General features: G+C 67.0%; 54 protein-coding genes, 1 tRNA gene, 1 pseudogene and 1 riboswitch (1 of these 57 cut by a window edge). Of the genes and pseudogenes, 22 read left to right on the top strand and 34 right to left on the bottom strand.

Annotated features, from left to right (window positions below; translation table 11 throughout):
- Positions 1-482, bottom strand: partial view of a hybrid sensor histidine kinase/response regulator gene (locus RR928_RS00490; RefSeq protein WP_332681170.1) — the 5' end (the start) only. 3,007 nt of this gene lie to the left of the window's left edge; the window shows 482 of its 3,489 coding nt (coding positions 1-482); the start codon lies at positions 480-482; its stop codon lies off the left edge, out of view.
- A 137-nt stretch (positions 483-619) separates the two neighbouring features.
- Here RR928_RS00490 and RR928_RS00485 point away from each other — a divergent pair, with 137 nt between their 5' ends.
- Genes RR928_RS00485 through ureC form a run of 4 tightly spaced genes read left to right on the top strand, consistent with a single transcriptional unit; the run spans position 620 to position 3,611 of the window.
- Positions 620-922: an urease subunit gamma gene (locus tag RR928_RS00485; protein ID WP_159911062.1), complete on the top strand. Its 303-nt coding sequence runs from the start codon at positions 620-622 to the stop codon at positions 920-922.
- 21 nt (positions 923-943) lie between these two features.
- Positions 944-1,552 carry a HupE/UreJ family protein gene (locus RR928_RS00480; protein ID WP_332536796.1) on the top strand — a complete coding sequence of 203 codons (609 nt, stop codon included), beginning with the start codon at positions 944-946 and terminating at the stop codon, positions 1,550-1,552.
- A gap of 11 nt (positions 1,553-1,563) precedes the next feature.
- Positions 1,564-1,890: an urease subunit beta gene (locus RR928_RS00475; RefSeq protein WP_332536798.1), complete on the top strand. Its 327-nt coding sequence runs from the start codon at positions 1,564-1,566 to the stop codon at positions 1,888-1,890.
- 2 nt (positions 1,891-1,892) lie between these two features.
- Positions 1,893-3,611, top strand: coding sequence for an urease subunit alpha (ureC, locus tag RR928_RS00470; RefSeq protein WP_332681166.1), 1,719 nt, complete (start codon positions 1,893-1,895; stop codon positions 3,609-3,611).
- Here ureC and RR928_RS00465 read toward each other — a convergent pair.
- Positions 3,596-4,072: a gamma-glutamylcyclotransferase family protein gene (locus tag RR928_RS00465; protein ID WP_332547666.1), complete on the bottom strand. Its 477-nt coding sequence runs from the start codon at positions 4,070-4,072 to the stop codon at positions 3,596-3,598. The genes ureC and RR928_RS00465 overlap by 16 nt on opposite strands.
- 191 nt (positions 4,073-4,263) lie before the next feature.
- Here RR928_RS00465 and ureE point away from each other — a divergent pair, with 191 nt between their 5' ends.
- From ureE to RR928_RS00445, 4 genes are all read left to right on the top strand, one after another.
- Entirely contained in the window at positions 4,264-4,839 is a 576-nt protein-coding gene (gene ureE, locus RR928_RS00460) for an urease accessory protein UreE (RefSeq protein ID WP_332536803.1), read from the top strand.
- A 131-nt stretch (positions 4,840-4,970) separates the two neighbouring features.
- Positions 4,971-5,630: an urease accessory protein UreF gene (locus RR928_RS00455; RefSeq protein WP_332681177.1), complete on the top strand. Its 660-nt coding sequence runs from the start codon at positions 4,971-4,973 to the stop codon at positions 5,628-5,630.
- Positions 5,627-6,286: an urease accessory protein UreG gene (ureG, locus tag RR928_RS00450; protein WP_332536805.1), complete on the top strand. Its 660-nt coding sequence runs from the start codon at positions 5,627-5,629 to the stop codon at positions 6,284-6,286. Before RR928_RS00455 ends, ureG begins: the two co-directional genes overlap by 4 nt.
- A 33-nt stretch (positions 6,287-6,319) precedes the next feature.
- Positions 6,320-6,407: transfer RNA gene (locus tag RR928_RS00445), tRNA-Ser, on the top strand.
- Here RR928_RS00445 and RR928_RS00440 read toward each other — a convergent pair.
- On the bottom strand, positions 6,393-6,686 hold the full coding sequence (locus tag RR928_RS00440; protein ID WP_332536807.1) for a hypothetical protein: 294 nt from the start codon (positions 6,684-6,686) through the stop codon (positions 6,393-6,395). The two genes, RR928_RS00445 and RR928_RS00440, sit on opposite strands and share 15 nt — an antisense overlap.
- Positions 6,687-7,009: 323 nt before the next feature.
- On the opposite strand from RR928_RS00440, the gene RR928_RS00435 reads away from it, so the two are divergent.
- From RR928_RS00435 to RR928_RS00425, 3 genes are all read left to right on the top strand, one after another.
- The gene (locus RR928_RS00435; RefSeq protein WP_332547664.1) at positions 7,010-8,359 is read left to right on the top strand and encodes a hypothetical protein; all 1,350 of its coding nucleotides are present in this window, start codon (positions 7,010-7,012) and stop codon (positions 8,357-8,359) included.
- Between the two features lie 130 nt (positions 8,360-8,489).
- Positions 8,490-8,780, top strand: a complete 291-nt coding sequence (locus RR928_RS00430) for a hypothetical protein (RefSeq protein WP_332536809.1) — start codon at positions 8,490-8,492, stop codon at positions 8,778-8,780.
- Positions 8,781-8,968: 188 nt separating this feature from the next.
- The gene (locus RR928_RS00425) at positions 8,969-10,645 is read left to right on the top strand and encodes a sensor domain-containing diguanylate cyclase (protein ID WP_442881473.1); all 1,677 of its coding nucleotides are present in this window, start codon (positions 8,969-8,971) and stop codon (positions 10,643-10,645) included.
- Here the strand turns inward: RR928_RS00425 and RR928_RS00420 are convergent.
- From RR928_RS00420 to cbiE, 7 genes are all read right to left on the bottom strand, one after another.
- A complete protein-coding gene (locus RR928_RS00420; protein WP_332536811.1) occupies positions 10,642-11,718 on the bottom strand; it encodes a DUF697 domain-containing protein in 1,077 nt (358 codons plus the stop codon). The genes RR928_RS00425 and RR928_RS00420 overlap by 4 nt on opposite strands.
- Before the next feature lie 209 nt (positions 11,719-11,927).
- A complete protein-coding gene (locus tag RR928_RS00415; RefSeq protein ID WP_332681161.1) occupies positions 11,928-14,993 on the bottom strand; it encodes a diguanylate cyclase in 3,066 nt (1,021 codons plus the stop codon).
- 431 nt (positions 14,994-15,424) lie between these two features.
- Positions 15,425-17,860 carry a hybrid sensor histidine kinase/response regulator gene (locus RR928_RS00410; protein ID WP_332536813.1) on the bottom strand — a complete coding sequence of 812 codons (2,436 nt, stop codon included), beginning with the start codon at positions 17,858-17,860 and terminating at the stop codon, positions 15,425-15,427.
- Between the two features lie 148 nt (positions 17,861-18,008).
- Complete coding sequence (gene cobF, locus RR928_RS00405; protein WP_332681159.1) at positions 18,009-18,770, bottom strand: precorrin-6A synthase (deacetylating); 762 nt, start codon at positions 18,768-18,770, stop codon at positions 18,009-18,011.
- A complete protein-coding gene (cobM, locus tag RR928_RS00400) occupies positions 18,770-19,564 on the bottom strand; it encodes a precorrin-4 C(11)-methyltransferase (protein ID WP_332536817.1) in 795 nt (264 codons plus the stop codon). Before cobM ends, cobF begins: the two co-directional genes overlap by 1 nt.
- Positions 19,561-20,007, bottom strand: coding sequence for a cobalamin biosynthesis protein (locus RR928_RS00395; RefSeq protein ID WP_332681156.1), 447 nt, complete (start codon positions 20,005-20,007; stop codon positions 19,561-19,563). The genes cobM and RR928_RS00395 overlap by 4 nt, the downstream gene beginning before the upstream one ends.
- Positions 20,004-21,197, bottom strand: coding sequence for a precorrin-6y C5,15-methyltransferase (decarboxylating) subunit CbiE (cbiE, locus tag RR928_RS00390; RefSeq protein ID WP_332536820.1), 1,194 nt, complete (start codon positions 21,195-21,197; stop codon positions 20,004-20,006). The genes RR928_RS00395 and cbiE overlap by 4 nt, the downstream gene beginning before the upstream one ends.
- On the opposite strand from cbiE, the gene RR928_RS00385 reads away from it, so the two are divergent.
- On the top strand, positions 21,196-21,942 hold the full coding sequence (locus RR928_RS00385; protein ID WP_332536823.1) for a cobalt-precorrin-6A reductase: 747 nt from the start codon (positions 21,196-21,198) through the stop codon (positions 21,940-21,942). The genes cbiE and RR928_RS00385 overlap by 2 nt on opposite strands.
- 4 nt (positions 21,943-21,946) lie before the next feature.
- Here the strand turns inward: RR928_RS00385 and cobJ are convergent, their stop codons facing one another.
- The 6 genes from cobJ to RR928_RS00355 all read right to left on the bottom strand — a co-directional run bounded on the left by cobJ (position 21,947) and on the right by RR928_RS00355 (position 28,065).
- Entirely contained in the window at positions 21,947-22,720 is a 774-nt protein-coding gene (gene cobJ / locus RR928_RS00380; protein WP_332536825.1) for a precorrin-3B C(17)-methyltransferase, read from the bottom strand.
- 10 nt (positions 22,721-22,730) lie between these two features.
- Positions 22,731-23,471 carry a precorrin-2 C(20)-methyltransferase gene (gene cobI / locus RR928_RS00375; RefSeq protein ID WP_332536827.1) on the bottom strand — a complete coding sequence of 247 codons (741 nt, stop codon included), beginning with the start codon at positions 23,469-23,471 and terminating at the stop codon, positions 22,731-22,733.
- Positions 23,472-23,481: 10 nt separating this feature from the next.
- A complete protein-coding gene (locus RR928_RS00370; protein WP_332536829.1) occupies positions 23,482-24,111 on the bottom strand; it encodes a precorrin-8X methylmutase in 630 nt (209 codons plus the stop codon).
- Positions 24,095-25,351, bottom strand: coding sequence for a nitrite reductase (locus RR928_RS00365; protein ID WP_332536831.1), 1,257 nt, complete (start codon positions 25,349-25,351; stop codon positions 24,095-24,097). The genes RR928_RS00370 and RR928_RS00365 overlap by 17 nt, the downstream gene beginning before the upstream one ends.
- A gap of 228 nt (positions 25,352-25,579) precedes the next feature.
- Positions 25,580-25,819: riboswitch (cobalamin riboswitch) on the bottom strand.
- A gap of 66 nt (positions 25,820-25,885) precedes the next feature.
- Positions 25,886-27,085: a M20 aminoacylase family protein gene (locus RR928_RS00360; protein WP_332536833.1), complete on the bottom strand. Its 1,200-nt coding sequence runs from the start codon at positions 27,083-27,085 to the stop codon at positions 25,886-25,888.
- Positions 27,082-28,065, bottom strand: coding sequence for a Bug family tripartite tricarboxylate transporter substrate binding protein (locus RR928_RS00355; protein WP_332536835.1), 984 nt, complete (start codon positions 28,063-28,065; stop codon positions 27,082-27,084). The genes RR928_RS00360 and RR928_RS00355 overlap by 4 nt, the downstream gene beginning before the upstream one ends.
- Before the next feature lie 99 nt (positions 28,066-28,164).
- Here RR928_RS00355 and RR928_RS00350 point away from each other — a divergent pair, with 99 nt between their 5' ends.
- Both RR928_RS00350 and RR928_RS00345 read left to right on the top strand, forming a co-directional pair.
- The gene (locus tag RR928_RS00350; RefSeq protein WP_332536837.1) at positions 28,165-29,076 is read left to right on the top strand and encodes a LysR substrate-binding domain-containing protein; all 912 of its coding nucleotides are present in this window, start codon (positions 28,165-28,167) and stop codon (positions 29,074-29,076) included.
- A 35-nt stretch (positions 29,077-29,111) separates the two neighbouring features.
- Entirely contained in the window at positions 29,112-30,416 is a 1,305-nt protein-coding gene (locus tag RR928_RS00345) for an amidase (protein ID WP_332681151.1), read from the top strand.
- Positions 30,417-30,435: 19 nt separating this feature from the next.
- Here RR928_RS00345 and metC read toward each other — a convergent pair whose 3' ends face one another.
- From metC to RR928_RS00325, 4 genes are all read right to left on the bottom strand, one after another.
- Positions 30,436-31,644, bottom strand: a complete 1,209-nt coding sequence (gene metC / locus RR928_RS00340) for a cystathionine beta-lyase (RefSeq protein WP_332681149.1) — start codon at positions 31,642-31,644, stop codon at positions 30,436-30,438.
- A gap of 79 nt (positions 31,645-31,723) precedes the next feature.
- On the bottom strand, positions 31,724-32,731 hold the full coding sequence (locus tag RR928_RS00335) for a Bug family tripartite tricarboxylate transporter substrate binding protein (RefSeq protein WP_332536842.1): 1,008 nt from the start codon (positions 32,729-32,731) through the stop codon (positions 31,724-31,726).
- Between the two features lie 26 nt (positions 32,732-32,757).
- Positions 32,758-34,332 (bottom strand): rhodanese-like domain-containing protein, encoded by a 1,575-nt coding sequence (locus tag RR928_RS00330; protein ID WP_332681147.1) that lies wholly within the window; start codon positions 34,330-34,332, stop codon positions 32,758-32,760.
- Positions 34,333-34,425: 93 nt separating this feature from the next.
- The gene (locus tag RR928_RS00325; RefSeq protein ID WP_332536846.1) at positions 34,426-35,016 is read right to left on the bottom strand and encodes a cysteine dioxygenase family protein; all 591 of its coding nucleotides are present in this window, start codon (positions 35,014-35,016) and stop codon (positions 34,426-34,428) included.
- Between the two features lie 96 nt (positions 35,017-35,112).
- Here RR928_RS00325 and RR928_RS00320 point away from each other — a divergent pair, with 96 nt between their 5' ends.
- On the top strand, positions 35,113-35,994 hold the full coding sequence (locus RR928_RS00320; RefSeq protein ID WP_332547654.1) for a LysR substrate-binding domain-containing protein: 882 nt from the start codon (positions 35,113-35,115) through the stop codon (positions 35,992-35,994).
- Positions 35,995-36,000: 6 nt separating this feature from the next.
- Here the strand turns inward: RR928_RS00320 and ccmI are convergent, their stop codons facing one another.
- Genes ccmI through napE form a run of 14 tightly spaced genes read right to left on the bottom strand, consistent with a single transcriptional unit; the run spans position 36,001 to position 46,997 of the window.
- Positions 36,001-37,245 carry a c-type cytochrome biogenesis protein CcmI gene (gene ccmI, locus RR928_RS00315; protein ID WP_332536849.1) on the bottom strand — a complete coding sequence of 415 codons (1,245 nt, stop codon included), beginning with the start codon at positions 37,243-37,245 and terminating at the stop codon, positions 36,001-36,003.
- Entirely contained in the window at positions 37,242-37,691 is a 450-nt protein-coding gene (locus tag RR928_RS00310; RefSeq protein WP_442881474.1) for a cytochrome c-type biogenesis protein, read from the bottom strand. Before RR928_RS00310 ends, ccmI begins: the two co-directional genes overlap by 4 nt.
- On the bottom strand, positions 37,688-38,206 hold the full coding sequence (locus tag RR928_RS00305; protein ID WP_332536851.1) for a DsbE family thiol:disulfide interchange protein: 519 nt from the start codon (positions 38,204-38,206) through the stop codon (positions 37,688-37,690). The genes RR928_RS00310 and RR928_RS00305 overlap by 4 nt, the downstream gene beginning before the upstream one ends.
- Positions 38,206-40,209 carry a heme lyase CcmF/NrfE family subunit gene (locus RR928_RS00300; RefSeq protein WP_332681144.1) on the bottom strand — a complete coding sequence of 668 codons (2,004 nt, stop codon included), beginning with the start codon at positions 40,207-40,209 and terminating at the stop codon, positions 38,206-38,208. The genes RR928_RS00305 and RR928_RS00300 overlap by 1 nt, the downstream gene beginning before the upstream one ends.
- Positions 40,206-40,667, bottom strand: coding sequence for a cytochrome c maturation protein CcmE (ccmE, locus tag RR928_RS00295; RefSeq protein ID WP_332681175.1), 462 nt, complete (start codon positions 40,665-40,667; stop codon positions 40,206-40,208). Before ccmE ends, RR928_RS00300 begins: the two co-directional genes overlap by 4 nt.
- Complete coding sequence (ccmD, locus tag RR928_RS00290) at positions 40,667-40,798, bottom strand: heme exporter protein CcmD (protein ID WP_332537636.1); 132 nt, start codon at positions 40,796-40,798, stop codon at positions 40,667-40,669. The genes ccmE and ccmD overlap by 1 nt, the downstream gene beginning before the upstream one ends.
- The gene (ccmC, locus tag RR928_RS00285) at positions 40,798-41,559 is read right to left on the bottom strand and encodes a heme ABC transporter permease CcmC (RefSeq protein ID WP_332537635.1); all 762 of its coding nucleotides are present in this window, start codon (positions 41,557-41,559) and stop codon (positions 40,798-40,800) included. Before ccmC ends, ccmD begins: the two co-directional genes overlap by 1 nt.
- Before the next feature lies 1 nt (position 41,560).
- Complete coding sequence (ccmB, locus tag RR928_RS00280) at positions 41,561-42,217, bottom strand: heme exporter protein CcmB (RefSeq protein ID WP_332547652.1); 657 nt, start codon at positions 42,215-42,217, stop codon at positions 41,561-41,563.
- Positions 42,211-42,888, bottom strand: coding sequence for a cytochrome c biogenesis heme-transporting ATPase CcmA (gene ccmA, locus RR928_RS00275; protein WP_332681141.1), 678 nt, complete (start codon positions 42,886-42,888; stop codon positions 42,211-42,213). Before ccmA ends, ccmB begins: the two co-directional genes overlap by 7 nt.
- 4 nt (positions 42,889-42,892) lie before the next feature.
- A complete protein-coding gene (locus RR928_RS00270) occupies positions 42,893-43,537 on the bottom strand; it encodes a cytochrome c3 family protein (protein WP_332537632.1) in 645 nt (214 codons plus the stop codon).
- Positions 43,538-43,567: 30 nt separating this feature from the next.
- Positions 43,568-44,062 carry a nitrate reductase cytochrome c-type subunit gene (locus tag RR928_RS00265; RefSeq protein ID WP_332537631.1) on the bottom strand — a complete coding sequence of 165 codons (495 nt, stop codon included), beginning with the start codon at positions 44,060-44,062 and terminating at the stop codon, positions 43,568-43,570.
- A 17-nt stretch (positions 44,063-44,079) separates the two neighbouring features.
- Positions 44,080-46,572, bottom strand: a complete 2,493-nt coding sequence (napA, locus tag RR928_RS00260) for a periplasmic nitrate reductase subunit alpha (RefSeq protein WP_332681138.1) — start codon at positions 46,570-46,572, stop codon at positions 44,080-44,082.
- The gene (locus RR928_RS00255; protein ID WP_332537628.1) at positions 46,553-46,861 is read right to left on the bottom strand and encodes a chaperone NapD; all 309 of its coding nucleotides are present in this window, start codon (positions 46,859-46,861) and stop codon (positions 46,553-46,555) included. The genes napA and RR928_RS00255 overlap by 20 nt, the downstream gene beginning before the upstream one ends.
- The gene (gene napE, locus RR928_RS00250; RefSeq protein WP_332537627.1) at positions 46,854-46,997 is read right to left on the bottom strand and encodes a periplasmic nitrate reductase, NapE protein; all 144 of its coding nucleotides are present in this window, start codon (positions 46,995-46,997) and stop codon (positions 46,854-46,856) included. Before napE ends, RR928_RS00255 begins: the two co-directional genes overlap by 8 nt.
- 919 nt (positions 46,998-47,916) lie before the next feature.
- Here napE and RR928_RS00245 point away from each other — a divergent pair.
- The 7 genes and pseudogenes from RR928_RS00245 to RR928_RS00215 form a co-directional block, all read left to right on the top strand.
- Positions 47,917-48,930: a helix-turn-helix transcriptional regulator gene (locus RR928_RS00245; protein WP_332537626.1), complete on the top strand. Its 1,014-nt coding sequence runs from the start codon at positions 47,917-47,919 to the stop codon at positions 48,928-48,930.
- A gap of 213 nt (positions 48,931-49,143) precedes the next feature.
- Entirely contained in the window at positions 49,144-51,216 is a 2,073-nt protein-coding gene (locus RR928_RS00240) for a TonB-dependent receptor domain-containing protein (RefSeq protein WP_332537625.1), read from the top strand.
- A 1-nt stretch (position 51,217) separates the two neighbouring features.
- Complete coding sequence (locus RR928_RS00235; RefSeq protein WP_332537624.1) at positions 51,218-52,327, top strand: ABC transporter substrate-binding protein; 1,110 nt, start codon at positions 51,218-51,220, stop codon at positions 52,325-52,327.
- Positions 52,324-53,409 carry a FecCD family ABC transporter permease gene (locus RR928_RS00230; protein ID WP_332537623.1) on the top strand — a complete coding sequence of 362 codons (1,086 nt, stop codon included), beginning with the start codon at positions 52,324-52,326 and terminating at the stop codon, positions 53,407-53,409. The genes RR928_RS00235 and RR928_RS00230 overlap by 4 nt, the downstream gene beginning before the upstream one ends.
- The gene (locus RR928_RS00225; RefSeq protein ID WP_332547648.1) at positions 53,406-54,230 is read left to right on the top strand and encodes an ABC transporter ATP-binding protein; all 825 of its coding nucleotides are present in this window, start codon (positions 53,406-53,408) and stop codon (positions 54,228-54,230) included. The genes RR928_RS00230 and RR928_RS00225 overlap by 4 nt, the downstream gene beginning before the upstream one ends.
- Positions 54,231-54,277: 47 nt before the next feature.
- Positions 54,278-55,363, top strand: a complete 1,086-nt coding sequence (locus RR928_RS00220) for a siderophore-interacting protein (RefSeq protein ID WP_332537621.1) — start codon at positions 54,278-54,280, stop codon at positions 55,361-55,363.
- Between the two features lies 1 nt (position 55,364).
- Positions 55,365-55,610 (top strand): annotated as a pseudogene (locus tag RR928_RS00215) (hypothetical protein); the annotation flags it as partial.

Below are 55,610 nucleotides of genomic sequence, written 5' to 3'. Positions count from 1 at the left end.
AGATAGCCCCAGCGCGGCGGTATGTCGAGCGCGAGTTCCAGCGCATAGGCCATCACGGCGGCCTCGAGCGCGAAGAAGATGAAGGTGAAGCTCGCGTAGATCAGCGAGGTGATGCTCGAGCCTATATAGCCAAAGCCCGCGCCGCGCGTCAGCAGATCCATGTCTACGCCGTGGCGCGCCGCGTAGACGCTGATCGGCAGCCCGGCGGCAAAGATGATCAGCCCGGTGCAGACAATCGCCCAGAACGCATTGATGAAACCGTACTGCACCAGCAGCGTCGCGCCCACGGCCTCGAGCACCAGGAACGAGGCCGCGCCAAACGCGGTATGCGCCACGCCCCACTCCGACCAGCGGCGCCCGCGCTGCGGCGTGTAGCGCAGCGCATAGTCCTCCAGCGTCTCGGTCGCCACCCAGCGGTTGTAGTCGCGCCGCACCTTGACCACGCGCTGCTGCGCGGGCACGCCCGCGGCATCGGACGGCATGCAATGTGGTTCAGAAGGGGCTTGAATCATGGCAACAGGACTGCGTGCAGCTTCTGTGCCATGTTGCAGCATGGCACGCACCTTGCTGCAAACCAGCCATCTGCATCGCCTTGCGGGCCCGCGCCCGCCACGACGCCATGGAACTCACTCCTCGCGAAAAAGACAAGCTGCTTCTGTTCACCGCGGCCCTGGTGGCCGAGCGCCGCAAGGCGCGCGGGCTCAAGCTCAACTACCCCGAAGCCATGGCGCTGATCAGCGCGGCGGTGATGGAAGGCGCGCGCGACGGCAAGACCGTGGCCCAGCTGATGAGCGAAGGCCGCACGGTGCTCACGCGCGCCGATGTCATGGACGGCATTGCCGAAATGATTCCCGACATCCAGGTCGAAGCCACGTTTCCCGACGGCACCAAGCTGGTCACGGTGCACGACCCGATTGTCTAAACCCCTTTTCAAGCCTTTGACATGCAAGCCAAACCCCTGATTGCCGCCGCTGCAGCGGCCCTCGCCGCACTGCCCATTGCCGCCCTGGCCCACCCGGCCGCGGGCGGCGCCCACAGCCACGGCCTGCTCGACACCGCCGCCCACGCCCTGGCCCACCCGTTCACCGGCGCCGATCACCTCGCGGCCATGGTCGCCGTCGGTGCCTGGAGCGCGCTCACGGTGCGCCCGGCCTGGCGCGCGCCCGCGGCGTTTGTCGCGCTGCTCGTGGCCGGCGCGCTCGCGGGCTTTGCCGGCCTGCAGCTGCCCGGGGTCGAGCCCATGATCGCGGCCTCGGTGCTGGTGCTGGGCCTGCTGCTGGCGCTGCAAAGGAAGATGCCCTGGGGCGCGGCGGCGACGCTGGCCGGCGTGTTCGCGTTCTTCCACGGCGCGGCCCACGGCTATGAGCTTGCGGGCGACACCGGCCTCACGGCCGTCGCGGCGCTGGCCGGCATTGCGCTGGGCTCTGGCCTGCTGCATATCGCCGGCATGCTGCTGGGCCGCATGGTGCTGCAGCGCCACCGCCTGCTCACGGCGCTGGGCGGCGCGGCCACGGCCGCGCTCGGTGTGTTCATGCTGACCCGCCTGGCCTGAGGAGAAAAGCCATGGTGCCCGGTGAACTGATTCTCGACGCGGGCGAACACGCCCTCAATACAGGCCGCCGCTGCACCACGCTGCTGGTGCGCAACGCCAGCGACCGGCCCATTCAGGTCGGCTCGCACTACCACTTTGCCGAAACCAATGCCGGCCTGGAGTTCGATCGCGCCGCGGCCCATGGCATGCGGCTGAACATCGCCAGCGGCATGGCCGTGCGCTTCGAGCCGGGCCAGCAGCGCACGGTGGAACTTGTCGACTTCGCGGGCGATCGCCTGGTCTACGGCTTTCGCGGCCTGGTCCAGGGCGCGCTCGACCAACAGCCTGGAGACCTTTGAACATGGCCACGATGGAACGCCGCGCCTATGCGGAAACCTTTGGGCCCACGACGGGCGACCGCGTGCGCCTGGCCGACACCGACCTGCTGCTGGAAGTCGAGCGCGACTACACGCTGGCCGCGGGCAGCTACGGCGAGGAAGTCAAGTTCGGCGGCGGCAAGACGATTCGCGACGGCATGGCGCAAAGCCAGAAAAGCCGCGCGGAAGGCGCGATGGACACGGTGCTGACCAATGCGCTGATCGTCGACCACTGGGGCATCGTCAAGGCCGACATCGGCCTGAAGAACGGCCGCATTGTCGCCATCGGCAAGGCCGGCAATCCCGACACCCAGCCCGGCGTGGACATCATCATCGGCCCGGGAACGGAAATCATCAGCTGCGAAGGCTGCATCGTGACGGCCGGCGGCGTGGACACGCATATCCACTTCATCGCTCCCCAGCAGATCGAGGAAGCGCTGACCAGCGGCATCACCACCATGATAGGCGGCGGCACGGGCCCGGCCACGGGCACGTTTGCCACCACCTGCACACCCGGCCCCTGGCACATGGAACGCATGCTGCAGGCTGCCGATGCCTTTCCCATGAACCTCGGATTTCTGGGCAAGGGCAACACCAGCCTGCCCGCCGGCCTGCACGAGCAGATCGATGCCGGCGCCATTGGCCTCAAGCTGCACGAGGACTGGGGCAGCACGCCGGCGGCCATCGACAATTGCCTGAATGTCGCCGAACTCACCGACACGCAGGTCGCGATCCACACCGACACGCTCAATGAAAGCGGCTTTGTCGAGGACACCGTCGCCGCCTTCAAGGGCCGCACCATCCACACCTTCCACACCGAAGGCGCGGGCGGCGGCCATGCGCCCGACATCCTGAAAGTCGTGGGCCTGCAGAACGTGCTGCCCAGCTCGACCAACCCGACCCGGCCCTACACCATCAACACGCTGGACGAGCATGTCGACATGCTGATGGTCTGCCACCACCTCGACCCGTCGATTGCCGAAGACCTGGCGTTTGCCGAAAGCCGCATCCGCAAGGAAACCATTGCCGCCGAGGACATACTGCACGACCTGGGCGCGATCAGCATGTTCAGCTCCGACAGCCAGGCCATGGGCCGCGTCGGCGAAGTGATTCTGCGCACCTGGCAGACCGCGCACAAGATGAAGCTGCAGCGCGGCGCCCTGCCCGGCGACAGCGCGCGCCACGACAACTTCCGCATCAAGCGCTACATCGCCAAATACACGATCAACCCGGCAATCGCCCACGGCATCAGCCACGAAGTCGGCAGTCTCGAAGTCGGCAAATGGGCCGACATCGTGATCTGGAAGCCGGCGTTCTTCGGCGTCAAGCCGGCGCTCATTCTCAAGGGCGGCAGCATTGCGATGGCGGCGATGGGCGACCCCAACGCCTCGATTCCCACGCCCCAGCCCGTGCATTACCGGCCCATGTTCGCGTCGTTTGGCGGTGCGCTGGCCCGGTCGTCGCTGACCTTTGTCTCGCAGGCCGGTCTTGCCAACGGCATAGGCGAGCGTTTCAAACTCGCCAAGACGCTGTCAGCGGTGAAGAACATCCGCGGCATAGGCAAGCGCCACATGCTGCTCAACGACTACGCGCCGGCCATGGAAGTCGACCCGCAGACCTACAGCGTGCGCGCCGACGGCCAGCTGCTCACCTGCGAGCCCGCAGTCTCGCTGCCGATGGCGCAGCGCTATTTCCTGTTCTGAGGAGAATCGCCTTGGCGCTGCGTCCACCAGGCCAGCCAGTCGTCGGTGTCTATCACCGCCCGCCCCTGCACGCCCGCGGGCTGGGCAACATAGATCAGCACCGGCATGGGCTGGGGCGGGCCGCCGTCCAGCGGCAGCAGCTGCACATCGACAATGTGCTTGGCATATTCGCCGATATCGACCGGCCAGATCTCCTCGACCCGGTCGAGTTCGCGCTCCAGCGCGGGATTGAGCTCGTAGACCTCGGCCAGCACCTTGTAGCTGCCGTCCAGCACCAGGCCAGGGTAGGGTCCGAGGTCATGCAGCTGCCCCGGCAGCCGGCAATGCCCGAGCCAGCGCACATCGGCCTGCCAGCGCCGGATATCGTTGCTGCCGCCGCGGCGCAGGGTGCCGTAGACGGCGACCTGCCGGCAGCCGCAGGGGATATGGGGAGTAGGATTGAAATCAGTCGGGGCCGTCATGCGTGCATGCTAAAACGTTTTCCACGCTGCGCTGCGAAACGCCCTTTGACAGGCTCAGGGCGAACGGTAGTGACGCAGTGGAGATTGCGCTTGGCGCAGCGTGTCGGTTTTAACCGTTCGTCCTGAGCCTGTCGAAGGATGAACGTGCCCGCTCAAGTGCTCCATTACCTCACCCCAGTTCACCAGACCCCATGCTCTCCATTCAAAAACTCATCCCCCAAGGCAAAGGCCTGGCCCGCGTGCTGCTGCAGCGCGCCACGACCATTGAACTCGACTGGGACGTGCGCCAGAAAAGCCGTTTCGCGGCCACCGACTCGCAAGGCCGGGAACTGGCCATCTTCCTGCCGCGCGGCCAGGCCGTGCGCGGCGGCGACGTGCTGATTGCCGAAGACGGCTCAATGGTGCGCGTCATTGCCGCGCCGCAGAAGGTGCTGCACATCACCACCTGCCCCGCGCATGGCACGCCGTTCGATCTGATGCGCGCCGCCTACCACCTGGGCAACCGCCATGTGCCTATCGAGCTGCAACCCGACCACCTGAAGATAGAACCCGACCATGTGCTGGCCGACATGCTGCGCAGCATGCACCTCACCGTGGTCGAGGCCGACATGGCGTTCGAGCCCGAAGGCGGCGCCTATGGCGGCCATGTGACCAACGACGGCCACAGCCACCATGCGCATGGCAATGCCCATAAGCATGACCACGGGCACAGCCACGATGATGAGCATGGTCATGTCCATGGCCCGGGTTGCAACCACGCGCATTGATTCACCAGACCATGGCCCTGCGTCTCCCCAGCCCCACCGCGCGTCCGCCCCTGCCCTGGCGCCGCCGCCAGGCCGCGGCCGCTGCCGAACAGGCCGCGCCCGCCGTCGCCCCGCACAGCCTGCTGCAGCTGATGTGGCTGGCCTCGCCGGCGCTGCCGATTGGCGGCTTTTCCTATTCGGAAGGGCTGGAGGCCGCGATCAGCAGCGGCTGGGTCGAGGGAGAAGCCGATGCCGCGCGCTGGATCGTGCAGCAGCTGCAGCTCACACAGGCGCGCGGCGACATGGCGGCCATTGCCCAAGCCCTGCCCGCCTGGGCCGCCGATGACCGCACTCGCCTGGCCGCGCTCAACGCCTGGGTGCGCCAGACACGTGAAAGCAGCGAGCTGCGCCTGCAGACCGAACAGATGGGACGCTCGCTGATTGCCTGGCTGCGCAACCAGCATGCGGGCGATGCGGCGCGCCTGGACGCCATAGAGTGGCTGGGCGCGCAGGACGCGAGCTACCCGCTGGCATTTGCGCTGGCCGCGCATTTCAGCGGCTCCTCGGCCCGCCCCGCACTGCTGGCCTATGCCTTTGGCTGGGCCGAGAACATGGTCCAGGCCGCGATCAAGGCCGTGCCGCTGGGCCAGAGCGCGGGCCAGCGCATCCTGGCCCAGCTTGCCGAACGGATTCCCGCCGCCGTAGACCAGGCGCTGGCCCTGCCCGACGCGCAGCGCCAGGCCTTTTCGCCCATGCTGGCCATTCTCTCGGCCCAGCATGAAAATCAATACTCACGACTGTTCCGCTCATGACTTCGCCACTTCACCATATCCCGAATCGCAGCAAGAAGCTGCCCCCGCTGCGCGTGGGCATAGGCGGGCCCGTGGGCTCGGGCAAGACCACACTGCTGGAAATGCTCTGCAAGGCGATGCGCGAACAATACGACCTGGTCGCGATCACCAACGACATCTACACCAAGGAAGACCAGCGCCTGCTCACCGTGAGCGGCGCCCTGCCCGCCGAGCGCATCATGGGCGTGGAAACCGGCGGCTGCCCGCACACCGCGATACGCGAGGACGCGTCGATCAACCTCGAAGCCATCGATCGCATGCTGGGCCAGTTTCCCGATGCCGACATCGTCTTCATCGAGTCGGGCGGCGACAACCTTGCGGCCACGTTCAGCCCCGAGCTGTCCGACCTGACGATCTACGTGATCGACGTCGCCGCGGGCGAGAAGATTCCGCGCAAGGGCGGCCCGGGCATCACCAAGAGCGACCTGTTCATCATCAACAAGACCGACCTGGCCCCGCATGTGGGCGCCAACCTCGAGGTGATGCGCGCCGACACCGAACGCATGCGCGCCTCGCCCAAGGGCCTCAAGCCTTTTGTCATGACCAACCTCAAGACCCAGGAAGGCCTGGCCCAGGTGATCGCCTTCATCGAAACCCAGGGCCTGCTCAAGGCCTGAGCCGCGCAATCTGTGTGTAAAATCACAGGCTTCGGAGGTTTGGGTGAGTGGTTTAAACCAGCAGTCTTGAAAACTGCCGACGGGTAACTGTCCGTGAGTTCGAATCTCACAGCCTCCGCCACCCCGCATTGGGGAAGGCATCAACCACGGCCTGCAGCATCGCGCCTGCCTCGGCCTGGGTCTGATCGTTCTGATCGAGACCCTCTATCACCTGCTCAATGAGCGCCACTTTGAGATCGTAGTCAGCGATCTTGCACAGCGCGATTCGCGTCGCGGTTGTGCAGTTGCGCCGTCCTGTGCGCCAGGAACTCACCTGCTGCTTTACGCCCATTTTCTTGGCGCGCCTGGTAGGGCTTCCTGCCGCTTTGATCGCTTGGTCGATCAGGCCTATCAACGCCATATGGCCTCCTAAAAGCCGCGGATGCAGACGATCTGCTGCCATGCGGCACCTGACAGCCTTCTGCCACACCCGTTTACAAAGCTCGACCCTGCAAAGAAAGTCGCGCAGAACTGCATCAGCTGCCATTTCAGAAATTCACTTGTAGGACAACAGGCATAGTTGCGATCGATAGTTGTTATTTTTAATAAAATAAATTCTAATAGTTAAAAACTAACACTCTAGGGTTTGGTTTTTTACTGATGCGCATTCCAAAACAGTCATGAATTAACAATTCCCTCTTGGATGCATCATCGATTTTATTGATATTTATTAAGGAGATGAGAATGCCCTGGCTATCACTTAAATCAAATCCATTTTGGAGTTTCTTTAAGCCTTCACCTTGGGATTTCATGACTCATATCGGCGATATACATCCAGGAACCTTATGGACAACTAATGAAAATGGATTTATAAGTCCGACTGACGGTCGATCGATAACAGCTGCAGAGCAAGCCTACTTGAACCAGTATAATTCCGAGAGAAAAGAACTCAATGATTCAAGCCGAAAAGCAGTCGATGCACTTATGCAGCGAATACTTCCATTAAGTGACGCATGCTACAAAGAACTGACTGATTTTAAAGCGCTGGCAATACAGTCAGATATCAGCTGGCTTCATGACCATCCTGCCGGAAGCGATTTCTACTCCGAAGGGGCAAATGGTGATGCCACTGGAGATTGGGCATTGAGTCGCTTGCAGCGCTATATGGAAGAAGCTGGTCTAGAGTTCGATCTTGCCGAAATACCAGAAAAAGTCGCCAATGGAATTACCACTCCTATCGTAATCGATTTGAATGGAGACGGGATAAAAACCACTTCCCTTCTTTCGAAGAAAACAGTGTTCTTCGATATAGATGGCGATGAGAAAAAGGATGAGACTGCATGGATATATGGCGACGATGCATTTCTGGCCGTCGACAGAAACGGAAATGGTGTTATCGATGGAATAAATGAACTATTTGGGGGGCGACATCGAGGGGCTGGTTTTGCAAAGTTAGCCGAATTCGACAGCAATGGCGATGGAGTCGTGGACAAGAACGATGAACGATATTCTGAGTTGCTGTTATGGCAAGACTTGAATATGAACGGAAGAACAGACATCAACGAACTTCGTACCGCCGAAGCGGCAGGACTGGAATCCATCAGCCTCAATTACGTCAGTCAAAACGTCTGTGAGAACGGAAATTTGCTGGGTGAAGTTTCATCGGCCATTGTAAATGGACAGAAAGTTGATGCTATTGATGTTTCTTTCCGCTTCAGAGAAATTACTGCTCCTGCCGTAGACAGCTTGGACCATGCGCCCATGGATTCCTTGATCTTATCCGTTTCCAACTTTAAAAGCGTTGCGACTACTGGATATCTCCCAGAATCCTTTGATGAGTTCATGATAGATTTTTCGCACTTGACCGATAAAAGCATAGACCCACAATTACCAAGCGCGCATTGGTTTTCAAACAATGAGTCTTCTGGTGAATTTTCACCCTCCTTTGAATATTTCCCAGTGAGTCAGGTTGACCTAGGAAAAACAGTTACCCCTTCTACAGCCATCTCTGTTTTCTTGCCGTCCCTAGACACTACGCACACGGGCCTTGCATTCACTGAACCCGCTATTACAATGAGTTGCTCAATAATGTAAGGACATCAGAATGCTCGGTGAATTATTTCCCTCTGAAATATTGCGCAATTATATCCAACATCTACCGACTTCAAGAAAAATCATAGCAACAGACATTTACACCGAGCATTCTCTATAGACAAGTAATTACATGCTGAAAATAAAACTGCTTCTTTCCGCCATGCTGCTTACTGGTTGCAACGGCTTCCACAACACAGCGAATGTTTATATTTTTCCATCCGAATATCGCACCGGAGATGTCAGATCGACCTTGGCTACGCCAGTGGTGGATGAGGTGGTACGGATTAATCCGAAAAATGTTCATATATCCATGTGTCACGAGACGCCGCCTGCAAAAATCATTCAGTTTGAAGTTGAGCTTCAAGCACGGATCAAGACAAATATTACGGGCGGCTTCTTTGATAAATGTCCTGAAATCTAAGCTATCTTCCTCGGATCGCAAGCTTTTGCCCGGGCCTGGCGGGCCATTCTTCTTCTAGTGCATAGGATCTTGGTACAGCTTGGGATGATCTGTCCTGAATCGGTTTGGCACTGACGCGTACTGCGCATCAATGACACTTCCTGACTTTTGACCTGCGGGTGCATTGGTTACCATTCCTTCAAACGTGTATGGAGGGGGCCGTGAACCACGCATTGCCGCAGCAGCGCCGACGACCACGCGTACGCATGCTCATGCTGGCCCTTGCCTGGCTGGCATCGGTGGCCGGTCTGGGGTCGTGGATGTCGCAACGCATCGTCGCCGCGGAGCTGGACGATCTGGCGGTCAGCGCCGAATACGAAGCCCGGACCACGGCGCGCATCATGGACCGGCTGTTCACCGAAATGGTCAGCGTGACCAATATGGTGGCGCGCCAGGCGTCGGTGATACAGCTGGCCGCGCGCTACCGCACCGATCCTCCCGGTGCCGCCGATCTCACGCGCCAACAGCGCGCGCAGCAGTTCATCCGGGACCCGCTGGTGCGCAAGGTCGGCGACTTCATGAATGCGCTGTCCGGCGATCTGCGCTATGCGCGCATTTACATGAACAACATGTCGGACGACACGGTGACGGCCAGCAACTGGGCCGATTCAGACAGCATCGTGGGCATGATCTACACAGGGCGGCCCTATCTCATGGACGCGCTGCGCGACGGCAACGGCCATTCGTTCGGCATCGCCAAGCTGAACAAGACGCCCTCCTACTTTGTCGCCAGCCGCATCGAGAATGACGAGAATGTGCCGCAAGGCTACGTCACGGTGAAGTTCGATGCCGCGGAAGTGGCGCGCTTTCTCGTGGGGCGCCACATCGCGCTGATCGTCGACAGCCAGGGGCGCGTGACCACGGCCTCGGCGGCGGCGTTCATGCTGCGCAATGCGGCGACGCTGCTGCCGCCCGATATCGCACGGTCTGCGGGCGCGCGCCCATCGCCGGACTCCGATGAGGAACTGGGCCGGCCGCTGGACGCGCAAGCGATGGCTGGTGCCGAACAAGCCGGCCAGTGGTGGATCGACGGCAAGCCCTATCTGCTGCGCAGCGAGGCGCTTTCCAACACGCAATATCAGTTGCTGACGCTCGCGCCGCTGGACCATCTCGCTGCGATGCGCACGCAGCACCTGTGGATCGCCGGACTGGTCGCAGCCGTGGGTCTGGCGTTCATTTTTCTGTGCAGCCACATGATCACGCAGATGCACACGCGCCGCAAGGACGAGCAACATGCGGCCAACTACGACGCCTTGACCAACCTGCCGAACCGGCGCCATGTGCTGGCCCAACTGCAGCGATTGTTCGCCATCGCTCAACGCACGCAGCAATGGGTCATGGTGGCCTTCATCGATCTCGATGGCTTCAAGGCGATCAACGACAGCCACGGGCATGAAGTCGGCGACCAGTTCCTCGTCGAGGTGGGCCAGTGCTTGTCCACAGGCCTGCGCAGCAGCGACATGCTGGGCCGGCTCGGCGGCGATGAGTTCGTGGTGATCGGCCTGGCGGCGCCGCCAGCAGCCCAAGATCCGGATGCCACCATCAAGGCCATGCGCAACAGACTGGCGCCGCTGCTGATCGGACGCTACTCATTCGACGAATGCAGTTTCGACTATGCGGGCGCGAGCTTCGGCATTGTCAGTGTCGATCCCGCAGCCAGCTCCCCGCAGATGGCTCTCAAGGCCGCCGACGAACGCATGTATGCGGACAAGCAGGCCCGGCGCGCGCAGCGTCAGCAGCCGGCTGGCGTGCACCAGCAGCCCACGCCAGCGCAGGCGCCCATGCAGGCAACGGCTTCTGCAGCCCTGACCCCTGGCCGCGCCTAGCGCGGCAGCTTCTTGCCCGGCTCCTCTTCCACCCTCGATTTCTCCTTGCGCTGGAACAGCCCTGCCGTCGAGTCCATGACTTCCGACGTCGCGTGCGAAATGCTGCGCCCCGCGCCCGTGACCATCGCTCCCGTGGCCGCCGTGGCACGTTTCGCGCCGCCGACCACCGAGCCGGCGGCCTTGCCCACCGCGCTGCCCGCGCCGGCCCACACCGACTTCACGATCTGGCCGCCCTTTTCCTGCGTGATCGCGCCCAGCAGCGCCAGCGCGGCCAGGGTCGCGCTGCGGCGCACGGCGGCGCGTTCGGGCCTGGCCAGCGGAGCGCAATAGCTCTTGGCGATCAGGCCCACGCGCAGGGTCAGAAAGGCGTTGGCCGAGCCGTTGGCAATGCTGTTGGCCAGCAGGTTGCCCACGCCTTGCAGCCCGGGCACCGCGGCCGCCAGCGAAGGCACGACCGAGTTCACCAGCGGGCCCGCGAGCTCGGCGAAATCGAGCTCTTCGAGGTGCGCGGCCACCAGCATCGCGCCGCCCACATTCGAATACAGATACCAGAGCTGGCGCGGCGAGGGCCGCAGGTTGTAGAGCGCGCCGATCTGCCATATCAGGCGCAGTTGCGTGCCCAGCACCACCAGTCCGTCCAGACGCCCGTTCTGCAGCAGCGCGGTGCTGACAAAGACATTGCTCGCCGTGCCGCGTATCAGGCCATCGGCCTGTGCGCTCAGTGCCAGCAAGGCGGCGGGAACATCACCGCCGGAAGCCAGCGCCGCGACGGCGCTGTCTGGATGCTGGGCCAGATGGCGTTGGAGCCAATCGGCGTAGTCGGCGTGTTCCTGCGCAGATGCGTCCACCGGCGGCTGCATGGCCTTGGGCAGGCGCAAAAGCAGTACCAGCGGATAAAGCACCAGAGCGCAGAACACTGCCAGCAGCGACCAGAAAACGGGCTGGCCCGCGCCCAGGTGGATGCGGTCGGCGGCGGCAGCCAGCTGCGTGAACGTGGCCACGACAGCGGCCACTGCGTACAGTACCGCCACGACCGACACCACGGCCAGGACTTTGATGAAGACTTTGTTCACGGCAGTGGAATCTTTGCAGCTTTGGCGATGCACGGTCAGCAGCACAACGGCTGACCCAGGCGACAAGCATAGCGGCTCCGGGAGGCATTGGGACAACAACCCCGGAGCCTCGCTCTGCCCCAACTTTACAAGTGAATGTAATTCGCTATTGACCCTCAATCACAAAATTCACCCGAGCAAGGGTGCGGGATTGCAGGGCGCCCGATCTTTCATTTCGCCTCAAGCACGACTGGCGTCTGCGGTGTCCAATAAGTCGTCCGATTGCGCCCGTTACGCTTTGAGTAATACATCGCCGCATCTGCCCGCTCGAGGCAGCGCTCGACCGACGAATCACGCTCGCCCATGGGGCACACGCCCAGGCTCACCGTGAATCGAATCGGCTCCTGCCCTTGCACGGCCACGGCAAGATGCGCCACCGTCTCGCGCAGGGTTTCCGCCCGCCGGAACGCGGCTTGTTGGTCGACATCGGTGAGCAATACGGCGAATTCCTCGCCCCCCAGGCGTCCCAGCATATCGTCCTTGCGCAGTTCCTTGGACAACGCAATCACCAGGTGCTTGAGCACTTCGTCACCGACGGCATGGCCATAGGTATCGTTCACACGCTTGAAGTGGTCGATGTCCAGCATGATCAGGGCCGATGGCCGGCCCAGCCCCAGCCGCAAACGCTCCAGTTCGGACTCCATCCGGCCAATGAACGCCCGGCGATTGCGGGCGCCCGTCAGGGCGTCCGTGGAGGCCAGCGCCTCGAGTTGCGTCTCGCGCAGTTTGTAGTCCGAGACGTCATGGAAAACCCAGCAGCATCCGAGCAGGCCGCACTGCGTGCGCAGCGGCAGCTGTTCAATCTGTATGTGCCGGCCATCGGGCAATGCATGTATCACCCGTCCCTCGCCCGCGGCGCACGCGTTGGCGTTCTCCTGCGCATCCTGCGCCAAGGCCTGCGCCATCGCGGCGGGCAGATGGGGCAGCAGCACCTGCGTCGTCTTGCCAACCAGATCAGATGCGCCCAGCGCAAGATCAAACATCGCCACCAGCATCTTGTTGATGGCCACTATCGTCTGCCCACTGCCCTCTGTCACCAGGATGCCCGAGGGGAAGTGCTCAATGATGGCCTCCATGCGCTGTTGTGCCTGCTGAAGTTCTTTTTCCGCCTGGTGGCGCGCATCGATATCGAACAGCGTCCAGATCACGTTGCCGTCGGCATCTTCGGGATCCAGCAGGGTTGCCTGCATGTCAAACCAGCACAGGCGCCCGCCTGCGACCTGCAGCGCCCATTCAGTGCGCACGGTTCCCTGAAGCTGTAGGCATTCGTACACCGCAGCAAAGCGCTCGAAGCTATCGCCCGATGCGTGCAGCGCGCGGAAAGAGGAAAGCGGCGACTGCGCGCCCGCCGGAATGCCAAAGACTTTCGCGGCACGGCCATTGGCATAGACTATGTCCCTTTTGTGGCTGGCCACCAGTACCACGGCAGTGCCGCGCTCAAGCAGCGCGCGCACCATGTAGGCCTGCTCCACCCGTTCATGGATATCGGAATGCATTCCCATCACCCGCAAGGCCTGCCCACCTTGCGCGCGCTGGGTGACCTCTCCGCGCGACTCCATCCATCGCCACGTGCCATTGGCATGGCGCATGCGCATCTCCACGCGGAACGGCTCGCCATTCTCCAGGTGCCGCTTGAGCAGCGACTGCACGCGTGACTGATCCGCCGGATGCAGGCACTGCGAGAAATCGGCCAACGTGAATGCGCCCATGGACTGATCTGGCATGCCCAGCATTTCGTAGCACCGCGCGTCCCAGAGCACCACATCCTGAATGCAATCCCATTGCCACAGTCCATCGCGCGCCGCGCCAATGGTCAGCCGCAGCCGCTCCTCGCCGCGGCGCAGCGCTTCGCGCAGAATCTCGTCCTGCGTGACATCCAGGATATAGCCATGCCACAGCACCGAGCCGTCCTTGAACAGTTGCGGCCTGGCATGGCCCTGCAGCCAATGCGTGGCGCCATCGGGACATTTGACACGGTACTTGTGCGCCCAGGCGCTTCGGCCGCGCACCGCTGCGTCGATAGACTCCCGCAGCGCACGCAGATCCTCCTTGTGGATGCGCTGCGCCAAGCGCGCCAGCTTTTCGCGCGCACCCGGGCCATCAATGCAGTGCATGGCGTAGAAACCGGGATTGGTGAACGGCAGGACATGCCCTCCTGCGGAGTCCACGCGATACTGGAACAGACCTCCGGGCACCTCCTGCGACAGGTGCATGAACCTCTGCTCGGCTTGTATGCGCTGATCCTCCTGGCGCCAGCGCTGAAGTGCCAGCCATGCGGTCAGCAAGCCGCCGGCGAAGATCAGCAAGGTGCCTGCGCCATTGCGCCAAAGGCTTTGACTTATGGTGTCATTCAACGGACCGAAGGCGGCTTGACGATCCAGCCCGGCGCTCACCATGACGGGAAAGCCGCCCACCCGGGTCCAAGCGTACAGGCGCTGTATGCCGTCAACCTCGGACAGCGCTTCGTAGTGGCCTCCCGGGAGATCGGGGGCAAACAGCTCCATCCGCGCGGCGGGCAGCCCGCTCCCCAGCACCCGGTCTTGCTGTTGAGAGCGCGCCAGATAGGTTCCATCCTCGCGCAGCAGCAAGATCACGTCGCGCGGGTGATCAAAGATGGCCTGCAACTGCCGGGACAGATACTCCGGAGACAGCGACAGCACCAGCACGCCCGCGAATTGGCCCTGGCGTTGCAGGGCGCGACTGAGTTGAATGCTCCACTGCCGGGAAACGCGCCCCTGCACGGGACGCCCGATGAAGGTGCCCTGCGTCAAGCCTTTGAGATGCGCCTGGAAATGCTCGCGGTCGACGACCGAGATCGGCGAAGTGGAGCGTGCCGAGTCTTCCAGGCTGGAATACACCACATGTCCCTGCGCGTCCACCACGGACACCTGCACGATGGTTCCGGGTGGGTACGCCCCTTGAACGCTGGCCACGGCGCGTTCGAACGCCAGAGGATCGCCAGACTCAAAATCGCGGGCCATCTCTCCCAGGGAATAGTCCAGGCCCGAAAGCATGGCCCCGACATGCGCGGAGATAGCATGGGACATCTGGGTGACACGCAGCCACGTCTGCTCCTGCGTGTAACGCTGCATGTATCTGTGACTGGCCAGAAGCGTGGCCCAGTACACACCGGTAGCGAACACAAAGAAGCAAATGCCGATGATGATGGCCAGCGATGTTCTGGCACGCGAGCGAGAAGACTCGCCAGGAGGTGAATCAGTGAAGCGAAAAGACATGAACCGAATGAGAAAAGCGAAAAAACCTGCGATGCAAGCCACCCACAGCCACGCACTCGGCGACCTGGCACTCCTAAGCGCAACAAACTAAACGGCCTGAACAAGGATAGAGCTCCCCCACCGGCAGAGACCGAGCATATCCGGACGCACGCGCTGCGCATGCTACACCTACAGACAGACACGGCACCGCCTTCGGCCATCGGGCGCCTGGACTCCGCTGGCAGGTGCCCTTCAGCTGGCCGAGTTTCTTGAGGGTTCTGGTGGCGTGGCAACTCCCGGGCTCTCAAACTCGACTCGCAGGAACACATACAACCTATTGGACCTTTGCACCCAGGCTGCGCGCAGGCGCCGGCTTGGCCGCCCAGCCGGTCCTGCGCCGCCCGCCAGCGGCCGCTGCGTCGGGCAGGCCCCTGGCACTTGGCAGCCTGCACTCACTGCAGGCGCAAAAGCACTTCCTGCAGTTCGTCCATCCCCACGGGCTTGACCAGGTGGGCATCGATGCCCGCCTCGCGCGAGCGCCGGCGGTCGTCCTGCTGGCCCCAGCCGCTGACGGCCACGAGGGTCGGGCAAGGCGTGTTCTCGGCGCGCACGCGACGCGCGAATTCAAAACCGTCCATGCCAGGCATGCCGATGTCGAGGAAGACCAGATGGGGCGCGAATTCCGCCGTGGCGACCAGGCCGTCCGCGCCGTCATACGCGGCGCGCGCATCCATGCCCATCAGTTCCAGCAGCATGCGCAGCCCTTCGGCCGCGTCGACGTTGTCGTCGACCACGAGCACGCGTTTGCGCTCCATCCCATCGGTCGCTTCGGTCGCGTAGCTCGCGTCGGGAGCCGGATCGGGCGCGGCGGCGGCCGGCGTGGCGTGCAGCGGCAGCCGCACCGTGAAGACGCTGCCCAGGCCGGGCCCTTCGCTGCGGGCGTCCACCTGGCCGCCCTGCATCTCCACCAGGCTGCGCACCAGCGTCAGGCCCACACCGATGCCGCCTTGCGCCAGATTGGACGTCTGCGGCGACTGGGCAAACAAATCGAAAATGCGCGGCAGCATGTCCTGCGCAATGCCCCGGCCGTTGTCTTCGACGACGATCAGCACATCGCTGCCATCTCGCCGCGCGCGCAGCGCGATGCGCCCGCACTGATCGGTGTACTTGGCAGCGTTGTTCAGCAGATTGGCGATGATCTGCGACAGCCGCACCGGGTCGGCATGCACGGTCAGGATCTCGTCCGGGAGATCGAGCGAAAAATGGTGCTGCCCGGCGTCGAGTTGCGGCCGGCTGGTCTCGAGCGCGCTGCGCAGCGCATCGCTCACGTTCACGGCTTCGGGCCGCAGCTCCACCTTGCCGCCCGCGATGCGCGAGACTTCGAGCAGATCGTCGACCAGGCGAACCATGTGGTCCACCTGCCTTTGCAGCAGCGGCACAAGGTGGGCCGCGGTCTGTGGGTCGCCCTGCGACAGCTGCAGCACCTGCAGGCCGCTGCGCACCGGCGCCAACGGGTTGCGCAGCTCATGCGCGAGAATTGCGAGGAACTCGTCCTTGCGCCGGTCCACTTCGCGCAACTGCGCCTCCTGGCGCTTGCGCTGCGAGACATCGTTGAACAGTACGGCCACCTGGCAGTCTTCGGGCGCTCCTATGCGAAACGCATAGACATCGTAGTGGCGCTGCAGCGCTTCGGCTGGCAGCTCGAAGCGCCGGGACTCGCCGGTCTTGGCGATATGGCCGTAGACCTCGAACCACCAGCGCTCATGCTCGGGCGCAATCGACAGCATGGAGCGGCCGACGGCGTCGCTGATGCCCGTGTGCCGCTCGAACGCCTGGTTGACTTCCAGGAAGGTGTAGTCGCGGCCGTTGCCGTCGGCGTCAAATTCCATGCGGATCACGCAGTAGCCTTCGTCGATGGAATCGAACAGCGTGTGGTAGCGCTGCTGGCTCACACGCAAGGCCTGCTCCGCGCATTTGCGCGAGCTGATGTCGCTGGCGGCGCCAAACCACTCGATCACTTCGCCGTTGTCGTCGAGCACGGGAACGGCGCGCGAATGCGTCCAGCCCAAGCGGCCGTCGACACGGATCACGCGGTGCTCGAGTTCGAACACGCCCTTGCGCTGCACCGCGTCGCGCACCGCCAGCGAGACCACGGCCTGGTCTTCCCGCGGGATGTACAGATCGAGCCAGCGGTCCGTGGGCGCCTCGGTGTCGCGCAGGAATTCCTGGCCTTTGAGATGGCGCATTTCGGCCCAGTCGGGACCCATGCGGTAGACCACATCCGAGGTCGCACCGAGAAAGCTGCGAAAACGCTCCTCGCTCTGCGCCACGGCCTGCTGTATCGCATGCCGCTCCAGATAGTCGCCCATCTGGTGGGCAAGCAGCTTGAGCAGACGGAATTCGACCTCGCCGGGCGGCTGCTCGCAGGGGTAGAACATCGCCAGCATGCCCAGCAGCACGCCGGCGCGATTGCGCAGCGGCAAGGCCACCACGGTCTGCCACCCGGCCTGGCGCGACAGCCCCAGCCAGGGCAGCGCAGCGGCCTGTTCGCCGCCCTGCGGCGCAGCGCCATCGAGGCCATGCGCGAGGAAATGCGTATCGTGCAGCGATGCCACCACCTCTTGGGCCCAATGCGCGGCCTGCGGCGTCTTCAGCAGCGCAGCGGCAGGCGCGGCGAGATTGAAAGCCATGAACTCGGGATCTTCGGACGGCGGGCTGAAGACGTACAAGGCCGCTGCATGGGCATCCACCAGCTCACTTGCGGCTTCCAGCAGGCGCTTGAGGCACTCGGGCCGGTCCGTGGTCTGGCGTGCGCAAAAGCTTGCAACCTCATAGAACCGCGTGATGACTTCGAAGTCGCGCTCGGTGGCGCGCTGGCGTTTAGACATGAGGTTTCCTGAGGGGCATGGCGAAACGAAAATGGCAAGGCCGGGCAAAACAATCGGCGCAAAAAACAATTATCCATGCATGTCCGCCCGGAACGCACCGGCGGGTCAAGAAGCCATGGCGTCTCGAACCCCGCCGTGGGTGCGGCCTTCAGCTGCGCTTGCCCGGCCTGCGCAACAGATAGATATCCATGATCCAGCCATGCGCCTGGCGTGCCTGCGCGCGCCGGGCACTGATCTGCGCCGCGACCTGTGCGAGCCGGCCGCGCATCAACAGCTGCTGCGGCATGCCCAGATAGGCGCCCCACCATATTTCGACATCGGGCTCGCTCACCTGTTCATAGGAACGCTGGCCGTCGAGCATCACGACCAGCGTGTCGACGCCAGGCGGCCAGCCATGGTCGCGCAGCTGGCGGCCCGTGGTCACCAGAAACGGCGCGCCGATCTCGTTGAGCGCAATGCCATGCGCGCTGCACAGCAGCTGCATCGAGGTGATGCCAGGCACCACCTTCACCTGCTCGGACCGCAGGCCCAGGCGTGACGCGATGCGCAGCGTGCTGTCGTAGAGCGCCGGATCGCCCCAGACCAGCAGCGCCACGCGGCCCGCGCCCGAAGGCAGATGCGCCGCGAGGCTGGCCTGCCAGCGCCGCGCGATGGCGTCATGCCACTCATCGACCTGGTTGTCGTAATCGTCGCCGGTCTGGCGCCGCTGGGGCATGTCGAAATGCGCAATCCTGCCGCCGTCGACGCCGAGCTGCTGCAGCAGCGTCAGCCGCACCTGCGCCAGCTCGGCCTTGTTGTCTTCCTTGTGCGGCAGCAGCACCAGATCGGCGCCGCGAATGGCGTTTTCGGCTTCGCGCGTGAGGTGATCGGGGTTGCCGGTGCCTATGCCGACCAGAAACAGTTCCAGCATCAGCCGCCCTCGTGTCCCGCGGGAAAGCGCGGCTCGTCGCCGCGCGGACGGTAACGCCGGTCATAGTCGTTGGCGTAGAGCCGGCTCAGGCCGAAGCCTTCCTGGCTCAGCGTGCGGCCCACGAGAATCAAGGCGCTGCGCTGCAGCGCATTTGCCTGGGCGGCCGCGGCAAGCTCGGCCACGCGCGTGCGCACCACCAGCTCGTCGGGCCAGGATGCACGCCAGACGATGGCCGCCGGGCAGTCGGCGCCGTAGTGCGCAAGCAGCTCGCGCTGCACCTCCTCGGCCATGTGCACCGACAGGTGGATGGCCAGCACCGCACCCGTGGCCGCGAAGGCCGCGAGCGTCTCGCCGCTGGGCATGCTGGAGGCCCGGCCCGAGGTGCGCGTGAGCACCACCGTCTGGCACGATCCCGGCAGCGTCAGTTCGGCCTCGAGCGCCGCGGCCGCCGCGCTGAACGAGGGCACGCCGGGCGTGACCGTATAGGGAATGTCGTGCTCGCGCAGGCAGCGCAGCTGCTCGCCCATGGCCGACCAGATGCTCAGATCGCCGGAATGCAGGCGCGCCACGTCCTGGCCCTGGCCATGGGCGGCACGCATTTCGGCAACGATGTCTTCCAGTGACAGCGGCGCGGTGTTGACCAGGCGCGCGCCCGGCGGGCAATGCGCGAGCAGCTCGGCGGGCACCAGCGAGCCCGCGTACAGGCAGACCGGGCTGGCAGCCAGCAGATCGCGCCCGCGCACGGTGATGAGGTCGGCGGCGCCGGGACCGGCGCCTATGAAATGAACGGTCACAAAGGAACTCCTGTTTCCAAAATTCGGGAAGGCCAGTCGAGTCGTGCAACGGCCAGCGTGGCCTGCCGGTCCGCGGACACGACACGCCGCAGCACCAGCGTGATCTGCGGCGCCGGCGAGCCGGCCTGGCTGCGCGCCGCATGCAGCGCCAGCGCTTCGCTGACGCTGCCGGTGGCAAAGCGCTGCACGAGGCGCGGCGACAGCGACGGCGTGTCGATCCGCGCAATCGCGCTTTCTGGCCAGGCCTGCAATGCGGCATGCGGCACGGCCCCGGCGGCCCACGCATGGAACGCCGCCCAGGCCGGCGTCTGGCGCCTGGATTCAAGCAGCGCAAAGGTGCATAGGCCCGGCGCCGGCAGCGCGCAGGCCTGGGCCCAGCAATCGGCAAACGAGGCCTGCTGCGCCGCGGCGCGAAAACCCCAGCCCGCAAACCACGCTGTCATGGATTCCAGGCCCACTGCACCACGGGCCGCGCCGCATTCCACGACTGCATGCGGCCCAGCGGCTGGGCTTCGCTCCACTGCAGCTGCAGCAGCTGGCCGCCATGCACGCGGTGCAGGTCCATCAGCAGCGCCTGGGTTTCCAGCGCCACGGCATTGACCACCAGGCGCCAGGGCGCGCTCAGCCGCGCGCGCAGCGCATCGAACAGCGCGCGGTCGAAGCCGCCGCCGACAAACACCGCCTGCGGCGCAGGTCCCAGGGTGTCCAGCAGCGCCAGCGAATCGCCCTGCAGCACCTGCAGGTCCACCGCATAGCGCGCGGCGTTCTGGGCGATGCGCGCCGCGCGTTCGGCATGCTGCTCCACGCACAGCGCCTTGCCGCCCGCGAGGCACCATTCGACGGACACCGAACCCGAGCCCGCGCCCAGATCCCACAGCAACTCGCCCGTGCGCGGCGCAAGCAGCGCCAGCGTCAGCGCGCGCACCGGGCTCTTGGTGATCTGGCCGTCGTGCAGGAAAGCATCGATGCTGCGGCCCGGCACCTGCACGAAACCATTGCCGCCGCCGGCCTCGAAAGCCGCGGCCACGGGCGCGGCCACCGGCGTCTCGACCAGGCCCAGCGCAAGTTCCCCGGCTGTTCCCGCGCGGATACGCTGGGCCTCGCTGCCGGCCTGCGACACCAGCCACATGCGGCTCGCGCCCCAGCCGTGCTGCTGCAGCCAGGCCGCGATGGCCTGCGCCGCGGCGCCGTCGCGCAGCAGGCAGATGAAGCGCTGGCCCTCGGCCAGCAGCGGCGTCAGCTGTTCAAAGCTGCGCGCATGCAGGCCCAGGCAATGGATCTGCTCCTGCGACCAGCCCAGCTCACCCGCAATCCAGGAGAATGTCGACGGCTGCGGATGGTTGCGCCACTCGCCCACCTGCAGATGCCTGGCCAGCGACGCGCCCGCGCCGAAATGGAAAGGGTCGCCCGACACCAGCACGGCAACGCGCGTTTGCGCGCGCAGCCGCAGCACGGGCGCGACGCTGAACGGCACAGGCCACAATTGGCCGCGCGCGCCGACCTGGGCCAGTTCCAGGTGGCGCGGGCTGCCGAACACCACGCTGGCATCATCCAGATCCCGGCGGGCCGCGGCGCTCAAGGCGTCCAGTCCCGACGGGTGAATACCGATTATCGAAAGCCAGGGATTGGCCATGACACAGGTTCTCCTCTTAGGCGGCACGTTGGATGCACATGTTCTCGCGACGCAGCTGCAGGCCGCGGGCGTGGCTGCGACCTACTCGTACGCGGGCGTGACGCGCACGCGCCGCACGCCCCCCCTGCCCACACGCGTCGGCGGCTTTGGCGGCGTCCAAGGCCTGGTGCAGTATCTGCAGGCGCAGCGCATCAGCCATGTGATAGACGCCACCCACCCGTTTGCCGCGCAGATGAGCCGCAATGCCATCGATGCCTGCGCCGCGCTGGGGATTCCGCTGCTGGCCATGGAGCGCCCGGCCTGGCAGGCCCTGCCCGGCGACCAGTGGCTGCATGTGCCCGACATGGACGCCGCAGCCCGGGCGCTGACGCCGCAGATGCCACGCGTGTTTCTGGCCATAGGCCGCAAGCAGCTGGCGGCATTCGCGCCCCGGGCGGCAGACCACCATTTCGTGCTGCGCGTGATCGACCAGACCGATGAAGCCTTGCCGCTGCCCGCGACCAGCTGCGAACTGCTGATCGCGCGCGGGCCGTTTGCGCTCGACGACGAGCGCGCGCTGCTGCAGCGCCATGCCATCGACTGCATCGTCAGCAAGAACGCCGGCGGCGCCGATACCTACGCCAAGATCGAGGCGGCACGCGAACGGGGCCTGCCGGTCATCATGGTGGACCGTCCCCTGCTGCCCGCACGCCTGCGCTGCGAAATGCCGCAGCAGGCGATGCAGTGGCTGACCAGCCAGCGTTGACGCTTCACGCATGGTGGTAGCTGCGCGGCGTATAGACATGCGGTCCCACCCGGCGCGTCAGGCGGTTGCCGACAATCACCACGGTGCGCATGTCGGCCATCTCGGGCGTGGCCGCGGCCAGCGCCACCACCTTGAGCGTCTCGTCGGGCCGGCTCACGTTGCGCGCAAAGCAGATCAGGCGCTCGGGCTCGCATTCATCTTTCAACGCCTGCAGCGCGCGGCTGAAGCCTTCGGGCCGTGATTTCGAGCAGGGGTTGTAGAACGCCATGGCGAAATCCGCCTGCGCGGCCAGACGAATGCGCCGCTCTATCACCGCCGCCGGCTTGAGGTTGTCCGAAAGATTGATGCAGCAGAAATCATGGCCCAGCGGCGCGCCCAGGCGTGCGGCCGCGGCCAGCATGGCCGTGATGCCGGGCTGGACTTCGACTTCGACCGCAGCCCAGCGCCGCTGCTGATCGGGCGTCGCCCCTTCCAGCACTTCAAAGACGGCGCTGGCCATGGCAAACACGCCGGGATCGCCCGAAGACAGCATCAGCACCTGGCGGCCCTGGGCGGCGAGATCGAGCGCCGCGCGCGCGCGCTCGAGTTCCTCGCGGTTGTCGCTGGCATGCAGCTGCAGATGGCCCAGGCCCTGCAGGCGTTCGACATACGGAAAATAGCCAAACGCATCGGTGGCCGCGGCAATGCTGGCGCGCACCTGGTCGGTGATGAGCGCGTCGTCGCCCGGGCCCAGGCCCACGATGCGCAGGCTGGCGCGCGCGGCTGCAGAATGGTTCATCTGGCGTGCCTCACATGTCGTTGGCCGGGCGCCGGCCCTGGCCGTGCACGATCACGATGGAGAAATACGGACAGCGCTCGGGCGCTTCGGCCAGGCGCATGACCTGCTGGTCGGCCATGGTGCCGTTGATCACCAGCCAGGCCTGGTCCAGCTTGCCCTGCTCGGTCAGCAGCGCGCGTATGCGGCCCAGATGCCGGCCGACCTTCATGATCACCAGCGCGTCCGAGCGCGCCATGTGTTCGCGCAGCGGCGCGTCGGGCAAGGTGCCGGGCAGCACGCTGAGCACATCGTCGCCCCAGGTGATGGGAATGCCGGTCGCATGCCAGCAGCCGACCATGCCCGGAATGCCGGCCAGCACTTCGACCGGCACTTCGCCCGCCTGGCGCAGGCGCACGTACAGGTGCATGAACGAGCCGTAGAGGAACGGATCGCCCTCGCACAGCACGATCACGTCCTCGCTGCGCGTCATTTCCGTCAGCCGCGACTGCCAGTCGAGATAGAAGTCCGACAGTTGGGCGATATAGCGCGGGTCGTTGTGCGGAATCTCGGTGGTCAGCGGGTACTCCATGGGGTACTCGGTGACTTCGGCGTGCAGCATGCCGTCGACCAGCTGGCGCGCCTTGCCCGGATGGCCGCGCTTGCGGAAGTAGGCCACATGGCGCGCATTGCGCAGCAGGCGGTCGGCCTTGACACTCATCATTTCGGGGTCGCCCGGGCCCAGCCCGACGCAGACGATCTTTCCGCGGTTCATGGCAGCCCCTTCACTCGACCGGCGTGGCCAGCGCGTTCACGGCGGCAACGGTGATTGCCGAGCCGCCCAGGCGGCCCTGCACGATGGCAAACGGAATCCGGCCCCAGGCGCGCAGCGCGTCCTTGGACTCGGCCGCGCCCACGAAGCCCACCGGACAGCCGATGATGGCCGCGGGCCGCGGACAGCCCGGGTCTTCGAGCATGTTGAGCAGATGGAACAAGGCCGTGGGCGCATTGCCGATCGCGACCACGGCGCCTTCGAGATGCTCGCGCCAGAGTTCGAGCGCCGCGGCGCTGCGCGTATTGCCCATTTCGGCGGCCAGGCCCACGACGCGCGGGTCCTGCAGCGTGCAGATCACGGCGTTGTCGGCCGGCAGGCGCTTGCGCGTGATGCCTTCGCTGACCATGCGCGCGTCGCACAGAACGGGCGCGCCGCGCAGCAGCGCGGCCTCGGCGGCGGCGGCGAAATCGGGCGAGAAATGGATATGCGCGGCCAGCTCCACCATGCCCGCGGCATGGATCATGCGGCAGGCCACGCGCTCCTCCAGCGGCGTGAAGCGCGCCAGATCGGCCTCGCGGCGAATGATGCTGAACGACTGGCGGTAGATCTCGTCACCGCGCATCTCATAGGTATAGGTCATGTAATAGTTTTTTTAGGTTTGCCGGCGCGTCGGTGGACGCCGGCCAGGAAATCGGGGTGCGCGAATCGCTGCGCTGGTCGGCGCGGCCCAGGTCCAGCCGCGGCGCACCGCCAGCGTCCAGGCGCGCGACGATCACGGCGGTCGCATCCGCCGACAGCGCGCAGCACTTGGCGCAGCCGCTGACATGAAGGTGGGTTTCTGGCGGCACCTGGGCGGCCAGCGCCAGCGCCAGGGTCTGCGCCGGCGCGTGGCCCTGGGCGCAGCGCGGCGCGCCGGTGCAGGCCGAGACGCGCAGGCGCACATCGTCGGCCTGGGTGATCCAATGCGCGGCATCGAGCGGCGCGGCAGGCGCCATCGCGTCCCAGGGCAGCAGCAGCGAACGCCAGGGTGTGACGCGGATCTCGGCGTCCGCAGGCAACTGCGCCGCCAGTTCCGACATTTCCGCCGCGGCTATGCGGCCCAGCGGCGCGGCGATGACGCGGCCATGGCCTGAATGCAGGCCAGGTGCCAGCGCTGCGCAGAAACCTGCGCCCGCCGCGCGCCAAGGCGCCATCTGCAATGCAGGCAGCGGCGGCGTACGGTGCGCGAGCAGAGCGCGCAAACGCGTAGGTGCGGGCGCCAGCGCCATGCGTTCGGCGGCAAACCACGCCGCGATCTCGACCGCGGCATCCACGGCCTGTTCGGCCTGCGCAAAGCAATACCAGGGCGTGGAATCTGCCAGCGCCAGCCCATAGCCCCGGTCCGCGCTGACCCACAGCTGCAGGTCCGCTCCCGTGGCCTGCATGCGCCGCGCCGGGTCGTCGACCAGCAGCCCGAACTTGCCGGGCAGCGCGGCCAGTCCCTGGCGCGCCAGCGCCTGCGGGCTCAGGCGCTGCACCGCCGCCAGCGACAGCGCCCGGGCCAGTGCATGCGTCGCGTCACCTGCGGCATACAGCGGCGTGCAATGCACGGCCGGCGCGAGATCGGCGTCGGCGTCTTCGGGCACCAGCCGCGCGGCAATCAGCCGGGCGCGCACCGTCTCCAGTTCGGATTCGCCCACGCCGCGCAGCTGCACATTGCCCAGCCGCGTCAACTCGATCTGGGGGTGGGCATGGGCCAGGGCCAGGTCCGCAAGCACGCGCCATTGCGCGGCGCTGAGCGCGGCGCAATGCGGGCGCACGCGCACCATCCAGCCGTCCTGGGCGCGCATGGGCTGCCAGGCGGTAGGGCACCAGCCCTGGACCTTGATGTCCGGCGTCATCGGGGCAAGGGCGCGGCCGCCAAAAGACAGACATGCAGCGGCGCGGCCAGGGAGCCCCTCGGGCACCGCCCCGCCCTTGCGGGCAGATCGCCAGATGCTTGCTGCATGCAAAATCAATCGTCAGTCTGGCCGCGTCCCGGGCCGGATGAATGAATCGTGCAGAGGGGTGAGAAATGCAAGGCGCGGCTGCACAGGCAGCCGTCCACCAAGCCCCATGCACTCCCGCTGCGGCCTTGTTCACAACAGGCCGGTCTCCGGACTCACAGAGTTCAGTCCAGCGGACTGAATTCCGCACACGCCTTCCCGCTTGCGCAGTGGCCGCCATCGGCGTGGGCGATGGCCTGTGTGCAGATACTCTGATTACCGTTGCGGGTGCAGTGCAGGGTTTGTGGAGGGTCCACGCACCTGCTTCCCGTTTCATTTCTGGCGTGCAATACGCCATGAAACACCTGTGATCGGGGCGAATCTTACGCTATGTGGCCATGCACCCGGACCAGCGCGTGATCGTCCCGGCGACCAGCCGGTGCATTGCGCTCAGCGCAAAAAGCGCTCGGCGAGCTGGCTCCAGAACGCGGCGCCATAAGGCAGGTTGACGTCGTTGAAGTCGTACCTGGGGTTGTGCAGGCCGCGCCCGCCTTCGGCCGGGCCGTTGCCTATGCGCACCAGCGCGCCCGGGCAGCGCTGCAGCATATAGGCGAAGTCCTCGCTGCCCATGAGGCGCGGAAACTCGCGGTCCACCGCATCGGCGCCGACCAGATCGGTCGCCACCTCGGCGGCCAGCGCCACCGCGTCGGCGTCGTTGACGACCACGGGATAGCCTTCGACATAGTCGATCTCGGCGCTGCAGCCATGGGCCTCGGCCACGCCCGTGATCAGCGCGCAGATGCGCTGCTTGAGCAGCGCGCGCATTTCGGGCGAGAACGAGCGCACGCTGATGCCGATCTCGGCGTGGTCCGGAATCACGTTGAGCGCGTCGCCGGCGCGCAGCCGGCCCACGGTCACGACGGCCGATTCGGCCGGATCGACATTGCGCGCCACCACAGTCTGCAGGCTCATGACGATGGCCGAGGCCGCGACCAGCGGATCGACCGCAAGGTGCGGCCGCGCCGCATGGCCACCGGTGCCGACGATCTTCACGAACACCCGGTCGCCCGCGGCCATGAAAGCGCCGCTGCGCAGCATGAAGCGCCCCTGCGGCATGCCAGGGTGGTTGTGCATCGCATAGACGGCGTCGCAGGCAAAGCGCTCGAACAGGCCGTCGTCGACCATGGCCTTGCCGCCGCTGTCGAAGCCGCGCTCCTCCGCGGGCTGGAAGATCAGGTGCAAGCTGCCGCTGAAACGCCGGTGGCGCGCCAGGTACTTGGCCGCGCCCAGCAGCATGGTCATGTGGCCGTCATGGCCGCAGGCATGCATGCGGCCCGGAACACAGCTCGCGTACTCGCTGCCGGTCGCTTCCTGGATGGGCAGCGCGTCCATGTCGGCGCGAATGCCGAGGCGGCGCTTGCCCTCGCCCAGGCGCAGCGTGCCGACCAGGCCGGTGCCGCCAATGCCGCGCGTGACTTCGTAGCCCCACTCCTGCAGCCTGGCCGCGATGAAGTCCGAAGTGCCATGCTCGGCAAACGCCAGCTCGGGGTTGCGGTGCAGATGGCGGCGTATCGCCACCAGCTCCTGCTCGTAGGGCAGGAAGTCGTAGATGCGCGGGTACTCGCCTGAGCGCTCGAGGGTGGCTGTCATTCGAGAACGATGTTGTTGGCCTTGGCGATGCGCTGGTAGAACTTGATGCGTTCGACGATCTCGGCCTGGTAGGCCTGGGGCGACACGTCTTCGGGCACCATCATTCCCTTGTCCACCCAGGTCGCGCGCGTCGCCGGGTCCTGCAGCACCTTGCGCGTGGCGCGGTACAGCCGCTCGATGATGGGCGCGGGCGTGTTCGCGGGCGCGGCCAGGCCGGTCCACGAGGTCAGGTTCAGATCGGGCAGCCTGAGTTCGGCGAACGTGGGCACGTCGGGCAGCTGCGACACGCGCTGCGGCGCGGCCACGGCCAGTGCGCGCAGCTTGCCGTTGCGGATGTTGGCCAGGTTCGACGACAGGTTGTTCCAGGTGAGCTGCACCTGGCCGGCCAGCAGATCACTGAGCGCCACGCCCGAGCCGCGGTAGGGAATATGCGTCATCGGCAGCTTGGCCTGGTTCTTCATCAGCTCCATGCTCAGGTGCGAGACCGAGCCCGTGCCGGCGCTCGCGTAGTTCAGCTTGGCCGGATTGGCCTGGGCGTACTTGACGAGTTCGGCAAACGTGCGCACCGGCAGATCGGCGTTGACCAGCAGCACATTGGCCAGGCGATCGATCAGCGTGATCGGCGCGAAATCCTTGACGGCGTCATACGGCAGATTGGGGTTGACGGCGGGGTTGACCACATGCGTGCTCTGCGAGGTGACGATCAGCGTATAGCCGTCGGGCTTGGCCTTGGCCACGTAGACCGAGCCCATGGCGCCGCCGGCGCCGCCCTTGTTGTCGACCAGCACCGGAACGCCCAGCTCGCGGCTCAGGCGGTCGGCGATCAGCCGGCCCGAATTGTCCACCGAGCCGCCGGGCGTGAACGGCACGACCAGCGTGATCGGCTTCGAAGGGTATGCGGCCTGGGCATGCGCAGCCGCCAGCGGTGCCAGGGTTCCGGCCGCGGCCAGGCTTACGAATTCGCGTCTGTTGAAGTGCATGTTTGCCTCGATGAAGAAGGCGCGATGTTACGAACGCCGGCCGGCGCCGACAAACGACAATTTCATCCGACGCGATGACATAATGTAATCACCCTCATCATGAAGATCCGCTCACCTTCCCTGGTCGAACTGCATGCGTTTCTGGCCGTCTGTCGCCAGGGCAGCTTTAGGCGCGCAGCCGAGGAGCTGTGCGTGACCCAGGCGGCCGTGAGCCGCGCCGTGCAGCGCCTCGAAGAGCATCTCGCGGGCGGCCGGCTGTTCGAGCGCCTGCCCGCGGGTGTGGCGCTGACGCCGCGCGGCGTGCAGCTGCGCAAGCTGACCGAGCGCCATGTGCTGGCCCTCGAATCGGCGGCCGAGACCATGGGGCAGCTGGCCCAGCCCCAGCGCGTGCGCCTGAGCGTGATTCCCACGCTGGCCATCCAGTGGCTGATGCCGCGCCTGCCGCTGTTCAACGAGCGCCACCCCGATGTGAACGTGGAGCTGCGCCAGTTCAAGCACGACGAGGACTTCACGCGCGACGACGTCGATCTGTGGATAGAAGTCAAGCGCCCGCGCCGGCGCTGGCCCGACCATATCCAAACGCGCTACCTGCTGGGCCGCGAACTGATTCCGGTGTGCACGCCGCGCTGGCGCAAGGAGTTTCGCGCGCCGCAGGACCTGCAGCGCGCGACCCTGCTGCACCACACCAACTTTCCCGACAACTGGGAGCGCTGGTTCACCAAGGCCGGCGCGCCCTGCAAGCCCGCGCTGGGCCCGGGCTTCGATCTCACCATGCACCTGATCGTCGCCGCCAAGGCCGGCATGGGCGTGGCCGTGGTGCCCGGCTGCCTGGTCGAGCGCGAGCTGCTGCAGGGCGAGCTGGTGATGCCGTTCGACATCGATGTGTCGTGCGGCCGCGGCTATTTTCTCTGCAGCAAGCGCGACACGCCGGCCTTCAGCGCGCGCGACAAGTTCGCCGACTGGCTTGCCGACCAGGCGCATGCGGGCGTGTCGGCCACGCACGCCGACTGAGTCCGGCCCCGGGCCGCCTGCTAAAGTCGCGCTCCATGACTTCCGTAGAACGCACCCAACAGGCGCTGCGCGCCATTGCCGATGCCGGCGCTGAAGGCGCCCGCATCTTCACCCAGGTCTATGACGCGCCGGCGCTGGCCGCCGCCGCCGCCGCCGATGCGCGCGCCGCGGCCGGCATCACGCTGGGCCCGCTCGATGGCCGCATCGTCTCGATCAAGGACTTGTTCGATGTTGCCGGCGAAGCGACCACGGCCGGCTCCCGGGTGCTGCGCGACGCGCCGCCCGCGGCCCGCGACGCGGTGATCGTCCAGCGCCTGCGCGCCGCCGGCGCGGTCATCATCGGCAAGACCAACATGACCGAGTTCGCTTTCTCGGGCATAGGCATCAATCCCCACTACGGCACGCCGGGCAATGCGCGCGATGCGACGCGCATTCCCGGTGGCTCCTCCGCGGGCGCGGGTGTCGCCGTGGCGCGCGGCATGTGCGAGATCGCCATCGGTTCGGACACCGGCGGCTCGGTGCGCATTCCCGCGGCGTTCAATGGCGTGACCGGCTTCAAGCCCACGCAGGCGCGCGTGAGCCGCGAAGGCGCGTTCCCGCTGTCGTTCTCGCTGGACACCGTGGGCCCGCTGGCGCGCAGCGTGAGCGACTGCGCCCAGGCCGACGCCGTGCTGTCGGGCCAGGCAGCGCAGCCGCTGGCCGCGCGCGCCGTCGCCGGACTGCGCGTGGGCCTGCCGCGCGGCCTGCTGTTCAGCCAGACCGATGCCCAGGTGCTGGCCGCATTCGAGGCGGGCGTCGCCGCGTTGCAAAGTACCCGGGCGCGCGTCAGCGATCTGGCGCTGGACGAACTGCTGGGCGCGCCGTTCCGGCTGCAGGAACAAGGCACGCTGATTGCCGCCGAAGCCGCGCATATCCATGGCGCGCTGCTCGCCGCGGGCCGCGAAAGCGAACTCGATGCGCTGGTGCTGTCGCGGTTGCGCCGCGGCGAAACCATTGCGGCCGCGCACTACGTCGGCGTGCAGCAGGCGCGCGCGCGGCTGCAGCCCCAGCTCGATGCCGCGATCGCCGATCTCGACATCCTGCTGCTGCCCACGGTGCCGGTGATCGCGCCGACGATAGCCAGCCTGGACGACGAAGACCTGTTCCACCGCACCAACATGCTGGTGCTGCGCAACCCTTCGGTGTTCAACTTCTACGACCTGCCCGCGGTCTCGCTGCCGCTGCCGCGCCAGTGTGGCGAAATGCCCGTGGGCTGGATGCTGGTGGGCAAGCGCAACGCCGACCGCGAGCTGCTGGCCGTGGCCGCGGCGCTCGAGCAGTTCCTGCAGACGCTGGGCTGAAAGGCGCGGCGCGCCGCCCTCAGCTTTCGACTGGCCGCAGGTTCTCTAACGCCTGGGTCAGATCGGCGATCAGGTCGCTAGGGTCTTCCAGGCCAATGTGCAGGCGCACCACCGGGCCGCGCGCGCTCCAGTCCGTGACGCTGCGCGCCTGGTCCATGTGGGCCGCGGTCACCAGGCTTTCATAGCCGCCCCAGGACGCGCCCAACCCGAACAGCTGCAGGCCGTCGATGAAGCGGTCCACCGCCGCGCTCGAGGTGCCGGGCAGCAGTTCGATCGACAGCAGGCCATTCGTTCCCTGGCAGTCGCGCAGCCACAGCGCATGGCCGGGATGCGAAGCCAGGGCCGGGCAGAACACCGTGCGCACCGCGGCCTGCGACTGCAGCCAGTGCGCGACCTGCAGCGCATGCGCCTCATGCATCTGCAGGCGCGCGGCCAGCGAACGCATGCCGCGCAGCACCAGCCAGGCGTCGTCGGGGCTGACGGTCATGCCGAAGGCATCGCAGCGCGCGGCCAGTGCCTCCCAGGCTGCGCGCGTCGTCGCCACCGTGCCCATCATCACATCGGAATGGCCCGACAGGTATTTGGTCGCGGCCATGACCGACACGTCGGCGCCCAGCGCCAGCGGCCGGTACTGGCAGCCCGAGCCCCAGGTGTTGTCCGCCACGACCAGCGCGCCATGCGCATGGGCCACGGCGGCCAGCGCCGGCAGATCGCACATCTCATAGACCAGCGAGCCCGGGCACTCGGCATACACCATGCGGGTGTTGGGCCGCAGTTTGGCCTGCAGATCGCTGCCGTCCGCGGCAAAGAAGCTGTACTCGATGCCATAGGGCTGCAGGAACTGCTGCGACAGATGGCGTACGGGCTGGTAGGCGCTGTCGGTCAGCAGCACATGGTCGCCGGGCTGGAGGTAGCTCAGCAGCGTCATGCCTATGGCCGCCAGCCCGGTGGGCAGCAGCCGCGTGCGATAGGCGCCTTCAAGCTCGCTGACCGCGTCTTCCAGCGCGAACGTGGTGGGCGTGCCGCGTGCACCGTAGCTGAAGACCCGGTCATGGCCGCGCGCCGCGCGCATCTCGCGCTGGTGCTGCGTGTTGTCGAACGTCACGGTGCTGGCACGGACCAGCGGCGGATTGACCGCGCTGCCGCCCGTGTAGGCCGGGTTTCTGCCGGCTCTGAGCAGCCGGGTGCGCAGTCCTGGGTCCGGAAAAGAGTTGCTGTCGGTCGTCATGGTGTGCGTGAAAAAATGCAGCCGTGCCCGGCGCGCGCCGCGCGCCGGCCGGGCGGGCCGCGTTGCAGGTCAATCCACTTCAATCCACTTTGGCGCCGGACAGTTTGACGAGCTTGCTCCAGCGCTCCACATCCTGGCGCAGCTGCGCCGCGAACGCTTCGGGCGTGCTGGCCACGACTTCGCTGCCGCCTTCCACAATCATGCGCGTGACTTCGGGAGTGCGCAGCGTGCGCACGATGGTCTCATTCAGGTAGGCCACGCGTTCGGGCGAAGTGCCGGCCGGCGCGAAAAATCCATACCAGTCCTCGAAGTGGGTGTCGCGCAAGCCCATTTCCTCCAGCGTAGGCACCTTGGCGAACACGCCTATGCGCCGCGGACTGGTCACGGCCAGCGCGCGGATCTGCCCCGCCTGGATCATGCTGCCCACCGACGATGTCGAGGTGATCATCACATCGACCTGCTGGCCCAGCAGATCATTGAGTGCCGGGCCCGCGCCCTTGTAGGGCACATGGGTCATGGAGACGCCGTTTTCCTTGGCCAGCACCACGCCCACCAGATGCGACAGCGTTCCGTTGCCGGGCGTGGCGAAGGTGATCTTGCCCGGATCGCTCTTGGTGCGCGCGGCCAGGTCGGCAAAGCTCTTGATCGGCGAAGTCGCCGCGACCACGATGGCAATCGGCGCGGCATTGATCTGCGTGATAGGCACAAAGCTCTTGAGCGGATCGAAGCCCGGCGACTTGTACAGCGAAGGATTGACCGCCAGCAGCGACACCTGGCCCGTGAGCAAGGTATAGCCATCGGGCTTGGCCTCGGCCACCGCGCGCGCGCCGATGTTGCCGCCGGCCCCGCCGCGGTTCTCCACCACCGATGGCTGGCCCGTGGCGTCGGTCAGGCGCGCGGTCACCCAGCGCGTGCTGGCGTCATTGCCGCCGCCCGGAGGGAAAGGCGAAATGAAGCGTATGGGCTGGTCGGGAAAGCCGTTGCGCTTGGCCAGCGGCTCGGCCGCGGCCGGCGCCAGCGCGGCCAGCGCAGCCAGCCCTACGAAGGTGGCAGCCAGCACTCTTTTCAGGGATGCGGTGGGGTTCATGGTCTTGTCTCCTGGTGATGGTGGGTTTAAGCGTGTTCCGCCGCTGTCTGGGGCAGCTTGAAGGCGGAACGCTCGAGCGCGTCGAGCTGGGGCAGCAGGCCGGTTTCCCAGGCCAGGTACTGCCGCGCAGCTTCCTTGTTGCCGTCGTGCCGGTCGTGCACGAAGAACAGATAGTCGATGCATTGCGCATCCATGGGCTGGTCGGGCGTGGCTTGCAGCGGCAGTCCGGCCTGCTTCCAGGCCGCCATGCCGCCTTGCAGCAGCGCGGGCGGGCGCGGCAGTTCCAGCGCTGCCCATTGCGCCAGCGCCGGCTCGTCGGCGATCAGCACCACGGGGCGGGTCTCGGCGCGCAGATCGCGCGCCAGATGCGGGCGTATGGACCACTGCGCGCCGCGCACATGGCCGGCGCGGTAGGCCATGCTGGGGCGCAGGTCGACCAGCGCGACTTCGCCCTGCTCCAGGCGCTGCGCGAGTTCCCGGGCGCCGATCTCGGGCAATGCGGGCGGCTGCGGCGCGGCGCGCGGCGCCAGCGCCAGCCCGCTGTGCAGTCCGTGCTGCAGAACACTGGCGTCATGCCCCATCTGCCGCAGCCAGCTGGCCACGACGGGAGCGCGCACGCCATCGCTGTCGAACAGCACCAGCCGCGCGCCGCGCACACCCACGTACTGGTCGCCCGCCTGCATCAGCTGGCCGCCGGGCGTGTGCTGCGCGCCGGGCAGCGAGCCGGCCTCGAACTCCTCGGGCGTGCGCACGTCGCACAGGAACAGGCTGCGCTCGCCATCGGCGGCCCAGGCCTGCACCGTGGCCGCATCCACCTGGGGCACCTCGAAGCGTTCGGCGAGCTGGCGTGCCGCGGCCCGCAGCGCCGTGTCGCCGGAATCGGCGCCATAGCGGCGCGCGCCGCCATGCTCCAGCGTGTAATCCGCGAGATACCAGCCCTGCGTGCCGTTTTCCAGCGCGAACACCGGGTTGGGCAGGCCCAGATTGATCAGCGTCTGCGCGCCCATGATGGAGCGCGTGCGGCCCGCGCAGTTGATGACGATGGGCGTTTGCGCGTCGGGCACCAGGCTGCGAATGCGGTAGGCGAGTTCGCCGTTCGGGCAGCACAGCGCGCCGGGAATGTTCATCTTGTGGAACTCGCTCACAGGCCGGCCGTCGAGCACCACCAGCGGCTCGCCCGCGGCCTGCATGGCAGCGAGCTGCTGCGCCGTGATGCGCGGCGTGCCATAGGCATGCTCGACCAGCTCGCCGAAGGTCTTGGACGGCAGATTGACGCCCGCAAACAGCCGGTGGCCGGCCGCGGTCCAGGCGCGTGTTCCGCCGTCGAGCACGGCCACTTGGCTGTAGCCCAGCGCCGCCAGACGCGCCGCGGCACGCTCGGCCACGCCCTCGGCTTCGCCGCTGTCATAGACCACCGTGCGCACGCCCTGGCGCGGCACCAGGCGCGGCGCATCGACTTCGAGCCGGCTCAGGGGCAGCGGCGTGGCATAGAACAGATGGGCCTCGCCGTACTGGCCGTGTTCGCGCACGTCAAGCAGCGCGATCTCCCGGCCGTCATGCAGCCAGGACTTCAGAATGGGAGCGGTGACGTATTCAGTCATTGCGGTTTGGGGGAAATTTGGACAACACCGCTCCCGTGCGCCTTCGAGGCGCACCGGTGCAAATGCGGAAGATGGAAAGAGGGAAGCGGCTGCTCAGCGGCGCGTCTGCACGCCGATTCCCATGGTCTGGCAGGTGCCGGTCTCGAGGTCGTAGCTGGTGCGCGCAGTGAGCGTCTCCAGCGCCCGGCCGTACATGTGCAGATGGCGTATCACCTGATCGCCGCGGATCTCCACCGCGTGGATGTCTTCGGGCATCAGCGCAATGCCCTGGCCCGGAGCGACCACCACCAGATCGGTCTCGCGCAGCGTGCCCTGGCCCGCGACGCTGCCGTCATCGGTGCGCTCGTAGACGCGGTTGTGCTCCGTGCCCTCGACGGCCGCAATGCAGGCCCAGGTCGTGTGGTTGTGCGGCACGATGCGCTTTCCGGGGCGCATGACGTTGAGATACAGCGCATAGCTCTGGTCAGCGTCCTCGGCAATGAGGTAGCGGGCCTGGTGCTCGCCCGCTTCGGGCGCCGGGTAGTCGGCCTGCTGCCACAGCGCGGTCTGGCCGGCAAGCCCGTCGAGCGCCTGCAGCACCGTCTCCAGGCTCTGGCGGTTCACGGGCGCGGCGCCGATCGCGCTCTTCATCGTGTCAATGGCCTGGGTCACGGCCTGCTGGCGTTGTTCTGTCATCGTGTTCATGGAATGCCTCGTCAAATCGGTACAGTCCACTGTAGTCAAGCCCCGCCAAGGAAACAATCCATGTCTGCCCAACGAACACTTCAATAAAATTAAAGTATGGAGACACTTGATCTTGACCTGCTGCGCACCCTGACGACCATTGCCGCACAGAAAAGCTTTGCCGCGGCCGCGGTGCAGCTGGGGCGCACGCAGTCGGCCATCACCTTGCAGATGCAGCGGCTGGAAGAACGCATAGGCCACCCGCTGTTCGAGAAGCAGGGCCGGCAAAAGCAGCTGACCGAGCGCGGCCAGCGGCTGCTGGGCTATGCGCGCCACATGCTGGCCATCCACGACGAGGCCCTGCGCAACCTGCAGCAGCGCCAGGTGCAAGGCCTGGTGCGCATAGGCGCGCCGCACGACGCGGCCGACAACATGCTGCCGCCCGTGCTGCAGGAGATCGTGCTCAACTTTCCCGGCATGCAGGTTGCCGTCCATGTGGGGCGCAGCCCCTTTCTGATGGAATCACTCAAGCAGGGCGAGCTCGACCTGGCGATCTCCAACCGCGAGGATGCTGGCTACGAAGGCTTTGTGCTGCGCTCCAGCCCCACGGTCTGGCTCTGCGGCGCCAACTATGCGCACGACCCGGCCAAGCCGATACCGCTGGTGCTGGCCGACGGCCCCAGCATCTTCAGCCGCGTGGGCTGCGACGCGCTCGATGCGGCCGGCATCGCCTGGAGCAAACGCCACATGTGCACCAGTCTCGTCGGCATACGCGCCTCGCTGCGCGCCGGCCTGGGCGTGACCGCGCGCGGCGTGGAGCAGCTGGATCCTGGCCTGCGGGTGCTGGGCAAGGGCGACGGCATGCCGGCCCTGCCCGATCTGGTGTATCGACTCTACATCCGCAGCCATGTCGTCAATCCGATCACGCGCCAGGTGTTCGAGAACCTCAAGGCGCGCATGGACCAGCCCGGCGCCGCGCAGCCACCGATGATTGCCTGAGCGCGCTCAGCGGCCGGGCATCTCGAGCCGCAGCGCGCTGTCGCCGGGCTTGACCGTGATGGTGGCGCTGCGCAGATCGTCGGCCGCGGGCAGCGCCGCGCCGCTGGGCGACAGCCGCACGGCAATGCGCAGTGCCGCGAAATCCGTCATGGCGACGGCCGGGTTGAGCAGATGCTCCGCGCCCAGCGCAAACCGTGCAGGCAGCGGCCTGGCCGGCAGGCGCAGCACGGCAACCGGCTGGGGCTGGGCGTCGGCGCGCACGATCACGAACACCTTGGCTTCGCGCGGCAAGGGCATTGCCTGCACCGATGCCGGCCAGTGGATTTCGCCTGCCAGTTGGTTGGCCTGTGCGCTCGCCGCAGGCGGCTGCGGCAACCGGTCCAGCGTCTCGAGCTGCAGCAGGTCGTCCTGCACGCGCAGCGCGATGTCCGACCCGGGCTCGAGCAGCGCCAGCAGCGCGCGCCAATGGGTCGCGGCCAGCGCGAAATCGCCCTGGCGCACGGCCGCGCTGCCGGCCAAGGCCAGCGCCTTGTGCTGGCGCGGATCGAGGCGCAAGGCCTCCTCTATCGCCGCGCCGGCCTGGCCTTGCAGATCGCCGCCCTGGGCCGAGCCCAGCGCATCGGCCATGTCAGCCAGCAGGCGGGCCTCGAGCTCCCAGTCGGGTTCGCCCAAGCGCGCGCCGACGAGGGCCTGGGCATAGGCCCGGGCCGCGGCGTCGTAGCGCTCCAGCGTCTCGTACGAGCGCGCCAGCATCACCCAGCCCGGCACATTGCGCGGCTCGGCGCGCAGCCGCCGCGCCAGGCCTTCGACCATGGCCTCGACCTGGGCGTCGGCACCGCCATGGCCCACCTCATCGGCCTGCGCCAGCCGCGCCGCGGCCTGGGGATCGCCGACCTGCAGATAGAGCGCGAATGCCGCCACGGGCAGCAGCACGGCCAGGCCCAGGGCGCTGGCGCGCGGCAGCCACGGCCAGTGGCGCGCGCGTGGCTGCGCGGGACGGTGCTCGAGCTCGGCCAGCAGGCGGCGCTGGAGTTCGTCCCTGGCCTGGCCATGTTCCAGGTCGCTCAGGTGGCCGGCGCGCTGCTCGCGCGCCAGCTCCTCCCATTGCGCCTGATAGAGACGGCGCAGCACGGCGTCGCTGCGGATCTCGCCGGGGCCTGCATGTTCGCGCAGCAGCGGCGCCAGCAGCACCGCAAGGCTCAGCAATATCAGCGCCAGCGCGCCCAGCCAGAGCCAGTGCATCGGGGTCATGGGCGATTCTCCTCATCGGTCTGCTGCAGCCAGTCGTTGGCGCGCTCGCGCTCGGCCGGCGTCAGCGGCATGGCGCCGGCCGAGCGCTGCTTGAGCGTCCTGCGCAGCAGCGCCAGGCCCGCGAACACCGCCAGAAACGGGCCGCACCACAGCAGCCAGGTCGACGGCCGCCAGGGCGGCGTATAGCGCACGAAGCTGCCGTAGCGCTGCTCGAAGAAGGCCACCACTTCGGCGTCGCTGCGGCCCTGCGCGAGCTGCGCCTTGATCTCCTCGCGCATGTCCTTGGCGATGGGCGCCTGCGATTCGGCCACGGTCTGGTTCTGGCATACGACGCAGCGCAGCTTCGCGGCCAGCGCGCCTTCGCGCTGTTCCAGGCCTGCGTCGGCCCTGGCCTGCAGCGCCAGCGCGGCCCAGGCCATCAGCAACATGGTGTGGCGCATCTTCATTGCACGGCCTTCACGACAGGCAGCAGTTTCTGCTGCCAGACTTCGGCCGTCACCGGCCCCAGATGGCGGTAGCGCACGCGGCCCTGGCCATCGATCACGAAGGTCTCGGGAACGCCCTGTATGCCGAAGTCCATTCCCGTGCGGCCATCGGCATCGACCGCGGAGGCGACATAGGGATTGCCCGCGACGCGCAGCAAGGCCCTGGCCTTGTCGGGCTGGTCCTTGTAGTTCAGGCCATAGACCGGCACCTGGTCGCGGCGCGAGAACTCGACCAGCAGCGGCAGCTCCTGGCGGCAGGGCGCGCACCACGAGGCCCAGACATTGAGCAGCCACACCTGGCCGCGCAGCGCGGCCTGATCGAACGGCTGGCGCGGATCTTCCAGCAGGGGGCGCGCAATAACCGGCGCCGGCTGATCAAGCAGCGCGGTCTGCAGCGCGCGCGGATCGCGCTGCAGTCCCAGGCCCAGCATCACGGCCAGCGCGAGAAAGATCGCCAGAGGCAGGGCAAAGCGCATCAGGCCGGCCCTTCCTGCAGAGCAGCCGCAGCGCGCCGGGGCGCACGCTGGCGCGCGACGCGAAAGCGCGCGTCCATCAGGCTCAGGCCCGCGCCCAGCGCCATCATCAGGGTGCCCAGCCAGATCCAGTCCATGAACGGCTTGATCTGCAGGCGCACGCTCCAGCTGCGGCCGGCCTCATCGAGCGGCTCGCCAAGCGCGACAAACACATCGCGCGTCCAGCCGCTGTCGATGGCCGCCTGGCTCAGCCCCATGGTCTGCGCGCGAAAGACGCGCTTCTCGGGAAACATCAGCCATTCTTCATCGCCATGGCGCACGCTGAACTGCGCGCGCTGGGCATCGTAGTTCGGGCCGGCCGCGGGCGCCAGGCTGTCGAAGCGGAAGCGGTAGCCCGCCAGCTCCACGGTTTCGCCCTGGGCCACGCTGGTCTCGCGCTTGCTTTCCAGCCCGTCGGCCAGGCTCACCGCGAGCACGAAGATGCCCACGCCCGCATGCGCCATCAGCATGCCCCACCAGCCCCAGGGCTGGCGTGCCAGCCGCTGCCAGCCCTGCCCCTCGCGCCAGCCCGGCGCCAGGCGCTGCCAGGCATGGGCCAGCGTGCCGAACACGCACCACAAGCCCAGCGTCACGCCCAGCAGCGTGGCCGGCGAAATGCGCGGCCCCAGCCGGCCGTTGGACAGCACCAGCACCACGGCGCAGACCACGGTCCAGGCCAGCGCGGCGCGCAGCCGGCGCCAGATCTCGGCCCAGGTGCTGAGCTTCCAGCGCGCGACCGCACCCAGAGCCATCAGCGCCACGGCCGGCAGCACCAGCGGCAGGAACACGGCCTGGAAGTACGGCGGGCCCACGGAGATCTTCTCGTCGCGCAGCACGTCGAGCGCCAGCGGGTACAGCGTGCCTATCAGCACCGCGAGCGCTGCGGCGCTGAACAGCACGTTGTTGACCAGCAGCAGCGTCTCGCGCGACAGCAGGCCGAACTGGCCGCCGCCCTGGCCCAGCGCCGCGGCGCGCCAGGCAAACAGCCACAGCGAGGTGCCGACCACGGCGACGATGAAGCACAGGATGAACAGCCCGCGCCCCGGATCGACCGCGAACGCATGCACCGAAGTCAGCACGCCCGAGCGCACCAGAAACGTGCCCAGCAGGCACAGCGAGAACGCGCAGATCGCCAGCAGCGCCGACCAGCTGCGGAACGCGCCGCGCTGGTCGGTGACGATCAGCGAATGCAGCAGCGCCGTGCCCAGCAGCCAGGGCATGAAAGAGGCGTTTTCCACCGGGTCCCAGAACCACCAGCCGCCCCAGCCGAGCACGTAGTACGCCCAGGCGCTGCCCAGCAGAATGCCCAGCGTCAGAAAGCCCCAGGCGGCCAGCGTCCAGGAGCGCGACCAGCGCGCCCAGGCCGCGCCCAGCTCGCCCGAAATCAGCGCCGCCAGCGCAAACGCGAACGGCACGGCAAAGCCCACATAGCCCATGTAGAGCAGCGGCGGATGCACCACCATGCCCGGGTCCTGCAGCAGCGGGTTCAGGTCCTTGCCTTCGAGCGCGGCCGGCACCAGGCGCGTGAACGGGTTCGACAGGAACAGCAGGAACAGCAGCAGGCCCACGCTGATCCAGCCCAGCACCGCGAGCACGCGGGCGACAAATTCGGGCGGCAGCGCGCGGCTGCGCCAGGCCACCGCCAGCGTCCAGCAGGCGAGCATCACCTGCCACAGCAGCATCGAGCCTTCATGCCCGCCCCAGACGGCCGTGAGCTTGTAGACCATGGGCAGCTCGCTGTGCGAATTGGCCGCCACATAGAGCACCGAGAAGTCGCCGGCCCAGAAACACCAGGTGAGGATGGCAATCGACAGCAGCGACAGCAGGCAGTGCAGCGCCGCCGCCGGCCGCGCCAGCGCCACCCAGCTGCGAATGCCCAGCTGCGCGCCGGCCAGCGGCAGGCAGGCCAGCAGCGCCGCGACGATCAGCGACAGCACCATGGAGAAAACGCCCAGTTCAGCGATCATGGCCTGGCCTTTTCTTGCTTCGCATCTTCGAGCGCGTCCTTGAGCGCTTTGGCCGCTTCGGGCGGCATGTAGTTCTCATCATGCTTGGCCAGCACTTCGGTGGCGCGGAAGATTCCCGTGGGCAGCAGCAGGCCGGCGACGACCACGCCCTTGCCTTCGCGAAACAGATCGGGCAGCAGACCCTGGTACTGCACGGCCACGCGCTGCACCTGGTCGGTCACCACAAACTGCACCTGCACGCCGCCTCCTGCAGCGCCGCCGCGCTGCACCGAGCCGGCCTCGACCAGCCCGCCCAAGCGGAACGCCGCGCCCTGCGGCGCCTCGCCCGCATGCACCTGGCTGGGGCTGTAGAAGAACATCACATTGGCATCGAGCGCGCGCAGCACCAGGGTCACGGCCGTGGCGACCAGCACCACGCCCGCGAGCACCCAGAGCAGCCGCCGTTGGCGCGGTTTGATCACGGCATCTCCTCGTCGTGCACGGCGCAGCGCGCGCGCCGGCTGCGCCGCCACAGCAGCAGCACTTCGGCGACCAGCAAGGCCGCGCCCAGGCCATAGGCCAGCATCAGATAAAAGCCATGGTTTTGCATTACAGCTGCTCCTCCTGGGCGCGCTCGAGAATCAGGCAGCGGGTGCGCACCAGCGCCACCGCCAGCGCATAGGCCCAGCAGGCCAGCGCCATCAGCAGCATGCCCGCCAGCATGGTCTGGTTCATGCTGGGCGCGGCGTCCCAGCGTATGGTCGCGCCCTGGTGCAGCGTGCTCCACCACTGCACCGAGAAATAGATGATGGGAATGTTCACCACGCCGGCCAGCAGCACGATGGCGCCGGCGCTGTCGGCGCGCTGCGGGTCCTCTATGGCCGAGACCAGGCCCAGGTAGCCCAGGTAGAGGAACAGCAGGATCAGCTCCGAGGTCAGGCGCGCATCCCAGACCCACCACGCGCCCCAGGTCGGCTTGCCCCAGGCCGCCCCGGTCCACAGCGCGATCACGGTGAACAGCGCGCCCGTGGGCGCCAGCGCGCGCGCCAGCAGCGGCGACAGGCGCGTGCGGTACACCAGGCCCAGGCCCGCATGCAGCGCGGCAATCAGGTAGATGAACATCGACATCCAGGCCGCGGGCACATGCAGGAAGATGATGCGGTAGACCTCGCCCTGCTGGTGGTCGGTCGGGGCCAGCACCAGGCCCACCCACAGCCCGGCGGCGGCGAGCAGCAGCGCCAGCGCGGCAAACCAGGGCCAGGCGCGGCCGGCCCAGGCAAAGAACACCGGCGGCGAAGCCAGCTGGCGCCAGCGAAAGCCGGACTGCGCCGCCTGCGGCGCGCGCGAAGTTGCGGTCAAGAGCTTGTTCATATCATTCCAGCGCCAGGCGCAGCGCCTGTGCAATGGCCCAGGGCGTGGCCAGCAGCGCCAGGCACAGGCAGGCGCCCAGCAGGTTCAGCGCGGGCGCGGCGCTCAGGCCCAGGCTGGCCTGGGTCACGGCATGGCTGCCAAAAATCAGAATCGGAATGCTCAGCGGCAGCACCACCAGCGCCAGCAGCAGCTGGCCGCGCAGGCCCAGCGTCAGCGCCGCGCCCAGGGCCGCGAGCAGGCTCAAGCTGGGCGTGCCCAGCGCCAGCGCGGCCAGCAGCACCCCGACGGCATCGGCGGTCATGCCGTACTGCCAGCCCAGCACGGGAGCGGCCAGCAGCAGCGGCACGGCGGCGATCAGCCACTGGGCCGCGACTTTCATGCCGACCAGCAGCCACAGCGGCGTGGCCGCCAGCGCCCATTGCTCGAGCGAACCATCGGCCAGCTCGCCCTCGAACAGCTGATGCTGGCCCAGCAGCAGCGCCAGCAGCGCCGCGACCCAGACCACGCCCGGGGCGATCTGCCGCAGCAAGGCGCTGTCGGGCCCCAGCGCCAGCGGAAACAGGCTGCCGACCAGCACAAAGAACAGCAGCCCGCCCAGCGCCTGCGCGGGCCGGCGCTGGGCCAGCCGCATCTCGCGCACGAAGACGGCTTTCAGCATGCGGCCTCCGGCGCGCCGGCGCGCGGCAGGCGCGACAGGTCCAGCGTGCGCATGCCGCTCTCGGGCAGCGCCAGGCCGCGGTGGGTCGCCACAATGGCCAGCCCGCCGGCAGCGCAATGCGCCGCGAGTATTTCGGCAAGGCAGGCGCTGCCCTGGTCGTCGAGCGCATTGTCGGGCTCATCAAGCAGCCACAGCGGCCGGTCGCTGAGCACCACGCGTGCCAGGCCCAGGCGCCGGCGCTGGCCCTGCGACAGCCGCCCGTAAGGGCGTGCGCCCAGGTCCTGCAGGCCCAGCGTGGCAAGAGTCCGGGCGACATGCGCGGCATTCCAGGCCTGGCCTTGCAGCGCCAGCGCGAAGCGCAGGTTTTCCAGCGCCGTCAGCGCATCGTTCATGCTGGCCTGGTGACTCAGATAGGCCAGCTGCTGCTGGTAGGGCGCGGCGCTGGGCGCCAGGGTCTGGCCCGCCCAGGCCAGCCGGCCCGCGCGCCACGGCATCAGGCCCGCCAGGCTGCGCAGCAGCGTGCTCTTGCCCGCGCCGTTGCGCCCCTTGAGCACCAGCAGCTGGCCTGCGCCCAGCTCGAACGAAAGGTCGCGCAGCAGCACGCGGCCATTGCGCACGCAGCCCCAGCCGGACACCGCAAGAGACAAGTCAGCCCAGGCCGTGCGCTCCATGCAGTTACGGCTTGACGGCCGCGGCCGCCACGGGCTTGGGCACGTCCTGGCCCGGGCTGTCGGTGGGCGCCTGGCCCGGTGGAATATGCGGCAGCTTGTGGGCAATGCCCTTGTGGCAGTCGATGCAGGTCTTTTCCTTGTTGGCGAGATAGGTCGAATGCATGTTCTGCGCACGCAGGCTCTGGCGCGTCATGTCCATGGAGTCGTAGTTGTGGCAGTTGCGGCATTCGAGCGAATCATTGGCCTTGAAGCGCGCCCATTCATGCTGGGCGAGTTCCAGCCGCTTGGCCTGGAACTTCTCCGGCGTGTCGACGGTGCCGAAAATCTTGCCCCAGACCTCCTTGGAGGCCTGCATCTTGCGCGCCATCTTGTCGGTCCAGTTGTGCGGCACGTGGCAGTCCGAGCAGATCGCGCGCACGCCCGAGCGGTTGGTGTAGTGGATGGTGCTCTTGAGTTCGGCAAACACGTTGTCGCGCATCTCGTGGCAGCCCGTGCAGAACTTCTCGGTGTTGGTCAGCTCCATCGCGGTGTTGAACGCGCCCCAGAAAAGAATGCCGGCAATGAAGCCGCCTATGGTCAGGAAACCGAGACTGAAGTGCACGCTGGGGCGGCGCATGACCGCCCAGTAGCGCTTGATGAAATTCATCATGGTGGTGACCTTTTGCTGCCGGGGGCGGCGTCAGTTTTTCTTCTGGGGCTTGCCCGGCGCCTGGTTGCGCAGCGATTGCAGCAGCAGCGTGTCGACGTCGACAAACGTGTTGTTGACCAGCGGCCGCACCGGGTCCTGGGCCACATGGCACTGCATGCAGAAATAGCGCCGCGTCGAGACCTGGCCCAGCATGTTGCCGTCGCGATCCATGTAATGCGTGATCGACACCGGCACGGCCTGGAACATCTCGGCCTTGGTGCGCGAATGGCAGTCGAGGCACTTGTTGAAGTTCTTGTCGATCTGGTAGCCGTCGACGCGGTGCGGAATGATGGGCGGCTGCATCGCATAGTTGCGCGTGCGGCGCACGTCGTCGTTGACCGCATTGCCCAGCACCGGCGGCTTGGTGGTTTCCATGATGGGCGTGGGGCCGCGCGCGTTGTCGTGGAAGTTCTGGCCCAGGGGCTGGGCCCAGGCCGCGCCCGTGCAGAGCATCAGCAGCAGGCCCAAAGTACGAATGAATTGCATGATCCACACTCCTATGGCTAGACCTTGGTCAGTTTCACTGCGCACTTCTTGAAGTCCGTCTGGAATGAAATCGGATCGGTGGCGTCCAGCGTGACCTTGTTGATCAGCTGGCTGGCGTCGAACCAGGGCACATAGACCAGGCCGCGCGGCGGCTTGTTGCGTCCGCGCGTCTCGACGCGCGAGCGCATGGCGCCGCGCCGCGAGGCTATCTCCACTTCGCTGCCGCGGCGCAGGCCCAGGGCCTTGGCGTCCTCGGGGTGCATGTAGCACAGCGCATTGGGCACGGCGCGGTGCAGCTCGGGAACGCGGCGCGTCATCGAGCCCGAATGCCAGTGCTCGAGCACGCGGCCCGTAGACAGCCAGAACGGAAACTCCTTGTCGGGCGATTCGGCCGCGGGCTCGTAGGGCAGCGCATAGACAATCGCCTTGCCGTCGCTGTTGCCGTAGAACTGGTAGCCGCTGCCGGCCTTCACGTAGGGGTCCGAGCCTTCGCGGTAGCGCCAGCGCGTTTCCTTGCCGTTGACCACGGGCCAGCGCAGTCCGCGCACCTTGTGGTACTCGTCGAACGGCGCGAGGTCATGGCCATGGCCGCGGCCGAAAGCCGCGTATTCCTCGAACAAGCCCTTTTGCACATAGAAGCCGAAGTGCTTGGCTTCGTCGTTCTCGTAGCCGGCCTCCATCTGCGTGGCCGGGAACTTGTCGACCTGGCCGTTGCGGTACAGCACGTCGTACAGCGTCTTGCCGCGGAACTCGGGGCTCTTGGCCAGCAGCTCCTCGGGCCAGACTTCCTCGATCTTGAAGCGCTTGGAAAACTCCATCAGCTGCCACAGATCGGAGCGCGCCTCGCCCGGCGCCTTGACCAGTTGGTGCCAGAAATGCGTGCGCCGCTCGGCGTTGCCGTAGGCGCCCTCTTTCTCCACCCACATGGCCGTGGGCAGTATCAGGTCGGCGGCCACCGCCGTGACCGTGGGATAGGCATCGGACACGACAATGAAGTTGTCGGGGTTGCGGTAGCCCGGATAGCCTTCCTGGGCAAGGTTGGCACCCGCCTGGATATTGTTGTTGACCATCACCCAATAGGCATTGAGCTTGCCGTCCTTGAGCATGCGGTTCTGCTCGACGGCGTGGTAGCCGGGCTTGCCGGGAATCGTGCCTTCGGGCAGCTTCCAGAGCTTCTCGGCGGTCTTGCGGTGGGCGGGATTGGTGACCACCATGTCCGCCGGCAGGCGGTGCGAGAACGTGCCGACCTCGCGCGCCGTGCCGCAGGCCGAAGGCTGGCCGGTCAGCGAGAACGGGCTGTTGCCCGGCGTGGCGATCTTGCCCACCAGCAGGTGGATGTTGTAGATCATGTTGTTGGCCCAGACACCGCGCGTGTGCTGGTTGAAACCCATGGTCCAGAACGACACCACCTTGCGCTTGGGGTCGGCATACAGCTCGGCCAGCGCCTCGAGGCGGTTGGCGGGCACGCCGGTCAGCTCGGCCGTGTACTCGAGCGTATAGGTGGAGACGAACTTGGCGAATTCGTCGAACGTATAGGGCTTGGAGCCGTTCGCATCGCCGGCGTTCTTCGCGGCCTTCTGCAGCGGATGCTCGGGGCGCAGGCCGTAGCCGATATCGGGATTGCCCAGCTTGAAATTGACGTGCTTGGAGACGAAGTCCTGGTTCACGCGCTTGGTGCGGATGATGTGGTTGGCGATGTAGTTCAGGATGGCCAGGTCGGTCTGCGGCTTGAACGTGAGCTCGATGTCGGCGAGCTCGTACGAGCGGTTCTCGAACGTCGACAGCACCGCGACCTTGACGCCTTGCGCGCTCAGGCGCCGGTCGGTCACGCGCGTCCAGAGCACGGGGTGCATCTCGGCCATGTTCGAGCCCCAGAGCACGAAGGTGTCGGTGGCCTCGATGTCGTCATAGCAGCCCATGGGCTCGTCCATGCCGAAGGTGCGCATGAAGCCGGCAACCGCCGAGGCCATGCAGTGGCGCGCGTTCGGGTCGATGTTGTTCGAGCGAAAACCGGCCTTGAACAGCTTGGACGCGGCATAGCCTTCCCAGACCGTCCACTGGCCCGAGCCGAACATGCCCACGGACGTCGGGCCCTTGTCCTTGAGCGCCTTCTTGAACTTCTCGGCCATCACGTCAAACGCGGTGTCCCAGGAGACATGCTGGAACTCGCCGTCCTTGGCGTACTGGCCGTTCTTCATGCGCAGCATGGGCTGGGTCAGCCGGTCGGCGCCATACATGATCTTCGACAGGAAATAGCCCTTGACGCAGTTCAGCCCGCGGTTCACCTCGGCCTGCGGATCGCCCTGCGTGGCGACCACGCGGTTGTCCTTGACGGCCACCATCACGCCGCAGCCCGTGCCGCAGAAACGGCAAGGCGCCTTGGACCAGGTCAGCTGTGCGTTGGCGCTGCCTGCCGCGTCCTGCGACACGGCCTGGATGGGAATGCCGGCCACGGCCCCCGCGGCGGCAGCTGCCGATTGACGAACGAAATCACGCCGGGTGCTGGTCATGGCCGACCTCCTGGTTCAGAAAATGCCGGGATTCGGCGTGTTGATAGACGAGAGAGACGTTGAGCACGCCGGGGATCTGCTGGATCTGCGCCACCTTGTCCATGATGGCGCCGGCGTTGGGCCCTTCGAGGGTCACCACCAGCTTGCCGTCGGGATGGGTGCCGTGCACCTGGGCGTCATCGACCTGCAGCAGGGCTTGCGCGACATGGGACAGGGTCTGCGGCATCACATGCACCACGAGACTCGCAATGTGGAGTTCGTCGGGCAAGACGCGCACGGGCTCAGACATGCGGAGGGCCGGCAAACATCTGATAGAACCAGACCAGGAAACCGTAGATCACGATCAACGCCCCGGCCAGCACGGGCGCCACCACGATGGTGAGAAACGCAAAGCTGCGCAACTCCTCTTTGGCTCTATCAGTCATGGGTTCACCGTTTCCGGGACCTCGACGGGCCCCTGTAGCGCTGCATATTGCGGCCCACCCACCGAGTGGCCTTGCCGGCTCGACGTTGCATTGACCTTTGCGCAGCGGTTATTGCGACATATCGGAATGCTAATGCCGCAATACCCACCAGGACTTGATATGAATCAACTCCGGGCAAGGCATTTTCTGAACAACTGCGGCAGGCGCATTCAAGCGCATTTAAACCTGCGATTCCGGGGAAGCGCAAGCACAAAAGATAATCGCGGCGAAAATCTTCCGACCAAATAATTCTCGTTCGCGATGGCAACTCGGCTTGCGTGCCGCGGCTGCGCGGGGCCGGCCGCAGACCACGCATGGCACTTGGCGCGCGCGTCGCCGACTGTAGGAAGAGGCCGCATATGCTGATTCGGAGCTACCAAAGTCGATCTTGTTCTTTGAATTCGGCCGGGGATGAAGCTAATATTGTCCCCAATGAAGAATGCCTTCCGACAGGGCTTTCAACGGCGCCTTCGCCAAGCCATTCTTCCAAAGTGACGTGCAGAGAAAACGCGGCAAGCCTCCATGCTCCTGCGAATATCAGCGCCCTCACAGCCTTTGTCGCGAAACCCTTGTCTTGCTGGAAGGACTGCAATGAAGAAACCCCTGCATTGGTTCTGTACCCTGGCGCTGGTGACCTGAAGCGCTGCGGCTGGCGCAGGCCTGTCCTGGCGCCGGCGTGATGAATTGAGACCGCCGCCCCGCGGCGGCATGAATCTGCCGTCCCCTTGCGCACGGCGTCTGATGCGCTCCCTGGCAGCGCATCAGACCACTTGCCGGCACGCGGCAAGCACTGTGGGCAGACCCGCCACGCAGACCGTTTTGCGAAACCGCTTAAAATAAGAATTATTCTCAACAAGCGCGTTCGCATCCGCCGCCGCCCATGGCCTCGTCTCTTGTCTCCCTTTCGCGCAAGCAGCCCCGCTGGATGGGCCTGGGCACGCTGCACGCGCGCGATTTCCAAGGGCCGGACTACCGGTTTCTGGACGCCCAGGTCGAGGGGCAGGACGCCTTGCTCAGCGGCCATATCCAGTCGATCCAGATACAGCCCGGCATCTGGCTGCACGGCGTCGAAGCCAGGGATCTGCGCACCCTGCACACCACCACGCCGGCCGAGCCCGGCGTGCATATCGTGGTGCTGCTGGAAGGCAGCGTGGATGTGGCGTTTGGCGGCCAGCCACTGCAAATGCAGGTGCCCGATGCGCCCGGCCTGCAGGCTTGCGGCGCGCTGGTTCATTCGCGCCCCGGCGACCAGTTCGAGCGGCACTGGCGCTGCGGCAAGTACGAGCGCAAGCTGAGCCTGAGCGTGGCGCCCGAACAGCTGCCGGCCTTGGGGCTTGCCGACCAGGCCCTGCCCGCGCTGCTGCGCGCCTGGATCGACAGGCAGCAGCTGGCGATACATCCCTGGCAGCCTTCGGCGCGCGCCATTGCCGTGACCGAGCAGATCATCCAGCTGGCACGCGAAGGCAGCGCCCCGCTGCTGCTGCTCAGCCGCACGCTCGAGCTGCTGCACGAAGCGCTGCAGTCGCTCGATGGCGCGGCGCCGGACAGCAGCGCGCCGGCCGCCCTGGGAATGCGCGAACACCGCCGCATGGCCGGCCTGAAGGCGCTGCTCGACAGCAACGACCCGCCGCTGCAGCCGCTGGGCCAGCTCGCGCGCGACATCGGCCTGAGCCCCAGCGCGCTGCAGCGCCAGTTCAAGCAGCTCTACGGCACGACGATTGACGACTACCGGCGCGACAGGCGGCTGGAACGCGCCTGGGCGCAGCTCGAGCAGACAGGCTGCAGCGTGGCGGAAGTCGCGCACTGCGCGGGCTACACCAGCGCCGCGAACTTCGCCACGGCCTTCAAGCGGCGCTTCGGCATTTCTCCCAAGCTGGTGCGCGCCAGGCTCTGAGGCGCCGCCGGCGCGCGGCGCGGCGGAATCCGGTGCGCAACTCAAATGAGAAGCATTTTTAATTGAAACGCAAACATCTGCCGTGCTTGCGCAAACCACCGGCCTGACCTTAGGTGCTGAAATCAACGGCTGCCAAACAGGGGCACGCATCCGTCCGCGCACCGCGCCGCGGCCGGACGGCGCTCCGCCACCATACCAACAGGTCAGAGGGTCATGAACACCACAACGCAACCACCCGTTTCCCGCGCCGCCGTGCGCTGGGCCGCTGCCGCCACCTTGGCCGCGAGCGTCGCCCCGGCGCTTGCCCAGCCCGTCGAGGCGCCGCTTGAAACCGTCGTGGTGACGGCCAGCGGCGTGCAGCAGCGCATCAAGGATGCGCCCGCATCGATCAGCGTGCTGACGCAGGAGGACCTGCGCAAGGGCAACTTCACTTCCGTGGCCGACGCCGTGCGCCAGGTCGAAGGCGTGTCGGTGGTCGGCGACAACCCCAACGCCACGGACATCATGATCCGCGGCCTGCCCGGCGAATACACGCTGATCCTGATTGACGGCCAGCGCCAGAACACGCGCGAGACCATGAACCGCGGCACGACCGGCGTGCAGGCCAATCTGCTGCCCCCGGTCTCGGCCATAGAGCGCATCGAAGTCGTGCGCGGTCCTATGTCGTCGCTGTACGGCTCCGAAGCCATGGGCGGCGTGATCAACATCATCACCAAGAAAGTGCCCGGCCGCTGGGGCGGCAGCGTCGCGGCTTCGACCACGCTGCAAGGCGACAAGGACTACGGCAATTCGCGCGGCGGCGAGTTCTGGATCGGCGGGCCGATCAAGAGCGACGTGCTGGGCCTGCAGCTGTGGGGCAAGAGCGACAGCCGCAGCGAAGGCGACACCTACTATCCCGGCGCCGAAGGCGCCTACGGCCGCAAGAACCAGAGCCTGGGCGCCAAGCTCACGGCCAGGCCAGACGCGCGCCAGGAAGTGGTGCTTGACCTGGGCAGCGAACGCACCAGCACCGAGACCACACCGGGCCGCTCCACCCTGCCCGCCTATGCCTGGAACAGCGTGCGCCATTCGCGCGACCACTATGGCATCAGCCACAACGGCCGCTGGGACTTCGGCCAGTCCAAGCTGTCGCTGTACCGCGAGGAAGGCGAGAACACGGACTGGCCCCAGGCCGTGAACTACAGCAGCCGCAAGCTCACCAACACCACGCTCGAAGGCAACCTGACGCTGCCGTTTGCCAGGCATGTGCTGCGCATGGGCGGCCAGCGCCAGCGCAGCACGCTGGGCGGCATACGCAACGAGGCCGCGGTCGCGGGCTATCCGGTGAACATCAACAGCGTCTCGCTCGACAGCCATGCGCTGTTCCTCGAGGACGACTGGCTGATCACCGACCAGTTCACCTTGACCGGCGGCGCGCGCATGGACCACGACGAGCGCTATGGCAATCACTGGTCGCCACGCCTTTATGGCGTCTACCATGCCAGCGAGGCGCTGACGCTGCGCGGCGGCGTGACAACCGGCTTCAAGGCGCCGGCGCTGCGCCAGAGCACGGCCGGCTACTGCATGACGACCGGCGGCAACTCGGGCTATCGCGGCCCGCTGTGCGGCAACCCCGACCTGCAGCCCGAAACCAGCACCACCCGCGAGTTCGGCCTGACCTACGAATGGGCGCCCGCCAGCCGCGTCACGGCCACGCTGTTCAACACCGACTTCAAGAACAAGGTGGTGAGCTTCGACTCGGGCCGGCCCGACCCGCTCAACCCCGCCTCGGCCAACCATCTCTATGTCTACGACAACGTCGACCGGGTGCGCATCCGCGGGCTGGAACTCGGACTGCAGCTGCCGCTGGCGCGCGACCTGCGCCTGAACTCCAGCTACACCTATACGCAGTCGCGCCGCCAGGGCGGCACCGAAACCGCGTTTGACGGCAGCTCGCTGGACGGCCAGCCGCTGGAGAAGACGCCGCGCCACCTGCTCAATGCCCAGCTCGACTGGCAGGCCACGGGCAAGCTGCTGACCTTCGCCCGCCTGAACTTCATGGGCAACGCGGTCTACGCGGGCTACCGCAACGGCGCCGCGGTCACGCGCCAGCGCGGCAGTTCGGCAACGCTGGACCTGGGCGGCAGCTACAGCCTGAGCAAGACCGTCGCGCTGCGCTTCTCGCTGCTCAACGCCACCGACCGCAAGGTGCCCGTGGACCTGCGCACGCGCACCCAGGGCCTGGACGGCAACTGGATGATGGACGAAGGACGGCGCATCTGGCTGGGACTCAATGCGGACTTCTGACATGACACCCGGCAGCACGCGCCGGCAGTGGCTCGCCCTCGCCGCCGCGCTGGGCGCGGGCCCGGCCTTGGCCAGCACCCAGCCGGTGCAGATCACCGATCTGCGCGGGCGCAGCGTGCGGCTGGCGCGGCCCGCGCAGCGCATGGTGCTGGCCGCGACCGACGACTTCGTGATGCTGTCCATGCTCGCGCCCCAGCCGGCGAAAAACGTGGTTGCCTGGAACAAGTGGCGGCTGGACGCGCAAAGCCTGCAGATGCTGCGCGGGCCCGACCCGCGCGCCTTCGCGCACATGGCGCAGCTGGCGATAGACGGCCCGCAGAACCTGCATGCCGAAGCGCTGATCGCGCTCGAGCCCGATCTCGTGGTGCTCGATCCGTTCTACGCCCAGGCCAGCCAGACCGTGTCCCGGCTGGAAAAGGCCGGCATCGCCGTCGCGGTGCTGGAAGTCAGCCCCGATCTGCGCCAGGCCGAGCCCACGCGCGGCCTGGTCCAGTTCGGCATTCTCACCGGCCATGAAGCGCGGGCGCGCGAACTGGCGGCGTTTCTCGAGCAGCGCCTGGCGCGCATACGCGAGGGCGTGCAGCGCCTGCGCGCGCGCAATGCGCGCTTGCCGCTGGTGCTGATGGAGCCGCATGCGGGCTCGGCGCCCTGCTGCCTGTCGATGGGCGCGGGCAAGAATCTGGGCGACATGGTGCGCATGGCCGGCGGCCGGCTGATCGGCGGCGAGCTGATTGCCGGCATGGCCGGAACGCTGAGCACCGAATATGTGATGGCCCAGGACCCCGAGATCTACATCGGCACCGGCGGGCTGCACCTGCAGTCGCGCGGCGGCCTGCTGCTCGGGCCCGGGGTCGCGCCGGGCCAGGCCCAGGACAGCCTGCGCCGCGTGGTGCAGCGCACGGGTCTGGCGCAGACGCGCGCCGTGCGCAACGGCCAGGTGCATGGCCTCTGGCACGGCGGACTGGGCATCGTCAGCCTGGAATGCGTTGCCACCTGGCTGCACCCGCGCGAGTTTGCCGACGTCAAGCCCCAGGCCACGCTGGACGCGCTCAACCAGCGCTTTCTCGCTGCGCCCTGGCGCGGCAGCTTCTGGACTTCGCTGCAACCATGAATGACTTTCCTGCCGTGGACCCTGGCCTTTCCTCGCCGGCCCTGGCCGAGCCGCTGCGCGCCTACCGCGCGAGCCAGCGCAGGCGCTGGTGCCTGGTCGCGCTGCTGCTGGCGCTGACGCTGTCCGCCATGCTGCTTGACATCACCAGCGGGCCTTCGTCGCTGCGCTTCATGCAGGCCCTGCACGGCCTGTGGCAGCCTGACTCGCTGCCCCCCAGCCTGCATGTCGTGCTCTGGGATCTGCGCCTGCCCGTGACCCTGCTTGCGGTGCTGGTCGGCGTGGCGCTGGCAGTTGCCGGCGTCGAGATGCAGACCGTGCTGGGCAATCCGCTGGCCGAACCGTTCACGCTGGGCGTGTCGTCGGCCGCGGCGCTGGGCGCTTCGCTGGCCATCGTGCTCAACTGGGGCATTCCGGGCCTGCCCGCGGCCTGGCTGGTCTCGGGCAACGCTTTCATCTTTGCGCTTGGCGCGCTGGCGCTGCTGCAGCTGTTTGCGCGCCGGCCCGGCGCCGATGCCCAGATCCTGGTGCTGTTCGGCATTGCCATTGGCTTTGCGGCCGCGGCGCTGCTGTCGCTGGTGCAGTTTGTCGCCAGCGAGGACGCGCTGCAGCAGCTGGTGTTCTGGAGCATGGGCAGCCTGGCGCGCGCCGACTGGCTGGGCGTGGGCCTGCTGGCCCTGGTGATTGCCTGCGTGCTGCCGTTTTCCTGGCGCGCTGCCAGCGCGATGACCGCGCTGGGCCTGGGCGACGAGCGCGCGCGCAGCTACGGCATCGACGTGGCGCATCTGCGCCGCTGGGCGCTGCTGCGCATCAGCCTGCTGGCGGCCGTGGCCGTGGCGCTGGCCGGCACCATTGGTTTTGTCGGCCTGGTCGGCCCGCATGTCGCGCGCCTGCTCGTGGGCGACGGCCATCGCCATCTGCTGCCCGCCGCCGCGCTGGTGGGCGCGCTGCTGATGGTGCTGGCCTCGGTGGTCAGCAAGTCCATCGTGCCCGGCGTGCTGCTGCCGGTGGGCATCATCACCGCGCTGGTCGGCCTGCCGGTGTTCGTGCTGCTGGTGCTGCGCCGCACGCGGGGTGCGGCATGAAAGCCTGTACACCCACGCTCGCGCCGGCGCCGCTGGCAATTGACAATCTGCAGGTCGACTACCGCCAGCGCCGCGTGCTGCAGGGGCTCACGCTGCCGCCGCTGGCCCCCGGACGCCTGCTGGCCCTGGTCGGGCCCAACGGCGCGGGCAAGTCCACGCTGCTGCGCGCGCTGTCGGGCCTGGTGGCAGCGCGCGGCCAGGTGCGCTTTGGCGCCAGCGAGCTGCTGACCCTGCCCGCGGCGCAGCGCGCGCGCCAGGTCGCCTTCATGCCGCAACTGGGCGCGGCGGGCGGCTCGCTCACGGTGCTTGAAGCCACGCTGGTGGCCATGCACGGCCTTGCAACGGCCTCGCCGGCGCGCGCCATGCAGGCCCTGGAACAGCTGGGCATGGCGCCACTCGCGATGCAGCCGCTGGCCCACCTTTCGGGCGGCCAGCGGCAGATGGCGGCGCTGGCCCAGGTCATGGTGCGCGACTGTCCCATCGTGCTGCTCGACGAGCCGGTCAGCGCGCTCGACCTGGCCCATCAATGGCAGGTGATGCAGACCGTGCAGCAGCTCGCGCACGCGGGACGCATCGTGATCGTGGTGCTGCATGACCTGTCGCTGGCCGCGCAATGGGCCGACGACATCGCGCTGCTGCAGGCCGGCCGGCTCTGCGCCTTCGGCCCGCCGCAGCAGACCATCACGCCCGAACGCCTGCGCGCCGCCTACGGCGTGAACGCGCGCGTGCGCAGCTGCGAGCAAGGCCGGCTGTTCGTGCTGGTCGACGGCCCGGCCGGACCCCACCCGCAGCCGCCCGTACAAACCGCTTGGAGCGGCTAACACCCGCCAGCAAATCGCAGATTTGCGGTGGACAACAGGAAATCAGGATGACATTGCTACAGGCCCGCACCTGCGTGCGCACCGATCAGGCGCAGGCCATGGTCGAGACCATCGTCGAACACATGCGCGAACACGATCTCGCGCCGCAGCGCGAAGGCGCGCGCTGGACCGTGGCCCATGACCTGGGACTGGCCAGCCTCTGGGCCCAGGACGGCTCCATCCACGCGTCGGCCAGTGCGCCCGGCATCGAGGCGCTGCAGGACATCAAGCTGATGCTTGCCCATCTGATTCTCGAGGCCACGCAAAGCGACGACGCGGCGCTGGTCTGGGACGGCGACGGCAGCGCGCTGCAGCGCCCGCCCGCGTTTCGCGTGCTGCGCGTGCTGGCGGTGCAGTCGCTGACGCCGCACCTGCGGCGCGTGCGCTTTGCCGGCAATGACCTGGCGCGCTACGCCCAGGACGAGAACATCCACTGCAAGCTGATGTTCCCCCAGCCCGGCATCACCGCCCCCGAGTGGCCCACGCTGTCGCCCAGCGGCATGCCGCGCTTTGCGCAAGGCGACAAGCGCCTCGACGTGCGCACCTACACCATGCGCGCGATCGACGGCGCCGCGGGCTGGCTGGACGTGGACTTCGTGCTGCATGCGGACGCCGGCCCGGGCTCGGCCTGGGCGGCGCAAGCGGGCGTGGGCCAGGAAATCGGCATGAGCGGCCCGGGCGGGCGCACGGCCGCGCCCGCCGACTGGATGCTGCTGGCGGGCGACGACACCGCGCTGCCCGCCATGCTGCGCATTGCCGCGGCGCTTCCCGCCACCACCCGCGGCCAGGTGTTTGCCGAAGTCCAGGGCCCGCAGGACCAGCTGCCGGTGGTCGCGCCGCCCGGCCTGCAGTGGCACTGGCTGCACCGCGGCGCAGCCGCGCCGGGAACGACCAGCCTGCTGCTTGATGCGCTGCGCGGCGTGCATTGGCCCGCGCCGGCGGGCACGCGCTTTGTCTGGGCCGGCGCCGAGTTCGAGGCGGCGCAGGCGATACGCCACTGGGCCCGGGAAACCCGCGGCCTGGAAAAGAGCGAGCAGCTCATCGTTTCCTACTGGCGCCGCGGCATGGCCGAGCACGAATTCAAGAAGGCCTGACGTGGCCAAGCATTCGGACGCCGGCGCGCGCGCCGGCTGGCGCGCCTGGTTCGCGCGGCACGCGCTCGACCTGTCGCCGCTGCAGTCGCCGGGCTTTCGCCTGCTGTACACCGCAAGGCTGGTGTCGGTGCTGGTCTATGGCGTGCTGGGCGTTGCCGTCGCCTGGCAGGTCTGGAGCCTGACCCAGTCCTCGCTCAAGGTGGCGGGCGTGGGCCTGGGCCTGGCGCTGGGCACGATTGCCGGGCTG

It is taken from the genome of Comamonas sp. (genome assembly GCF_036666375.1).
In the GTDB taxonomy this organism is placed as follows: domain Bacteria; phylum Pseudomonadota; class Gammaproteobacteria; order Burkholderiales; family Burkholderiaceae_C; genus Comamonas.
Note: the sequence above shows the minus strand (reverse complement) of the source record. Positions and strands in the feature narration are given on the sequence as shown.

Bases quoted from the DNA above. Each gene is read 5' to 3' on its own strand.
- ureG (WP_332536805.1), top strand. From the start codon at position 5,627: ATGACTTCGCCACTTCACCATATCCCGAATCGCAGCAAGAAGCTGCCC.
- metC (WP_332681149.1), bottom strand. From the start codon at position 31,644: ATGACGACCGACAGCAACTCTTTTCCGGACCCAGGACTGCGCACCCGG.
- RR928_RS00425 (WP_442881473.1), top strand. From the start codon at position 8,969: ATGGAGGGGGCCGTGAACCACGCATTGCCGCAGCAGCGCCGACGACCA.
- RR928_RS00480 (WP_332536796.1), top strand. From the start codon at position 944: ATGCAAGCCAAACCCCTGATTGCCGCCGCTGCAGCGGCCCTCGCCGCA.
- RR928_RS00265 (WP_332537631.1), bottom strand. From the start codon at position 44,062: ATGCAATTCATTCGTACTTTGGGCCTGCTGCTGATGCTCTGCACGGGC.
- RR928_RS00240 (WP_332537625.1), top strand. From the start codon at position 49,144: ATGAACACCACAACGCAACCACCCGTTTCCCGCGCCGCCGTGCGCTGG.
- RR928_RS00415 (WP_332681161.1), bottom strand. From the start codon at position 14,993: ATGTCTTTTCGCTTCACTGATTCACCTCCTGGCGAGTCTTCTCGCTCG.
- RR928_RS00255 (WP_332537628.1), bottom strand. From the start codon at position 46,861: ATGTCTGAGCCCGTGCGCGTCTTGCCCGACGAACTCCACATTGCGAGT.
- ccmA (WP_332681141.1), bottom strand. From the start codon at position 42,888: ATGGAGCGCACGGCCTGGGCTGACTTGTCTCTTGCGGTGTCCGGCTGG.
- RR928_RS00410 (WP_332536813.1), bottom strand. From the start codon at position 17,860: ATGTCTAAACGCCAGCGCGCCACCGAGCGCGACTTCGAAGTCATCACG.
- ureC (WP_332681166.1), top strand. From the start codon at position 1,893: ATGGCCACGATGGAACGCCGCGCCTATGCGGAAACCTTTGGGCCCACG.
- ccmC (WP_332537635.1), bottom strand. From the start codon at position 41,559: ATGAACAAGCTCTTGACCGCAACTTCGCGCGCGCCGCAGGCGGCGCAG.
- RR928_RS00485 (WP_159911062.1), top strand. From the start codon at position 620: ATGGAACTCACTCCTCGCGAAAAAGACAAGCTGCTTCTGTTCACCGCG.
- RR928_RS00345 (WP_332681151.1), top strand. From the start codon at position 29,112: ATGACTTCCGTAGAACGCACCCAACAGGCGCTGCGCGCCATTGCCGAT.
- RR928_RS00465 (WP_332547666.1), bottom strand. From the start codon at position 4,072: ATGACGGCCCCGACTGATTTCAATCCTACTCCCCATATCCCCTGCGGC.
- RR928_RS00365 (WP_332536831.1), bottom strand. From the start codon at position 25,351: ATGACGCCGGACATCAAGGTCCAGGGCTGGTGCCCTACCGCCTGGCAG.
- RR928_RS00475 (WP_332536798.1), top strand. From the start codon at position 1,564: ATGGTGCCCGGTGAACTGATTCTCGACGCGGGCGAACACGCCCTCAAT.
- RR928_RS00225 (WP_332547648.1), top strand. From the start codon at position 53,406: ATGAAAGCCTGTACACCCACGCTCGCGCCGGCGCCGCTGGCAATTGAC.
- cbiE (WP_332536820.1), bottom strand. From the start codon at position 21,197: ATGGCCAATCCCTGGCTTTCGATAATCGGTATTCACCCGTCGGGACTG.
- RR928_RS00300 (WP_332681144.1), bottom strand. From the start codon at position 40,209: ATGATCGCTGAACTGGGCGTTTTCTCCATGGTGCTGTCGCTGATCGTC.
- RR928_RS00230 (WP_332537623.1), top strand. From the start codon at position 52,324: ATGAATGACTTTCCTGCCGTGGACCCTGGCCTTTCCTCGCCGGCCCTG.
- RR928_RS00360 (WP_332536833.1), bottom strand. From the start codon at position 27,085: ATGACAGCCACCCTCGAGCGCTCAGGCGAGTACCCGCGCATCTACGAC.
- cobF (WP_332681159.1), bottom strand. From the start codon at position 18,770: ATGCTGGAACTGTTTCTGGTCGGCATAGGCACCGGCAACCCCGATCAC.
- RR928_RS00320 (WP_332547654.1), top strand. From the start codon at position 35,113: ATGGAGACACTTGATCTTGACCTGCTGCGCACCCTGACGACCATTGCC.
- RR928_RS00435 (WP_332547664.1), top strand. From the start codon at position 7,010: ATGCCCTGGCTATCACTTAAATCAAATCCATTTTGGAGTTTCTTTAAG.
- cobJ (WP_332536825.1), bottom strand. From the start codon at position 22,720: ATGAACCATTCTGCAGCCGCGCGCGCCAGCCTGCGCATCGTGGGCCTG.
- RR928_RS00235 (WP_332537624.1), top strand. From the start codon at position 51,218: ATGACACCCGGCAGCACGCGCCGGCAGTGGCTCGCCCTCGCCGCCGCG.
- RR928_RS00350 (WP_332536837.1), top strand. From the start codon at position 28,165: ATGAAGATCCGCTCACCTTCCCTGGTCGAACTGCATGCGTTTCTGGCC.
- RR928_RS00310 (WP_442881474.1), bottom strand. From the start codon at position 37,691: ATGAAGATGCGCCACACCATGTTGCTGATGGCCTGGGCCGCGCTGGCG.
- napE (WP_332537627.1), bottom strand. From the start codon at position 46,997: ATGACTGATAGAGCCAAAGAGGAGTTGCGCAGCTTTGCGTTTCTCACC.
- RR928_RS00305 (WP_332536851.1), bottom strand. From the start codon at position 38,206: ATGCGCTTTGCCCTGCCTCTGGCGATCTTTCTCGCGCTGGCCGTGATG.
- RR928_RS00355 (WP_332536835.1), bottom strand. From the start codon at position 28,065: ATGCACTTCAACAGACGCGAATTCGTAAGCCTGGCCGCGGCCGGAACC.
- ccmB (WP_332547652.1), bottom strand. From the start codon at position 42,217: ATGCTGAAAGCCGTCTTCGTGCGCGAGATGCGGCTGGCCCAGCGCCGG.
- napA (WP_332681138.1), bottom strand. From the start codon at position 46,572: ATGACCAGCACCCGGCGTGATTTCGTTCGTCAATCGGCAGCTGCCGCC.
- ccmI (WP_332536849.1), bottom strand. From the start codon at position 37,245: ATGACCCCGATGCACTGGCTCTGGCTGGGCGCGCTGGCGCTGATATTG.
- RR928_RS00440 (WP_332536807.1), bottom strand. From the start codon at position 6,686: ATGGCGTTGATAGGCCTGATCGACCAAGCGATCAAAGCGGCAGGAAGC.
- RR928_RS00385 (WP_332536823.1), top strand. From the start codon at position 21,196: ATGACACAGGTTCTCCTCTTAGGCGGCACGTTGGATGCACATGTTCTC.
- RR928_RS00245 (WP_332537626.1), top strand. From the start codon at position 47,917: ATGGCCTCGTCTCTTGTCTCCCTTTCGCGCAAGCAGCCCCGCTGGATG.
- RR928_RS00430 (WP_332536809.1), top strand. From the start codon at position 8,490: ATGCTGAAAATAAAACTGCTTCTTTCCGCCATGCTGCTTACTGGTTGC.
- ureE (WP_332536803.1), top strand. From the start codon at position 4,264: ATGCTCTCCATTCAAAAACTCATCCCCCAAGGCAAAGGCCTGGCCCGC.
- ccmD (WP_332537636.1), bottom strand. From the start codon at position 40,798: ATGCAAAACCATGGCTTTTATCTGATGCTGGCCTATGGCCTGGGCGCG.
- RR928_RS00325 (WP_332536846.1), bottom strand. From the start codon at position 35,016: ATGAACACGATGACAGAACAACGCCAGCAGGCCGTGACCCAGGCCATT.
- RR928_RS00395 (WP_332681156.1), bottom strand. From the start codon at position 20,007: ATGACAGCGTGGTTTGCGGGCTGGGGTTTTCGCGCCGCGGCGCAGCAG.
- RR928_RS00330 (WP_332681147.1), bottom strand. From the start codon at position 34,332: ATGACTGAATACGTCACCGCTCCCATTCTGAAGTCCTGGCTGCATGAC.
- RR928_RS00270 (WP_332537632.1), bottom strand. From the start codon at position 43,537: ATGATGAATTTCATCAAGCGCTACTGGGCGGTCATGCGCCGCCCCAGC.
- cobI (WP_332536827.1), bottom strand. From the start codon at position 23,471: ATGAACCGCGGAAAGATCGTCTGCGTCGGGCTGGGCCCGGGCGACCCC.
- RR928_RS00220 (WP_332537621.1), top strand. From the start codon at position 54,278: ATGACATTGCTACAGGCCCGCACCTGCGTGCGCACCGATCAGGCGCAG.
- RR928_RS00335 (WP_332536842.1), bottom strand. From the start codon at position 32,731: ATGAACCCCACCGCATCCCTGAAAAGAGTGCTGGCTGCCACCTTCGTA.
- RR928_RS00370 (WP_332536829.1), bottom strand. From the start codon at position 24,111: ATGACCTATACCTATGAGATGCGCGGTGACGAGATCTACCGCCAGTCG.
- RR928_RS00455 (WP_332681177.1), top strand. From the start codon at position 4,971: ATGTGGCTGGCCTCGCCGGCGCTGCCGATTGGCGGCTTTTCCTATTCG.